General features: G+C 64.5%; 56 protein-coding genes, 1 tRNA gene and 1 pseudogene (1 of these 58 running past the window's edge). 34 read left to right on the forward strand and 24 right to left on the reverse strand.

The window, feature by feature from the left end; translation table 11 throughout:
* The 15 genes and pseudogenes from P9230_RS07725 to P9230_RS07795 form a co-directional block, all read left to right on the forward strand.
* A pseudogene (locus tag P9230_RS07725) lies at window positions 1–251 on the forward strand (flagellar M-ring protein FliF); the annotation flags it as partial.
* Between the two features lie 3 nt (window positions 252–254).
* Complete coding sequence (locus P9230_RS07730) at window positions 255–881, forward strand: hypothetical protein (RefSeq protein WP_127241319.1); 627 nt, start codon at window positions 255–257, stop codon at window positions 879–881.
* Complete coding sequence (locus tag P9230_RS07735; protein ID WP_127241318.1) at window positions 878–2,323, forward strand: MotB family protein; 1,446 nt, start codon at window positions 878–880, stop codon at window positions 2,321–2,323. Before P9230_RS07730 ends, P9230_RS07735 begins: the two co-directional genes overlap by 4 nt.
* Complete coding sequence (locus tag P9230_RS07740) at window positions 2,320–3,750, forward strand: chemotaxis protein MotC (protein ID WP_278118191.1); 1,431 nt, start codon at window positions 2,320–2,322, stop codon at window positions 3,748–3,750. The genes P9230_RS07735 and P9230_RS07740 overlap by 4 nt, the downstream gene beginning before the upstream one ends.
* Window positions 3,747–5,144 (forward strand): flagellar hook-length control protein FliK, encoded by a 1,398-nt coding sequence (locus P9230_RS07745; protein WP_278118192.1) that lies wholly within the window; start codon window positions 3,747–3,749, stop codon window positions 5,142–5,144. The genes P9230_RS07740 and P9230_RS07745 overlap by 4 nt, the downstream gene beginning before the upstream one ends.
* Entirely contained in the window at window positions 5,074–5,667 is a 594-nt protein-coding gene (locus P9230_RS07750; protein ID WP_278118194.1) for a transglycosylase SLT domain-containing protein, read from the forward strand. Before P9230_RS07745 ends, P9230_RS07750 begins: the two co-directional genes overlap by 71 nt.
* Before the next feature lie 223 nt (window positions 5,668–5,890).
* Complete coding sequence (locus P9230_RS07755; RefSeq protein ID WP_067002421.1) at window positions 5,891–6,559, forward strand: response regulator transcription factor; 669 nt, start codon at window positions 5,891–5,893, stop codon at window positions 6,557–6,559.
* Window positions 6,560–6,650: 91 nt separating this feature from the next.
* Window positions 6,651–7,907, forward strand: a complete 1,257-nt coding sequence (locus tag P9230_RS07760; RefSeq protein WP_067002423.1) for a flagellar hook protein FlgE — start codon at window positions 6,651–6,653, stop codon at window positions 7,905–7,907.
* 32 nt (window positions 7,908–7,939) lie between these two features.
* Window positions 7,940–9,394, forward strand: a complete 1,455-nt coding sequence (gene flgK / locus P9230_RS07765; RefSeq protein WP_127246060.1) for a flagellar hook-associated protein FlgK — start codon at window positions 7,940–7,942, stop codon at window positions 9,392–9,394.
* Window positions 9,395–9,397: 3 nt separating this feature from the next.
* On the forward strand, window positions 9,398–10,447 hold the full coding sequence (locus P9230_RS07770) for a flagellar hook-associated family protein (RefSeq protein WP_095823399.1): 1,050 nt from the start codon (window positions 9,398–9,400) through the stop codon (window positions 10,445–10,447).
* Window positions 10,448–10,478: 31 nt separating this feature from the next.
* Window positions 10,479–10,826, forward strand: a complete 348-nt coding sequence (flaF, locus tag P9230_RS07775; RefSeq protein ID WP_127246061.1) for a flagellar biosynthesis regulator FlaF — start codon at window positions 10,479–10,481, stop codon at window positions 10,824–10,826.
* A complete protein-coding gene (gene flbT, locus P9230_RS07780) occupies window positions 10,823–11,260 on the forward strand; it encodes a flagellar biosynthesis repressor FlbT (RefSeq protein ID WP_278118198.1) in 438 nt (145 codons plus the stop codon). Before flaF ends, flbT begins: the two co-directional genes overlap by 4 nt.
* Before the next feature lie 2 nt (window positions 11,261–11,262).
* Window positions 11,263–11,673, forward strand: coding sequence for a flagellar hook assembly protein FlgD (gene flgD / locus P9230_RS07785; protein ID WP_095800448.1), 411 nt, complete (start codon window positions 11,263–11,265; stop codon window positions 11,671–11,673).
* Between the two features lie 21 nt (window positions 11,674–11,694).
* Window positions 11,695–11,961 carry a flagellar biosynthesis protein FliQ gene (fliQ, locus tag P9230_RS07790; RefSeq protein ID WP_027165133.1) on the forward strand — a complete coding sequence of 89 codons (267 nt, stop codon included), beginning with the start codon at window positions 11,695–11,697 and terminating at the stop codon, window positions 11,959–11,961.
* Window positions 11,962–12,158: 197 nt separating this feature from the next.
* Window positions 12,159–13,802 carry an MFS transporter gene (locus tag P9230_RS07795; RefSeq protein WP_278118200.1) on the forward strand — a complete coding sequence of 548 codons (1,644 nt, stop codon included), beginning with the start codon at window positions 12,159–12,161 and terminating at the stop codon, window positions 13,800–13,802.
* A 34-nt stretch (window positions 13,803–13,836) separates the two neighbouring features.
* Here P9230_RS07795 and P9230_RS07800 read toward each other — a convergent pair whose 3' ends face one another.
* From P9230_RS07800 to P9230_RS07830, 7 genes are all read right to left on the reverse strand, one after another.
* The gene (locus P9230_RS07800) at window positions 13,837–14,193 is read right to left on the reverse strand and encodes a cupin domain-containing protein (protein WP_067326033.1); all 357 of its coding nucleotides are present in this window, start codon (window positions 14,191–14,193) and stop codon (window positions 13,837–13,839) included.
* Between the two features lie 107 nt (window positions 14,194–14,300).
* The gene (locus P9230_RS07805) at window positions 14,301–15,686 is read right to left on the reverse strand and encodes an FAD-binding oxidoreductase (protein ID WP_278118202.1); all 1,386 of its coding nucleotides are present in this window, start codon (window positions 15,684–15,686) and stop codon (window positions 14,301–14,303) included.
* A 31-nt stretch (window positions 15,687–15,717) separates the two neighbouring features.
* A complete protein-coding gene (locus P9230_RS07810; RefSeq protein WP_127325564.1) occupies window positions 15,718–16,827 on the reverse strand; it encodes an ABC transporter ATP-binding protein in 1,110 nt (369 codons plus the stop codon).
* The gene (locus P9230_RS07815; RefSeq protein WP_278118204.1) at window positions 16,824–17,621 is read right to left on the reverse strand and encodes an ABC transporter permease; all 798 of its coding nucleotides are present in this window, start codon (window positions 17,619–17,621) and stop codon (window positions 16,824–16,826) included. The genes P9230_RS07810 and P9230_RS07815 overlap by 4 nt, the downstream gene beginning before the upstream one ends.
* Window positions 17,621–18,490 (reverse strand): ABC transporter permease, encoded by an 870-nt coding sequence (locus P9230_RS07820; RefSeq protein WP_095800452.1) that lies wholly within the window; start codon window positions 18,488–18,490, stop codon window positions 17,621–17,623. Before P9230_RS07820 ends, P9230_RS07815 begins: the two co-directional genes overlap by 1 nt.
* A gap of 19 nt (window positions 18,491–18,509) precedes the next feature.
* Window positions 18,510–19,586 carry an extracellular solute-binding protein gene (locus P9230_RS07825; protein WP_095781142.1) on the reverse strand — a complete coding sequence of 359 codons (1,077 nt, stop codon included), beginning with the start codon at window positions 19,584–19,586 and terminating at the stop codon, window positions 18,510–18,512.
* Between the two features lie 37 nt (window positions 19,587–19,623).
* Complete coding sequence (locus P9230_RS07830) at window positions 19,624–20,289, reverse strand: XRE family transcriptional regulator (RefSeq protein WP_095781141.1); 666 nt, start codon at window positions 20,287–20,289, stop codon at window positions 19,624–19,626.
* Window positions 20,290–20,513: 224 nt separating this feature from the next.
* On the opposite strand from P9230_RS07830, the gene P9230_RS07835 reads away from it, so the two are divergent.
* Both P9230_RS07835 and P9230_RS07840 read left to right on the forward strand, forming a co-directional pair.
* On the forward strand, window positions 20,514–21,014 hold the full coding sequence (locus P9230_RS07835; RefSeq protein WP_278118206.1) for a molybdopterin-dependent oxidoreductase: 501 nt from the start codon (window positions 20,514–20,516) through the stop codon (window positions 21,012–21,014).
* Window positions 21,015–21,031: 17 nt separating this feature from the next.
* Window positions 21,032–23,056, forward strand: coding sequence for a bifunctional diguanylate cyclase/phosphodiesterase (locus P9230_RS07840; protein WP_278118208.1), 2,025 nt, complete (start codon window positions 21,032–21,034; stop codon window positions 23,054–23,056).
* An 8-nt stretch (window positions 23,057–23,064) separates the two neighbouring features.
* Here the strand turns inward: P9230_RS07840 and P9230_RS07845 are convergent, their stop codons facing one another.
* Window positions 23,065–24,846, reverse strand: coding sequence for a chloride channel protein (locus tag P9230_RS07845; protein ID WP_067326009.1), 1,782 nt, complete (start codon window positions 24,844–24,846; stop codon window positions 23,065–23,067).
* Between the two features lie 321 nt (window positions 24,847–25,167).
* The gene (locus P9230_RS07850) at window positions 25,168–25,908 is read right to left on the reverse strand and encodes an NAD(P)-dependent oxidoreductase (RefSeq protein ID WP_278118211.1); all 741 of its coding nucleotides are present in this window, start codon (window positions 25,906–25,908) and stop codon (window positions 25,168–25,170) included.
* Between the two features lie 47 nt (window positions 25,909–25,955).
* Between P9230_RS07850 and P9230_RS07855 the strand changes: the two genes are divergently transcribed.
* Window positions 25,956–26,426, forward strand: a complete 471-nt coding sequence (locus tag P9230_RS07855; protein ID WP_095823405.1) for a MarR family transcriptional regulator — start codon at window positions 25,956–25,958, stop codon at window positions 26,424–26,426.
* On the opposite strand, the gene P9230_RS07860 is transcribed toward P9230_RS07855, so the two are convergent.
* Window positions 26,423–26,722 (reverse strand): putative quinol monooxygenase, encoded by a 300-nt coding sequence (locus P9230_RS07860; RefSeq protein ID WP_067002458.1) that lies wholly within the window; start codon window positions 26,720–26,722, stop codon window positions 26,423–26,425. The two genes, P9230_RS07855 and P9230_RS07860, sit on opposite strands and share 4 nt — an antisense overlap.
* Window positions 26,723–26,844: 122 nt before the next feature.
* On the opposite strand from P9230_RS07860, the gene flhA reads away from it, so the two are divergent.
* The 3 genes from flhA to P9230_RS07875 are packed head-to-tail and all read left to right on the forward strand — an operon-like array spanning window position 26,845 to window position 30,070.
* The gene (flhA, locus tag P9230_RS07865; RefSeq protein ID WP_127215266.1) at window positions 26,845–28,932 is read left to right on the forward strand and encodes a flagellar biosynthesis protein FlhA; all 2,088 of its coding nucleotides are present in this window, start codon (window positions 26,845–26,847) and stop codon (window positions 28,930–28,932) included.
* Window positions 28,929–29,681 (forward strand): flagellar biosynthetic protein FliR, encoded by a 753-nt coding sequence (gene fliR / locus P9230_RS07870; protein ID WP_067326000.1) that lies wholly within the window; start codon window positions 28,929–28,931, stop codon window positions 29,679–29,681. The genes flhA and fliR overlap by 4 nt, the downstream gene beginning before the upstream one ends.
* Window positions 29,682–29,686: 5 nt before the next feature.
* Window positions 29,687–30,070 carry a hypothetical protein gene (locus P9230_RS07875; protein ID WP_067325997.1) on the forward strand — a complete coding sequence of 128 codons (384 nt, stop codon included), beginning with the start codon at window positions 29,687–29,689 and terminating at the stop codon, window positions 30,068–30,070.
* Between the two features lie 118 nt (window positions 30,071–30,188).
* On the opposite strand, the gene P9230_RS07880 is transcribed toward P9230_RS07875, so the two are convergent.
* Window positions 30,189–30,776 carry a transglutaminase-like cysteine peptidase gene (locus tag P9230_RS07880; RefSeq protein ID WP_278118215.1) on the reverse strand — a complete coding sequence of 196 codons (588 nt, stop codon included), beginning with the start codon at window positions 30,774–30,776 and terminating at the stop codon, window positions 30,189–30,191.
* Window positions 30,777–31,082: 306 nt separating this feature from the next.
* Between P9230_RS07880 and P9230_RS07885 the strand changes: the two genes are divergently transcribed.
* From P9230_RS07885 to P9230_RS07900, 4 genes are all read left to right on the forward strand, one after another.
* Complete coding sequence (locus P9230_RS07885) at window positions 31,083–31,652, forward strand: rod-binding protein (RefSeq protein ID WP_245460687.1); 570 nt, start codon at window positions 31,083–31,085, stop codon at window positions 31,650–31,652.
* A gap of 8 nt (window positions 31,653–31,660) precedes the next feature.
* Window positions 31,661–32,083, forward strand: coding sequence for a hypothetical protein (locus P9230_RS07890; RefSeq protein ID WP_067325992.1), 423 nt, complete (start codon window positions 31,661–31,663; stop codon window positions 32,081–32,083).
* A gap of 31 nt (window positions 32,084–32,114) precedes the next feature.
* Complete coding sequence (locus P9230_RS07895) at window positions 32,115–32,639, forward strand: hypothetical protein (RefSeq protein WP_095823408.1); 525 nt, start codon at window positions 32,115–32,117, stop codon at window positions 32,637–32,639.
* 197 nt (window positions 32,640–32,836) lie between these two features.
* Window positions 32,837–33,121: an SCP2 sterol-binding domain-containing protein gene (locus P9230_RS07900; protein WP_067002744.1), complete on the forward strand. Its 285-nt coding sequence runs from the start codon at window positions 32,837–32,839 to the stop codon at window positions 33,119–33,121.
* A gap of 81 nt (window positions 33,122–33,202) precedes the next feature.
* Here P9230_RS07900 and P9230_RS07905 read toward each other — a convergent pair whose 3' ends face one another.
* Entirely contained in the window at window positions 33,203–33,697 is a 495-nt protein-coding gene (locus P9230_RS07905; RefSeq protein WP_127324524.1) for an N-acetyltransferase, read from the reverse strand.
* A gap of 331 nt (window positions 33,698–34,028) precedes the next feature.
* Window positions 34,029–35,162, reverse strand: a complete 1,134-nt coding sequence (odc2, locus tag P9230_RS07910; protein WP_095800461.1) for an ornithine/lysine decarboxylase — start codon at window positions 35,160–35,162, stop codon at window positions 34,029–34,031.
* 539 nt (window positions 35,163–35,701) lie between these two features.
* Here odc2 and P9230_RS07915 point away from each other — a divergent pair.
* From P9230_RS07915 to P9230_RS07930, 4 genes are all read left to right on the forward strand, one after another.
* Entirely contained in the window at window positions 35,702–36,901 is a 1,200-nt protein-coding gene (locus P9230_RS07915) for an amidase (RefSeq protein WP_278118218.1), read from the forward strand.
* 2 nt (window positions 36,902–36,903) lie between these two features.
* A complete protein-coding gene (locus tag P9230_RS07920) occupies window positions 36,904–37,803 on the forward strand; it encodes a LysR family transcriptional regulator (RefSeq protein ID WP_067002475.1) in 900 nt (299 codons plus the stop codon).
* 180 nt (window positions 37,804–37,983) lie between these two features.
* Window positions 37,984–38,652 (forward strand): DUF1007 family protein, encoded by a 669-nt coding sequence (locus P9230_RS07925; RefSeq protein ID WP_278118220.1) that lies wholly within the window; start codon window positions 37,984–37,986, stop codon window positions 38,650–38,652.
* Window positions 38,653–38,658: 6 nt separating this feature from the next.
* Window positions 38,659–39,876, forward strand: coding sequence for a nickel/cobalt transporter (locus tag P9230_RS07930; RefSeq protein ID WP_278118222.1), 1,218 nt, complete (start codon window positions 38,659–38,661; stop codon window positions 39,874–39,876).
* Window positions 39,877–39,891: 15 nt separating this feature from the next.
* On the opposite strand, the gene denD is transcribed toward P9230_RS07930, so the two are convergent.
* From denD to P9230_RS07950, 4 genes are read right to left on the reverse strand one after another with little or no spacing between them, the layout of a single operon-like run.
* Complete coding sequence (gene denD / locus P9230_RS07935) at window positions 39,892–40,866, reverse strand: D-erythronate dehydrogenase (RefSeq protein WP_095800464.1); 975 nt, start codon at window positions 40,864–40,866, stop codon at window positions 39,892–39,894.
* A 1-nt stretch (window position 40,867) separates the two neighbouring features.
* A complete protein-coding gene (locus tag P9230_RS07940) occupies window positions 40,868–41,074 on the reverse strand; it encodes a hypothetical protein (RefSeq protein ID WP_095777137.1) in 207 nt (68 codons plus the stop codon).
* A 36-nt stretch (window positions 41,075–41,110) separates the two neighbouring features.
* Window positions 41,111–42,091, reverse strand: a complete 981-nt coding sequence (locus P9230_RS07945; RefSeq protein ID WP_095800465.1) for a cation diffusion facilitator family transporter — start codon at window positions 42,089–42,091, stop codon at window positions 41,111–41,113.
* Window positions 42,092–42,104: 13 nt separating this feature from the next.
* Complete coding sequence (locus P9230_RS07950) at window positions 42,105–42,791, reverse strand: GNAT family protein (protein ID WP_095800642.1); 687 nt, start codon at window positions 42,789–42,791, stop codon at window positions 42,105–42,107.
* A gap of 83 nt (window positions 42,792–42,874) precedes the next feature.
* Between P9230_RS07950 and P9230_RS07955 the strand changes: the two genes are divergently transcribed.
* Entirely contained in the window at window positions 42,875–44,059 is a 1,185-nt protein-coding gene (locus tag P9230_RS07955; protein WP_278118226.1) for a pyridoxal phosphate-dependent aminotransferase, read from the forward strand.
* A 13-nt stretch (window positions 44,060–44,072) separates the two neighbouring features.
* Here P9230_RS07955 and P9230_RS07960 read toward each other — a convergent pair whose 3' ends face one another.
* From P9230_RS07960 to P9230_RS07970, 3 genes are all read right to left on the reverse strand, one after another.
* Window positions 44,073–44,825: an SDR family oxidoreductase gene (locus P9230_RS07960; RefSeq protein ID WP_082953977.1), complete on the reverse strand. Its 753-nt coding sequence runs from the start codon at window positions 44,823–44,825 to the stop codon at window positions 44,073–44,075.
* Between the two features lie 279 nt (window positions 44,826–45,104).
* Window positions 45,105–45,812, reverse strand: coding sequence for a tellurite resistance TerB family protein (locus tag P9230_RS07965; RefSeq protein WP_067002750.1), 708 nt, complete (start codon window positions 45,810–45,812; stop codon window positions 45,105–45,107).
* Between the two features lie 121 nt (window positions 45,813–45,933).
* Entirely contained in the window at window positions 45,934–46,863 is a 930-nt protein-coding gene (locus P9230_RS07970; protein WP_278118228.1) for a rhodanese-related sulfurtransferase, read from the reverse strand.
* Window positions 46,864–47,005: 142 nt separating this feature from the next.
* Between P9230_RS07970 and P9230_RS07975 the strand changes: the two genes are divergently transcribed.
* Window positions 47,006–47,641: a 2-dehydro-3-deoxy-phosphogluconate aldolase gene (locus P9230_RS07975; protein WP_127215583.1), complete on the forward strand. Its 636-nt coding sequence runs from the start codon at window positions 47,006–47,008 to the stop codon at window positions 47,639–47,641.
* Between the two features lie 113 nt (window positions 47,642–47,754).
* Here P9230_RS07975 and P9230_RS07980 read toward each other — a convergent pair whose 3' ends face one another.
* The 4 genes from P9230_RS07980 to P9230_RS07995 all read right to left on the reverse strand — a co-directional run bounded on the left by P9230_RS07980 (window position 47,755) and on the right by P9230_RS07995 (window position 51,994).
* On the reverse strand, window positions 47,755–47,931 hold the full coding sequence (locus P9230_RS07980) for a hypothetical protein (protein WP_278118230.1): 177 nt from the start codon (window positions 47,929–47,931) through the stop codon (window positions 47,755–47,757).
* 121 nt (window positions 47,932–48,052) lie between these two features.
* Window positions 48,053–48,126, reverse strand: a tRNA-Gln gene (locus tag P9230_RS07985).
* A gap of 102 nt (window positions 48,127–48,228) precedes the next feature.
* Window positions 48,229–50,043: a DUF882 domain-containing protein gene (locus tag P9230_RS07990; RefSeq protein ID WP_278118232.1), complete on the reverse strand. Its 1,815-nt coding sequence runs from the start codon at window positions 50,041–50,043 to the stop codon at window positions 48,229–48,231.
* 409 nt (window positions 50,044–50,452) lie between these two features.
* Complete coding sequence (locus tag P9230_RS07995; RefSeq protein ID WP_127324715.1) at window positions 50,453–51,994, reverse strand: sigma-54 dependent transcriptional regulator; 1,542 nt, start codon at window positions 51,992–51,994, stop codon at window positions 50,453–50,455.
* A 144-nt stretch (window positions 51,995–52,138) separates the two neighbouring features.
* Here P9230_RS07995 and P9230_RS08000 point away from each other — a divergent pair, with 144 nt between their 5' ends.
* From P9230_RS08000 to P9230_RS08010, 3 genes are all read left to right on the forward strand, one after another.
* Window positions 52,139–53,977: a M3 family oligoendopeptidase gene (locus tag P9230_RS08000; protein ID WP_278118234.1), complete on the forward strand. Its 1,839-nt coding sequence runs from the start codon at window positions 52,139–52,141 to the stop codon at window positions 53,975–53,977.
* A 329-nt stretch (window positions 53,978–54,306) separates the two neighbouring features.
* On the forward strand, window positions 54,307–55,011 hold the full coding sequence (locus P9230_RS08005) for a proton-conducting membrane transporter (RefSeq protein WP_278118236.1): 705 nt from the start codon (window positions 54,307–54,309) through the stop codon (window positions 55,009–55,011).
* Window positions 55,012–55,164: 153 nt separating this feature from the next.
* A protein-coding gene (locus tag P9230_RS08010; protein ID WP_095800471.1) for an aminodeoxychorismate synthase component I crosses the window boundary here: on the forward strand, window positions 55,165–56,071 show its 5' portion. Its footprint extends 239 nt past the window's final position; the window shows 907 of its 1,146 coding nt (coding positions 1–907); its start codon is at window positions 55,165–55,167; the stop codon falls past the right edge of the window.

Genomic DNA, 56,071 nt, shown 5'->3' on the forward strand with positions numbered 1-56,071 from the left:
CGGGGGGCGGGGTCTTCGCGTTGGCCCTGGGGGGGCGGCGCCGCCCGGCGGGGGGGGGGCCTCAATCGGGGGCCCACCGGGGGGTGGGGGCGCTGCGGGGCGCCCGGCCGGGCGCCACTCCGCTCGACGACCTGCGCCAGAAGATCAGGCCTGCGCCGCAGGAACGGCTAGCACGCATGGTCGACCTCAACGAGGAACGCACCGCCCAGATCCTGCGCAAATGGGCCGCCGCCCCGGAAGCCGCGGGTTAAGCCATGGCTTCGGCGGCCCTTTTCGATCTCCTGCCCGATTTCGGTTCGCGCGCCCCGCGCGCCGGCCAGGCACCGTCAGCGCCTGACATCGAGCGCAAGCCAGACATATCGCCACCGCAGGCCGACATCGGCGCGCTGATCGCCGAGGCGGTGGCCGATGCGGAAGCAGCACTCGGGGCGCGGCTCGCGGCCGCCCACGAGGCGGCCCTCGAGGCCGAACGCCAGGCCAATGACGATGCGGCAAAGGCGTTCCTCAAAAGCTTCGGCGGCGATCTGGGGGCGGCGGTCGCGACACGGATCGATGCCATGGAAGCGCGCGTGGCCGAGCTCACCGCCGCCACCGTCGCCCGCATCATCGGCGGCGTGGTCAGCGATGATCTGCAGGAGCGCTCGATCGAAGCTCTTGCCCGTACCGTAAGCGCCGCGATTGCCGACAGTGAGGCGGTGCGTATCGGCGTGCGCGGGCCACTGTCGCTGTTCGAGCCGCTGAAGGCGTCGCTTGGAGATCGCGCGGCCAATCTCGATTTCACCGAGGCCGCCGGCTTCGACCTGACCGTGACCATCGATGAAACCGTCTTCGAGACGCGCATCGCCGAATGGTCGGCTTCCCTGTCGGAGGTCCTATCATGAGCGCCATCGACCACGGCGAGGCCAGGCACGAGATCATCATCGTCAAGCGGAACCACGACGGTCATGACGACGGCCATCATGGCGGCGTCTGGAAGATCGCCTTTGCCGACTTCATGACCGCCATGATGTGCTTCTTTCTCGTCATGTGGCTGATCAACGCCGCCAATGAGCAGACCAAGGCGGCGGTCGCCAGCTATTTCAACCCGGTCGAGCTGATCGATCGCAATTCCAGCCGCAAGGGCCTGGAAGACCTTGGCGACGGCCCGAGCAAGGTTGGCCTCACCGCCGACAATCCGCAGGATGGCGCGAGCAAGGCCGGCGAGGACGGCAAGGGCGGCGCCGGCTCCTCCGACCGCAGGCAGACGAAGGAGGCCTCGCAGAAATCCGATCTCTCCGACGAGCATTTGTTTGCCGATCCCTATGCCGTGCTGTCGGAGATCGCTACCGATACCGGCGTGATGCAGAATGTCAGCGCCAAGGGTGAAGGCGGCGCTCAGAACGCCGGTCCGGCGACCGGCGCTTCCGGCGGCGAATCCTATCGCGATCCTTTCGCGCCGGACTTCTGGTCGCAGCAGGTTGCGACACCCGGCGCCGAGGCCAGCGCCGAACGCAGGAGGATCGAAGGCGATCCGGCCAGGCCCGGCGAGAAGGTCGCCGAGACCGATGTTCCGAAAGTCAAGGCCGCTCCGCCGGCACCGCCGCAGTTGGATGCGCCGCTCGAGCCGTTGGCCACACCGGAAAAACCCGGTGCCAAGGTGGTCGCCGGATCGAACGGTGACACGAAAGTCGGGAAGGCCGAAGGCAAGGCGGTCAAGGGCGAGAAAGCCCAAGCTGAAAAGGCAGAAGCCGAAAAGGCGGAGGCCGCTGCGACCGATGCTGCGATGCCGGGAGCCGCAGGGGCCGAAGCGGCGACGGCCGAGCCGGCAAAGGCGGAGCCGAAGCAAGCCTCCGAAAAGGGAGAGAATGTCCCGAGCAGCGCCGCCCTCAAGGCGGCCGCCGAAATCAAGCAGGAACTGGCCAAGGCTTTTGCGCCCGGTGAAAAGCTGGCCGAGGGCGTCTCCGTCGAGGCAACCGGCAAGGGCGTCGTCATCTCGATCACCGATCAGCTCGACTTCGGCATGTTCGAGATCGGCTCGGCCGTGCCGCGCCGCGAGATGGTGCTGGCGATGGAGAAGATCGGCCGCATCGTCAACGAGAAGAAGGGCACCATCACCATCGGCGGCCATACCGATGCGCGGCCGTTCCGCAGCGACGCCTACGACAACTGGCGGCTGTCCACCGCCCGCGCCCACTCCGCCTATTACATGCTGGTGCGCGGCGGCGTCGACGAAAGCCGCATCACCGAGGTCGCGGGCTTCGCCGACCGCCAGCCCAAGATCGCGTCCGATCCGCTGGCCGCCGCCAACCGCCGCATCGAGATCCTGATGGCGACCGGCGGATGAGGGGCAGGACCGCCACCGGCCGCGCAGTCGGGCTGCTGCTGCTCGCCGCAGGATCGCCCGCTGCCGCTTTTGCACAGGATGACGGCCTGCAGCCTTATCAGCTGGTGCGCTCGCTGCAGTTGGTCCAGGACCGCATCGCCGGAGGCGATCATGCGGCGCTGCCGATGCAGGCCAAGCTGCTGGAAATGACCGATGCGAGGCTTCGCGCCGCCGATGCCGGCGATTTCAAGGACCCGAAGAATTTCCGCGCTCTGCTCGTCTATGGCATGAGCGGCGGCAATCCCGTCACAGTCGAGGCGGCAGCTTCGCGCGCGGCGACCGACCCGCAAAGCCTCGCCATCGCCAAAGGGGTCGTCGCCTATCTCAACGGCAGGCCGGCCGCGGCAATCGAAATCCTGAAGCCGATCGACCCGATGAGCGTGCCCGCCGACCTCGGCGCCTTCCTGGCGTTGGTCAAGGGCTCGGCGCTTGCGACCGATGAACCCGCAACGGCGCTGACGCTGCTGGACGAGGCCCGCCTGCTCAGCCCCGGCACACTGGTCGAGGAGGCAGCGCTTCGCCGCTCGGTCGGCCTCGCAGCGACACAAGGCGACGCCGCGCGCTTCGCGCTTGCCTCGACGCAATATGTCGCCGGCTATCTCTATTCCCCCTATGCCAGCCAGTTCGCCGATTCCTTCGTCTCCGGTGTGATTGCGCTGCACATGTCGATCAGCCAAGACAAGCTCGCCGACATCACCTCGATGATGGACCCCGAGCGCGAGAAGGTGATTTATCTGCGCATCGCGCGCCGCGCCGCGATCGACGGGCTGAGCGACCTCTCCGCCTTCGCCTCGGCCCGGGCCGAGCAGGGCCGCAACGGCAAAGGCAATCAGGACGACCCGCGCGCCGTGCTCTATTCGAGCCTCTCCACGGTGACATCGGCCACGATCGACGATGTGCGCGCGAGGCTCGGCACGATTGATCGCGGCAAGCTTTCGGAGAGCGACCGCGCTTTGCTCGATGCAGCGCAAGCCGTTGCCGGCGAGGTCGTCGCTCCCGTGCGTGCGGCCGCCATGAATGAGACGGAGGCCGCAGGTCCGGCAAAGAGCGATGCCGCGAAACCCGCTGAAACCGAGGCTGCGAGCCCGGCCGACGCCGAAGGGTTGCCACCGGTGGAGGGCGCGATGGCCGAGCAGCCGGCCCCGGTCAAGCCGGCGGACGCGCCGGCCGCAGCGTCCGCGCCGCCGGCTCCGCCGACGACGGCTCAGGCCGCGGCCGAGGCTCAAGCCCCCGCTCCTGCGCAGCCCGAAACACCATCCGTGCTGCCTGCATCCGCGCCGGCGGCCGCAGCAAGCCTCGATCCGCACGATCCCACCGATGCCGCGATGCTCAAAGCGCGCCGCCAGCTCGACCAGATCGACCAGCTACTCGGAGCCGCTCCCAAATGACCAGCGCCCAAATGAACAGCGTGAGCCAGGCCACGCCGGGACTTGCATCCGCCCAAGTCCAATCGCGGCAGCATCCTGCCGACGGCAAGGAAAACGGCGCGAATTTTGGCGAGATGGTGCATGGCGCCGGACAATCGGCGAGGGAGGCAAAGCATCCCGCCGAACCTGTGTCTTCCCATGCGCAGCCGGAGCGGCGCGCCCTCGCCGGTTCGCCCAAGCCACGACCCGATCAGGATGGCCAGAACAAGACTGCCGCGCCGAAGCCAGCGGCCGGAAAGGCCGCGAAGAATGGCGCCGAGGCCGACCATGTAAAGGCCACGGACGATGCCGATGCGGCGGCGCAATCGTCAGATAGCGCTCCGCTTCATGACGGTTTGCCCTTGTTGATGGCGCTGGGCGACATCCGCCACTTCGCAACGTCGACAAATGCCGAGCGCGGTGGATCTTCTGTCGAGGGAGAGGCAGGAACCCAGCCCTCGATCGGCCAGGCCGCGTCTTCGCAGCTGGCGATCCGTCAAGGCAAACGCATGTTGGCCGACGCTTCCGAAGGCAGCGAGCCATTGCCGCGATCCGGTCGCGCGACGATGGCGACCGAGAAGCCCGGACCCGATTTCGGACAGAAACCGGCCGGCGCTGGTCCGGGCCCGGACATGTCGATCCGCAAGGACGACGTCCTGTCTGGAACGCAAGGAGCCGCAACCGACGCAGCGACGCCGCAAGGCTGGCGTCCGGCGGCCGCCCAGAAGACCGCGCAAACGGCGCAAGCCCTCGCATCGAACAGTCAAGCCAGGCCATCCTCCGCCGCCGGGCGCTTGGATGTGGTCAGCCAGCAGAGCTTCCCCGCGCCGGCCCAAAACGCCTTCGGCCAGACAGTATCGGCGCTGGCCGAGGCGATCGCCTCTGACAGCGGCGTTCAGCAGGCCTACTCGAGCGCTCCGATCGGCTCGCACGCGACCAACTCTGTTGCCGTTCCGACACATGTCCTGAAGATCGAGCTCCACCCGGCTGCCCTCGGCCCCGTCACCGCCAGCCTGCGTCTTTCCGGAGAGCAGCTTTCGATCGAGATGAAGCCGGAAACGCACGAGGCGTACCGCCGTCTGACCGCTGACAGCGACGCCATCGTCAAGTCGCTCCGCAGTCTTGGTTTCGACGTCGATCACGTCACCATCATGCAACCCTCGATAGCGGTCCATTCGCCCGGTCGCGTCGAAGCGAGCGGCGCGCCGCCGATGTCCACGGGCCGCGAACAGCCTTCGTTCCAGCCCGGGAACTCGGGCGGCAACAGCGCCGGCGGCGATCGGCAACCGGGAAGGAACAACGGCAATGGCGCACAGGAATTCGGCCGCGCTGCTTCGCCTCTTCGCGAGCGCGCTGGCGACGATATCTATATCTAGTCTGGCCGCGACCGTCGCCGCCAAAGCCGCGCCCAATCCTTGCGAGCCGGAAATCCTGCGCGCCGCCGATCGCTATGGCGTGCCGGCCGGTATCCTTTACGCGGTCGGCCTGACCGAAACGGGAAAGAAGGGCAGCCTTCAGCCCAACGCTTTGAATGTAGAAGGAAAGGCTGTTTTTCCGCGCAGCAGGGGCGAAGCGCTGGCGACGTTCGAGAATGCCCGCCGCGAGGGCAAGACGCTGATCGATCTCGGCTGCATGCAGATCAATCATCGCTATCATGGCACGCAGTTCCGCAGCGTCGAGGACATGCTAGACCCGCACCAGAACGTCGACTACGCCGCGCGCTTCCTGGCGAGCCTCCACGCCCGCCACATGACTTGGTCGATGGCCGTCGCCCGCTATCATGCCGGCCCCGACAACGACCCGGCGCAGAAGGTGTATGTCTGCCGCGTCATCGCCAACATGGTCGCCACCGGCTTCGGGAAATGGACGCCGAACGCCAGCGCGTTCTGCAACCAATAGTTGCTCAAGCATATGCCCTTTAGTCCGCCGCGATGGGGTTCACAGCGCCGCCGGCATCGCCCTCCATCCAGTACCGCGAATAGACCCTTCACGGCCGGCTTTATTACGGCTCCCAAAAAAACTCCCAAGAAAATAGCTACAAGAAATGACGGTTTTTCAGGATTCACCGCACCGGATACCGCTTTCCGCACGGGGCAAATGAGATGATTCGGAGGGCGGGCCGATGATCGTGATCGTTGATGAGCGCGAGCTCGTAACTGAGGGCTACAGCTCACTTTTCGATCGCGAGGGCGTCGCCACCGCCGGCTTCGCGCCAGGCGAGTTCGGCGAGTGGGTGAACTCTGCCGCCGACACGGATTTAAGATCGGTCAGGGCTTTCCTTATCGGCGACTGCCGCGAGGGCGCCATCTCGCCGCGCCAGATCCGCGACCGCACCGGGGCGCCGGTGATCGCGCTCAGTGAACAGCACTCGCTGGAACACACGCTCAGGCTCTTCGAGAGCGGCGTCGACGACGTCGTCCGCAAGCCCGTGCACATCCGCGAGATCCTCGCCCGCATCACCGCCATCCGCCGCCGCGCCCGCGAAGAGGCCGCCTACACCGAGGTCGGCTCGATGCGCATCTTCATGGATGGGCGCGACCCGGAGATCGACGGCGAGCCGCTGCCGCTGCCGCGTCGCGAGCGGCGCATCCTGGAGTATTTGGCCAGCAATCGCGGCCGGCGCGTGACCAAGACGCAGGTGTTCAACGCCATCTACGGCATCTTCGACGAGGAGGTCGAGGAGAACGTGGTGGAGAGCCACATCTCGAAGCTGCGCAAGAAATTGCGTGAGAAGCTCGGCCACGACCCGATCGATTCCAAGAGGTTCCTCGGCTACCGGCTAGTGTTTTGATGGTCGTCGCCGGCACATCCCGCGCCAGCCTCGCGCAAGACACGAGGCTTAGTTTTCTAGCCTCTCAGAAAGGCACCGAGGAGATGTATCGATGAGCCTCTACGGAATGATGCGCACCGGCGTCTCCGGTATGAACGCCCAGGCCAACCGCTTGTCCACGGTGGCCGACAACATCGCGAATTCCGACACCACCGGCTACAAGCGCTCCTCCGCCGAATTCTCGACGCTGATTATGCCCAGCACCGGCGGCGCCTATAATTCGGGTGGCGTCACGACGACGATCCGCTCGGCCGTCAGCTCGCAGGGTGTTCTGCAATACACCACTTCGGTCTCCGACCTAGCCGTCAACGGCGACGGCTTCTTCGTCGTGCAGGACCCGAGCGGAACGCCCTATCTCACCCGCGCCGGCGCCTTCGTTCCGGACGCTCAAGGACGCCTCGTCAACGCCGCCGGCTACCAGCTGATGGCCTACAGCTACGCCAATGGCGATCCGGCCGCCACCGCCAACGGCTTCGAAGGCCTCGTGCCGGTGCAGATTTCCGATCAGGAGATGACGGCGACGCCGAGCACGGAAGGGACATTCACCGGCAACCTGCCGGCTGGCGCCACCGCTGTCACCGCCGGCAACCTACCCACCGACAACAGCACCTCGTCACAATACACGTCGAAATCGTCGCTGGTCGCCTACGACAATCTCGGCAACAAGGTGTTGCTCGACGTCTACTTCACCAACACCGGCACCGGCACCTGGCAGGTTTCGGTATTCGATCAGTCGAAGGCCACGGCCGGCACGTCGTTCCCCTATGCGGGCGGCGCGCTGGGTTCGGCCAATCTCACCTTCGACACCACCACCGGCAAGCTCACCGGCGCGACCACCGGCGTGTCCTTCACGGTGCCGAACGGTTCGACTCTCAACCTCGACCTCTCCAAGCTGACGCAGCTCGGAACCGGCTTCACTGTCTCCGATGCCAACGTCAACGGCAATGCGCCGAGCACGATCGAAAAGATCCAGATCAGCCAGGACGGCGTCATCTACGCCCAATTCGAGGATGGCTCCACCAAGCCGCTCTACAAGATCCCGCTGGCCGACGTTCAGAGCCCCGACAACCTCACCGCGATGCCGGGCAACGTCTATGTGCAAAGCGCGGACTCAGGCGCTGTTCGCATCGGCTTTGCCAATGAAGGAAAGCTTGGCTCGGTCGTCTCGGGCGCGCTCGAAAATTCCAATGTCGATATCGCCGAGGAACTGACCAACATGATTGCGGCGCAGCGCAGCTACACCGCCAACTCGAAGGTCTTCCAGACCGGTTCCGACCTGATGGACGTCCTGGTCAACCTGAAGAGATAACCCCATCGGGCGCCAGCCCGTGAAAGACCCGCATGTCGCTTTCCACCGCATTAAGCATCGCCCAGTCGGCGCTCCTGGCCACATCCAAGCAAACCAGCGTCGTGTCGCGCAATGTGGCCGACGCGTCCAACCCGGACTATGCTCGTCGCGTCGCCGTCGTCACCAGCACGGCGCCCGGCGCGCGATCGGTGGAGATACAGCGCGCCGCCAATGATCTTCTGTTCCGGCAGAACCTTTCCGCGCTGTCGGCATGGAGCGGGCAGAGCGCGCTTTATAGCGGCATGGATCAGCTCGACCTATCGGTTAATGGAGTCGACAATGCGTCGTCTGCGTCGACTGCGATCGGCAATCTGCAGCAGGCGCTGCAGCTCTACGCCACCACGCCGTCGAACCAGAATCTCGGCGCCAGCGTCATCGACGCGGCCAAGCAGGTGGTGAGCTCACTGAACGACGGCACCACGGCGATCCAGGATTTCCGCAGCCAGACGGACGGCCAGATCGCCACCGCGGTCGACGACCTCAACTCGCTGCTCAGCCAGTTCCAGGACGCCAACAAGGCCGTCATCGCCGGCACGCGCTCCGGCACGGATGTGTCGGACGCGCTCGACCAGCGCGACGCGCTTCTCAAGAAGATCGCCGAATATGTCCCGGTCTCGACCTTCACGCGCGGCGACAACGACATGGTCATCACCACCAAGGACGGCACGACGCTGTTCGAGACGGTGCCGCGGTCGGTGACCTTCACGCCCTCGGCCGGCTACACCGCCGGCACGCCCGGCAACACGATCTATATCGACAATGTACCGCTTTCTGCAGGCACCGGCGACAATACCAGCGCCGACGGCAAGCTTGCCGGCATGCTGAAGCTGCGCGACGGCGTTGCCGCGACCATGCAGAGCCAGCTCGACGAGATCGCGCGCGGCCTGATCACGGCATTTGCCGAGACCGCGCCGTCTCAGCCCAACGCCGCAGGCCTGTTCACCTGGTCCGGCGCGCCGGCTATTCCCGCTGCCGGCACCCTGGTCGACGGCCTCGCCGGCTCGATCAGCGTCAACGCCGCGTTTGACCCGAGCGCCGGCGGCAGCGCGGCGCTGCTGCGCGACGGCGGCGCCAACGGCGCGGCCTATGTTTCCAACACCGGCGGCGGCGCCTCCTATTCTGACCTGCTGATCGCCTACGGCAACAGGCTCGACCAGCCGATGGCCTTCGACACCTCCGCCGGCATCACGGTCAGCTCCGGCGTCTCGGACTACGCGGCCAACACCATCGGCTGGTTCGAAGGCGTGCGCCAGCAGGCGTCGACCAACGCCGACGCGAAGGAAGCGCTGGCCACTCGCACCGCCGAAGCGCTGTCGAACGATACCGGCGTCAATGTCGACCAGGAAATGTCCCTGCTTCTCGACCTCGAGCATACCTATCAGGCGTCGGCGCGCATGATGAAGACCGTCGACGACATGCTGGACGCCTTGTTGGGCGCGGTGGGATAATCGATGAAAGCGACAGCCGTCTCCTCAGCCGCCATCTCCAACGCCCTGCGCTATCAGCAGATGCGCATGCAGGCCGATCTCGTCAAGGCGACCACGGAATCCCAGACGGGCAAGGTAGCGGATGTCGGCCTGGCGCTCGGCGGGCGCACGACACAGGCCGTCACCTTCCAGCGCGATCTCGACCGGTTGAACGGCATCGTCGATTCGAACTCGCTGGTCGCCGCACGCCTGACTTCGACACAGGATTCGCTGGGTCAGCTCTCCGATGTCGCGCAGGATCTGCTGACGGCGCTGACCAGCGCCGTGTCGGGCGACTCCTCGACCAGCATCACCCAGACCGCCGGCGCCACGGCGCTGCAGCAGATGACGGGCATCCTGAACACCAGCGTCAACGGCGAATACCTGTTTGCCGGGACCAACACCGACGTCAAGCCGATCGACGATTTCAGCGCCGCCGGCTCCCCCGCCAAGGCGGCGTTCGACGCCGCCTTCACCAGCTATTTCGGCTTCACCCAGAACGACCCGGCGGCCGCCAACATCACCGCCGCCCAGATGGACGACTTCATCACCACCGCGGTCGAGCCGCAGTTCCTGGGCTCCGGATGGCAGGCCAACTGGTCGAACGCCACCGACGACCAGATCACCAGCCGCATTTCATTGAACGAGACCACGCAGACATCGGTCAGCGCCAACGAGCAAGGCATCCGCAAGCTCGCCATGGCTGCCGCCATGGTCGGCACGCTCTTCGCCGGCAACATCAGCGAGGCCGGGCAGAATACGATCGTCAGCCGCGCGCAAAAGCTGGTCGGCGAAGCCATCGGCGGCATCGTCCAGGTGCAGTCCGAAGCCGGCCTCGCCCAGAAGCGCGTGTCCGACGCCAGCGATCGCATGAAGACCCAGGTCGATCTGTTCGAGAAGCATATCATCGACCTCGAAGGCGTCGATCCCTCGGAGGCCGCCACCCGCGTGGCCGACCTGACGCAGCATATAGAAACGTCCTTCGCCTTGACCGCGCGACTGCAGCAGCTGAGCCTGTTGAACTATCTCACCTGAACACTCTCACCGGAACGCCAGAGCTCCGACGATGTATCAATTCTCCTACGCCGACATCCAGACCGACTCCGTCGCCGACGCCAAGGACCGGGAGCGGCAGTTGCTGACCCGATCGATCGACATGTTGTCCACGGCTGCTTCCGTCGGGCCGGAGTCGATGGAGGCGGTCGAGGCGCTGCACTTCACCAACCGCATCTGGACCACCTTCGTCGAGGATCTCGGCTCCAGCGACAATGCGCTGCCCAAGGAACTGCGCGCCAATCTGATCTCGATCGGCCTGTGGCTGCTGCGCGAAACCGAAGACATCCGGCAGGGCCGCACCAACAATTTCGAAGGATTGATCGAGGTCTCCCAGATCATCCGAGACGGCATCCAATGAGCAACACGCTGAAGATCTCGCTGAAGCCGAACGAGAAGATTTACATCAACGGCGCCGTCATCCGGGTCGACCGCAAGGTCACGATCGAGCTGATGAACGACGTTCAGTTCCTGCTCGAAAGCCACGTCATCCAGGCCGAGCAGGCCTCGACGCCGCTCAGGCAGCTCTATTTCATCGTGCAGATCATGCTGATCAACCCGCCGGGAGCCTCCGACGCCCGCGACATGTTCCGCCGCTCGCTGCCGATGCTGATCGCAAGCTTCGACAATCAGGAAATCTGCAGCGCGCTGAAGCAGATCGACCGCATGGTCGGCGAGGATCATATCTACGAGGCGCTGAAGGCGATCCGCGCGCTCTATCCGCTCGAGCGCCAGGCGCTTGGCGGCAATGACGACATTCCGGAAGCGCCGCGCGCGCTGGCTGTGGGAGCATAAAGATGGCCGTGGATATGACAACGACGATCCCGGTTGGCGCCACCCAGGCCAGCAGCCAGCAGACCTCGAAGACGGCGGTCGACTACCAGTCGTTCCTGAAGCTTCTGATCGCCGAGATGAAGAACCAGGATCCGACCAAGCCGATGGATTCGACGGAATATGTCGCGCAGCTCGCGACCTTCTCGCAGGTCGAGCAATCGGTGCAGACCAACAGCAAGCTCGACCAGATCATGCAATCCTCGGCGCTGTCGCAGGCGGACGCGCTGATCGGCCGTTCGATCACCGCCGCCGACGGCAAGACAACAGGGACCGTGGCTTCGGTGAAGCTCGCCAGCAGCGGCCTGATCGCGGTGTTGCAGGACGGCACCGAGATCCCTGTCGGCGCAGGCGTATCGATCAAGCCGGCCGCCTAGAGTTTTGTATAGAGTCTGCCCATGAACGAGGCCGATGCCCTCGATATCGTGCAATATGCGGTGTGGACGGTGCTTACCGCCTCCGCGCCGGTGGTGCTCGTGGCTATGGCCGTCGGCATCGGCATCGCGCTCATCCAGGCGCTGACCCAGATTCAGGAAATCACCCTCACTTTCGTGCCCAAGATCGTCGCCATCATGCTGGTGGTGGCGCTGACCGGCCCGTTCATCGGCAGCCAGATCTCGGCCTTCACCAACGTCATCTTCGAACGCATCGAGCACGGCTTCTGACCTGCGGTCGCGGGCATCCCGCCCGCGCGGACCAGCAAAAGTTTGGTCCACACCGGCAAGATGCTTGGCTTAAAGCTTCGCCGACGCATTTTCGCCTTTGCCTTCCTGTTGTTGGACCGGGATGCTTTGGCGAGTCGCCGGCGCGATAATGGCGTCGGGCGAGCGCAAGACAGCAAGATGAAGGCGGGACAGCGACCATGATCGACGACGAGCCGGAAAGCGAACGCGTCTCGGCGTTGGCGCCGTTCCGGCACGGCATCTTCCGTGCCGTCTGGTCGGCGAGCCTTGTGTCGAATTTCGGCGGCTTGATCCAGGGCGTGGGCGCCGCCTGGATGATGACGACGATCGCCACCTCATCCTACCAGGTGGCGCTGGTCCAGGCCTCGACCACCTTGCCGATCATGCTGTTCGCGCTTGTTGCCGGCGCCATTGCCGACAGCTTCAACCGCCGCAAGGTCATGCTGGTGGCGCAGAGTTTCATGCTGGTGGTCTCGGCACTGCTCACCGTATTCACCTGGTTCGGCTGGATGACGCCGTGGACGCTGCTTGCCTTCACCTTCCTGATCGACAGCGGCACGGCGCTGAACAGCCCGTCATGGCAGGCGTCGGTTGGCGACATGGTGCCGCGCGCCAAGGTGCCGGCGGCGATCGCGCTCAACTCAATGGGCTTCAACATCACGCGCAGCGTCGGCCCGGCGATCGGCGGCATCATCGTCGCCGCCGCAGGGGCGGCGGCGGCCTTCGCCGCCAACGCCATCAGCTATATCGGCCTGATCGTCGTGCTTTTCCGCTGGAAGCCGGAAGTGCCCGCGCCGACCCTGCCGCGGGAATCGCTCGGCGCCGCGATGGGAGCCGGCCTGCGCTACGTCGCCATGTCGCCGAACATCGGCAAGGTGCTGGCGAGAGGCTTCGCTTTCGGCTTCAGCGCCGGCGCGGTGCTGGCGCTGCTGCCCCTGGTGGCGCGCGATGTCGTCAAGGGCGACGCGCTGACCTACGGCATCATGCTTGGTGCCTTCGGTATCGGCGCGGTCGGCGGTGCGCTGATCAGCGTCAGGCTCAGACAATGGCTCTCCAGCGAAACGATGGTGCGCGCCGCCTTCGCCGGTTTCGCGCTATGCGCCTTCAACGCCGCCGTCAGCGACAATGCCTGGCAGACGTCGGCGGGCCTGCTCATCGGCGGTGCCTGCTGGGTGATCGCGCTCTCGCATTTCAACGTCACGGTGCAGATGTCGACGCCGCGCTGGGTGGTCGGGCGCGTGCTGTCGATCTACCAGACAGCAACCTTCGGCGGCATTGCGCTGGGCAGCTGGATCTGGGGCGTCGTCGCCGACGCCCATGGCGCGGAGACTGCATTGATGGTTGCCGCTGTCACCATGCTCGTCGGTGGCGGCATCGGCCTGATCCTGCCGCTGCCGCAGCACACCGCTCTCAACCTCGATCCGCTCAACCGGTTCAAGGAGCCGATGCTGGCGCTCGATTTGAAGCCGCGCAGCGGCCCGATCGCCATCATGATCGAATACATCATTCGCGAGGAGGACGTGCCGGAATTCCTCGCAACCATGGCCGAGCGTGGCCGCATCCGCCGCCGCGACGGCGCCCGCAACTGGACGCTCGCCCGCGATCTCGAAAATCCGGGCATCTGGATCGAACACTACCACACGCCGACCTGGGTCGAGTATATCCGCCACAACCGGCGTGCCACCCATGCCGACGCCGTTGTCGGCGAGCGCATCCGCGCGCTGCACAGCGGCGAGAACCCGCCGCGTGTGCGCCGCATGATCGAACGCCCGACCACCGCCGGCACGGCCCTTGTCTCGCCCAAGGGGCCGATCGATCACTAACCCGCGTCTTTTGGCCCGGAATATCTAGTTCCGATCAGCCAGCGCTGTGGATCATATAGAGCTTGCGCGTCGTCTCATGAATCAGCCACTCGCCCTTCCAGCCCTTCGGCAGGACGAGCAGATCGCCAGGCCCCAGCTCACGCATCTCGCCGTCGGCACGGCTCACTTCCACGCGACCGGAGATGATGTGGCAGATCTCGGATGAACCCGAGCGGTCGGCGGTGAAGCGGCCGGGCGTGCATTCCCAGATGCCGATATCGACGGTCCCGTCCGGCGATTGGAAGAACGAGCGCACCGCTTCGACCTGATCGCCTTCGATCGAGGTCGGCTTGGGTGAAAAGGCGCCGATATCGGCCGTGGCGAGGTCGCGGAAGGTCGAAAGGTCGATCAAGATAGGCTCCAGGGTCAAAAGCAATTCCAGGAAAGTGTGCAATGGTTTTCCGTCCGGAATTGCGCGAAAACAAAGACTTAGAGCGGTTCGGCGAACGCCGAACCGCCTCAGTGGCCTATGATGCTGTCGGCCAGAGCGGCCAATTTCGAGGTGACATTGAGCCCGGCGGCCTCGCGTTGGTCGGCGATGCGGTAGAGCTGGTACATCGAGTGGACGCCGAGCCAGCGGAACGGTTCCGGCTCCCAGGGTCTGACCTTGCGGTTGACCCAGGGCAGTCGCGTAAGATCCGTGTCATTGCCGAGGATCAGATCGGCAAGCGTGCGCCCCGAAAGGTTTGAGCTTGACACGCCCAGCCCGACATAACCGCCGGCCCAGCCGATGCGCGTCCTGGGGTCGAGGCCGACCGTCGTGCACCAGTCGCGCGGCACGCCGAGCACGCCGCACCAGGCGTGATCGATGCGGCACCCGGCCGTCTGCGGCAACAGCGTCGTCAGGATCGTGTGCAGCTGGTCGATCGTCGCCTGCTGCGTCCGACCGTTGACGTCGGTGCGCGAGCCATAGCGGTAGGGCACGCCGCGTCCGCCCATGGTGATACGGCCCTCGCGCGTGCGCTGGGCATAGCAATAGGCGTGCGCCGCATTGCCGAGGAGCTCATGCCCGTCCCAGCCGATCTCGCGCCAGAGTTCTTGTGGCAGCGGCTCGGTCACGATCTGCGCGCTGTTGAGCGCCAGCCATGTCCGCTCTTCCCCGGGAATGCCGGCCGTGAACCCCTCCGTCGCGCGAATTATCGTTTCCGCCCGCACCGTGCCACGGTCGGTGGCCACCCTGCCCTTGGCGATCGACGTCACGGTCGTCTTTTCGTAGATCGGCACGCCGAGCCGCTCGACCGCTTCCGCCAGCCCGCGCACCAGCTTGGCCGGCTGCACCCGCGCCTGGCCGTGGATGACGAAGCTGCCCATGACATTCGCGATATTGATGCGCGCGCGTGTGGCTGCAGCGTCGAGCAATTCGATGCGCTCGGGGTCGGCGTCCCAGGAGCGGATCGTCTCGCACGCCTCGCGCACACGTTGGAGCTGTGCGGCATTGGTGGCGACCGTCAGATTGTCGGCACGGCGGATGTCGGCGTCGATGCCTTCGGCCGCCGCCACCCGGATCACCTCGTCGACACAGCCCGCCATCGCTGCCTGCATGGCGCTGACAGCTTGCCGGGTCGAGGTCTTGAGGTATTTCTCGCGCGACCAGCCGAAGCCGCCCGAAAGCCAGCCGCCATTGCGCCCCGAGGCACCGAAGCCGGCGAATTCGCGTTCGAGCAAGACTATGCGAAGCGAGGGCTTCGCCTTCTTCAGATAATAGGCGGTCCAGAGCCCGGTGTAGCCGGCGCCGACGATCGCAACATCGGCTTCGATGTCGCCGGGCAAGGGCGGACGCGGGCTTGGGACCGCGCCCAGATCCGCATACCAGAACGAGATGTCGCCGTTGCGCTTGACTTGCATGGGATGGCTTCCAGGAGACTGGAGAGAGGGATCAGGTGAGCGTCGTGTCTGCCGTGCTGTCGTCGGGCAGAAGCTTGGCGTCAGCGCCGTCGAAGCAAAGCTCGACCTTCTCGCCGAGGGCGAAATTCTCGCCAGTCAGCGGCGACCGCACGATCGCGGTCGAGCCGTCGCCGAGCTTCACTTCGTATTTCGATCCCGAGCCAAGATAGATCGCCTCGGCGATCGTTCCCGCCAGGCGGTTCTTGCCGTCGGCTTGCCCCGGCCGGCGAATGGCAAGTTTCTCGGGCCGCAGCAGCATCACCGGGCTGACTTCTCCGGCAAGCCGTCGCGGCGCGGCGACCGTCTCGCCGGCAATGGTCAGCGCAGTGCCGGTGCCGTCACTTCTGGCTTCGCCGCGCAGCACCGTGGAGTCGCCGATGAAGCGGCCGACGAACAGCGTTGCCGGCTCGTCATAGAGCTGCCGTCCGGTGCCCACCTGCTCGATCCGGCCACGGTTGAATACGGCGATGCGATCCGACAGCACCAGCGCCTCCTCCTGGTCGTGCGTGACATAGACGAAGGTGGTGCCGAGCTCGCGATGGATGCGCTTGATCTCGAGCTGCAGCCATTCGCGCAGCTTCTTGTCGAGCGCGCCGAGCGGCTCGTCCATGAGGAGCAGCGGCGGGTCGAAGACGATGGCCCGCGCCAGCGCCACGCGCTGCTGCTGGCCGCCCGACAATTCGCTCGGATAGCGATGCGCGAAGTCGCCCATCTTGACCATGTCGAGCGCCTTGGCCACGCGCCGCTTCCGATCGTCCTGCCCAACGCCGCGCAGCGTCAGCGGATAGGCGACGTTGCGGCCAACCGTCATATGCGGGAACAATGCGTAGTGCTGAAAGACGACGCCGATGTTGCGCTTGTGCGCCGGCACGCCGACGACGCTTTGTCCTCCGACCAGCAGCTTGCCGCTCGACACATCCGTGAAACCGGCGATCACATTGAGCGTCGTCGTCTTGCCGGAGCCGCTCGGCCCAAGCAGCGTCATGAACTCGCCGGGCTCGATCCTGAGCGACACGCCGTCCAGCGCCTTGAACGCGCCATAGGCCTTGGTGACGAATTCGAGGTCGATCGCCGCGCCGCGATTGTCCGGTCTTGGGTTCATAGGCGTCCCTTCCGCTCGCGGCCAAGAAGAAGCATGCCGCCGCCGATCAGGATCGTCGTGGCGCACAAAAGGATCGTACCGACGGCAGCGACGGTCGGGTCGGCGTCGCGCGTGATCGAGGAGAAGATCTGCACCGGCAGCGTCTTCAGATAGGGGTTGGTGATGAACAGCGAGACGATGATCTCGTCGAAGGACGTCGCGAAGGCGAACAGCAGGCCCGACAGGATGCCGGGCAGGATCAGCGGCAGCGTCACCGTCCGGAACGTGGTGAGCGCGCCGGCGCCGAGGCTCGCCGCAGCCGTCTCCAGCCGCCTGTCGAACACTTCGAGATTGGCCGACACGGCGATCAGCACGAAGGGCAGCGCCAGGATGGTGTGGGCGAGCACGAAGCCGAGCAGCGTGCCGACGAGTCGCGCATCGAGATAGACGGCATAGATGCCGATGGCCAGCACCACGCCCGGCACAACCATCGGCGTCAGCATCAGCATCCGCAGCAGATTGGCAGGCCGCGCCTTCATACGGTCGAGGCCGAAGGCGGCCAGCGTGCCGAGCACCGTTGCCAGCACCGCCACGATCGAGGCGACCTTCAAGGAATTGAGGAAGCTGGTCGACCATTCTGGATTCGTGACGAAATTCTCGTACCACTGCCAGGAGAAGCCTTGCGGTGGGAAGGAGAGCGACTTGTTGCCGTTGAACGACATCGGCACGACGACCAGCGTCGGCGCCACCAGCCAGATCGCCACCAGCAGGCAGACAAGGCCAAGAACGACACGGGTGAGCGGCTTCATTTCCATCAGCGCCGCCCCGCTTCCCGGTGCCGCGACCGCATCACCGGCGCTGCAAGCGCCAGCAACAGGAAGGTCGTGACCAGCAGCACCACGCCCATCGCGCCGCCGCGTCCCCATTGCAGCAGGCTGAGCACCTGGGTCTGCACCAGTGTCGACAGCATCGTCGAGCGCGGCCCGCCGAGCAGTGCCGGCGTGATGTAGAAGCCCAGCGCCAGGATGAAGACGATGATCGCGCCGGCATAGACGCCCGGCAGCGACAGCGGCAGGTAGACTGTGAAGAAAGCGCGGGACGGCCGGGCGCCAAGGCTTCGCGCCGCCTGCACCAGCCTGAGGTCGATGCCTTTCATCACCGAATAAAGCGGCAGGATCATGAAGGGCAAAAGCACCTGCGCCATGCCGATCACCACGCCCGTCTGGGTGCGGATCAGCCGGATGCCCGCGAAGCCGGCTGATCTCAGCAACGAGTTGATGACGCCGGAATCCTGCAGCAGGATCACCCAGGAGAGTGTGCGCACCACGCCGCTCACCCAGAAGGGGATGAGTACGCAAAGCACCAGGACGAGCCGCACGCGCGGACCGACCGCGGTCATGAGGTAAGCATAAGGATAAGCGCAAACCACGCAGACCAGAGTGACCCATGCCGAGATGGTGAAGGTGCGCTGGAGCACCGCGAGATTGACGGGCGCGCCGAAGAACCAGGCATAGTTCTGCACGCCCCATTCCGGCTCCGAGAGGCTGCGCAGCACGATGGTGAGCAGCGGATAGCCGATCACCGCGGCGAGCAGGATCATGGCCGGCAGCGTGAGCGCGAACGGTCGCCAGGCCCATCCTGCCCGCTTTTCGGCAGTCTGGATCGTCGGTTCGAGCGCGCTCACGGATCTTGCCTCCGTCAGCTCAGTTGCCGGCCATCAGCGCGGACCACTTCTCCTGCGCGACCGGGAAGTTCTCGACCCAGAACTTGATGTTCTGCTTGTAGCCTTGCTTCTGGCGCTCGGGCGTGTTGGTCAGGAAAGCTGCGACCGACTCGTCAACCTTCGGCTTCGCATCGTTGTTGATCGGCGTGTAGGAGGTCTGCTGCGTGAGAATCTCCTGCGCCTGCTTGCCGAGATAGGCATTCAGCAGCGCATAGGCGGCATCCGTATCCTTGACACCGACGGGGATCGTCATCTGGTCCATCACCACCAGCCAGTCCTGCCAGGCGGGCGCGTATTTGGCACCATTCTTGACCGCCGTCATGGCGCGGCCGGTCCACATCATCAGCATGTCGGCTTCACCGGACTCCGCGAGCTGCTGCGATTCAGCGCCCGTCTTCCAGTAGATCGTGTCCGGGCCGAGCTTGCGAATCACGTCGAGGGCCTTGTCGATATCGGCAGCGGTCATCGCCTTCGGATCGCCGCCCGCCACCTTGAAGGCCTGTTCGAGCAGGCCACCGGTCGGATCGCCGGATCCGTCCAGGGCGCGCACGCCGGGGAACTTTTCGGTGTCGAAGAAGTCAGCCCAGTTCTTGGGCGGGTTATCTTTGTACTTCTCCTTATTGTACATCAGCACGACGCCGTAGTTCATCGCCGGAACCGAGCACTCGCCGACCTGTCCTTCGGGTATCTTCGAGACGTCGAGCTTCGAGAGATCGAGCTTCTGGAACAGCTTTCCGCAATGGACGTAAGGCGGCAGATCGCCGGTATCGACCACGTCCCAGGTGACGTTGCCGGATTCGACCTGGGCCTGCAGCTTGGCGATCTCGGTCGGCCCGTCATTGAGCAGCTTGACGCCGGACTTCTCGACGAACTCCTTCAGCGCCGCCACCTGGCCATCCTGATAGATGCCGCCATAGGAGACGAAGGTCAGGGTCTTGCCCTTGAGCGAGCCTTCCTTCACCTCGCCCGCGACAGGCTTTTCCTGTGCGAAGGCGGTGGTTGTCAGCATTCCGAGCGCCAGCACGGCGCCAAGACCTGCAAGTTTCGACTTCAACATAACTCTGACTCTCCCATTATGCCCGCGTTTAATCGGACTACCTGGCCGCGAGCGGTTTCCAGGGCTTGTATTGATCGAGCTCGGCGCGTGCCGAGGTCGGCGGTGCGATGATCCACATCACCTCGGCCCGACCACTGCCGATGTTCTCGCTGCGATGTGGTGTCGATGTCGCGTATTCGATGCTGTCGCCTTCTTCGAGGACGTGGCGGGCGTCGCCAAGAGAGACCTCGACGACACCGCGAAGGACGATCAGCATCTCCTGCGCGTCGCCATGCGTGTAAAGCGCGGAGCCGGTCGAGCCGCCGATATCGAACTCGCCGACATAGACCTCCATGTCGCTCAGCGGCGGGCGGGAAAGCAGCATCTTACGGCAGCCGTTGCTGGGCGGAAGGCTTGGCCGCTCGCTGCGCCGGAGCACGCCATGGTTCTGTGTCGCGCTTTCCTCGAACAGCATCGCGACGCTCACGCCCAACGCCGAAGCCATCTGGTTGAGCGAGGCAGTACTGGCGCCGGTCAGCCCGCGTTCAAGCTGGCTGATGAAGCTGGCGCTCGTTCCGGTCGCTTCCGCGAGGTCACGCAATGATAGACGGCGAGCGAGGCGCAGGGCCTTGAGCCGCACGCCCAGCACCTGCTGCGCATGAGCTGCAGCCGTGCCGGCACCGATCGCCGCCGGAGCCTGGCCGTCCTCCGAAGCCTCGCGCATCCCGTTTTCCTCCACTTAACACCTTGTACAGTACCACTGTACAGCTGGCAATAGGGGCGGATTCCGCTGTCCCATGACTCGAAACGGAAGCCGACCAAAAAATTAAGCATTCAACGGCAGTATCGAATGTCGGCCGGCAAGATGTCGTACAGCAAGGGCCATTGTCGGTCAGCTGAGCGGGAAGGGATCGCGATATGTCATCCTGGCTAAGAAACGGACCGTTGATGCTCATGCGCAGCCTGCTGATGCTGGCTGTCTTGGGGATCGGCACTCTGACTGCAGGGGCGTTGGAACCGGCCAGCTATCCGGAGCCGCCGGACTCCGTAGCTTTCACCGTTCAGAAGGACGGCAAGCAGATCCCGCTCACGCTGCGGCAGTTGGAAAAGCTCGGCCTCTATAAGGTCATCACCACAAGTCCTTTCGAGCAAGGGCAATTGACGTTTGAAGGCGTCCTGTTCCGAGACGTGCTCAAGTCCGTGGGATTGGCGGATAGGGATTCCGTCACTCTAAGGGCCGCGGACGATTACGTGCAGGTGATTCCGCACGAGGATTGGACGGAAGGTCCTCTGCTTCTCGCGACGCGCCAGGACGGGGAGTTGCTCACCCGACGAACACAAGGTCCGACCCGCTTGGTCTATCCTCTCAAGGACTTCCCCGCCTTCGACACGCCGATCCGCAAACCGCGATGGATTTGGCTGATCAAGACGATCGAGTCCGACAACTGACCGGCTGGTAGGCCTCCATGGTGGGATCTCGACTGAGAGGCTGGCGAATTCCGCTTACCTACGGCAGTGCCATAGGGCTGGCGGCGATCGGTTCCGCAATCCTCATCGTCATGCTGTTTGTCAGTATCAGCAAGATCGAGTCTTCGCTGCCCCGGTTCGGATTCTTCGCCATCCGCGAATTCCATATTGCCATACGCGACGTGACCCACCTGAGGGATATGATCTCGCTCGCTGAGGTCGCGCCCAACTCTCAGGCGAGCCTCGATCATCTGGCCGCTGCAAACGACCTGGTCTACATCCGCTTCAAGCGGATCGACGGCGGCGAAACGATCAGCGCAATTCCCGCATATGCAGGCATCGTGCCGCGCGTGAACGACGCGGTAACGCGGCTCGACGCCGTAATCGCGGCGGGACTCCCGTTCGATCAGCAGCGCTTGAAGGAACTGGGTCTGGAACTCGAGCAGATCGTCGGCCGGATGAACGACGAGTACTACAAATACGGCGAGGGCGTTAACGCCGATCTCTATGCGTCGGAAGTCAGCCTGAATCGGTTCAACTATCAGATAGCCTTTGCTCTGACGATCCTGTCGCTGCTGGCAATCGGGACGGCGGTTCTGTTCATCGGGCGCCGGGAAACGATAAAGAAGCTGGAATTTCTCGCCTGGCGCGATGCGACCACCGGACTGAAGAATCGTGCCTGGATGGCAGCCAACAGGGACGCCATGCTGGACCGGGCGAGGGAGACCGGTAGGCAGCTTCAGCTGCTCCTGATCGATCTCGACCATTTCAAGAGCGTGAACGACACCTTCGGCCATCACGTCGGCGATCTGCTGCTGAAGGCGGTTGCCGAGGTCCTTCAGTCGGTCGAGCGGCCCGGCGACGTAGCCGCCGTGCGATTGGGCGGAGACGAATTCGCCATCATGGCTATTGCCGATCGGAATGATCATGACGATTTGGGGCAACGTCTGCGCGAACGGCTGAACAGGTTCGCAGAGTTGGAGGGCCATCAGGTGCGCATTGGCGCCAGCATCGGCATGGCATGTTTCCCTCAGCACGGTTCCGACATTTCCACGTTGCTGCACAGTGCCGATAGCGCTCTCTACACGGCAAAGGCCGAAGGGCGGTCCGGTTTCGTGACGTTTTCGCCCGCGATCCTCAGTCAGATCGACATGCAGCTCGGTGAAGAAGCGGCCATCAAGCGGGCCCTCAATTGCGACGAGTTCTTCCTGGTCTGGCAATCCCAGTTCGAGCTGGCGACCGGCCGCATGATCGGGGCCGAGGCGCTGGTCCGCTGGCACGACCCGGTCTCGGGAGCGGTTCGTGCGCCGGCATCGTTCATTCCGATCGCGGAACGAAGTGAGCTGATACTGGAACTCGACAAGATGGTTCTGGGCAAGGCTTGCGAGCAAGCCGCCCGATGGATGCCTATTTCCACCGAAGAGTTCATCTGCTCGGTCAACGTCTCCGGAAGAACCCTCCAGACCGATGCCTATCTGACGCATCTCACCGAGACGCTGCGGCAAACGGGGTTGCTTCCATCGCGTCTGCAGTTGGAGATCACTGAAGGGATATTCATGCAGAACAGCCGCAATGCCCTGGAGAGTATCGGCAAGATTAGAAACCTCGGAGTGAGCCTGGCACTCGACGATTTTGGGTCAGGTTATGCGAGCTTCGGATACCTTGCCGATTTCGACTTGAACCAATTGAAGATCGATCGCTCGTTCCTCAGCGATCTGGCTTCCTCCACGAAGAAACAGAACGTGGTCCGAGGCATCATCGCGCTGGCCAATTCGCTAGGCCTGACCGTTGTTGCGGAAGGGGTGGAGAACGAAGCCCAACTCGACTTCCTGATCCACGAACACTGTCACGGCGCACAAGGGTTCTTTATGTCGGAGCCTGTTGAGGCAAGGTTGATGACCAACTATCTCGTCGCAAGGCAGGGTGGCGCCAAAACAGATGGAAAAGCTCGAGCCGAGTCTCTTCGCTTGGGCCCATCCATGCTGCGGAAAGTCGCCAAGCAGGGCCGCAAGACCGCCGATTAAATCAGGGCTCAGCCCTCGCCGGAAAGATCCCTCCGCGCCTTGTCCAGCTCCTCGGCGTAGCGCCGCATCAGATGGCTTTCAGTGAGCAGGCCAAGCACGATGCGGTCGTCGAAATCCTCAACGACCGCTAGCTCTTCAGCGCCGGCGCGCTGAAAGGTCTCGGCGGCGGACTGGACGTTCATCGACGGCACCAGCACCGCATCCTTGAACTGCGCGAGCGCCTGCACCGGAGTCTCGCCGTCTGAGAGGTCGCTGTGCAGTTCGGCCACGAGCAGCACGCCGACATAGTGCCGGCCCCCTTCGACGGCGATGACGCGCTGCGCCGAGCCGAGCGGGATCTCCTTGCGGAACTCGGCCAAGGTAATCGAAGCATCGATAGTACGGACGTCCTTGCGCATCATCGACCCGACATTGAGGCTGCGCATCCAGCCGACGTCGTGGGCGCTGCGGATCGTCTCGCCGCGCAGATGGAAGCGCCAGGTCGAGAAGGAGTAGCCGAAGGTCTCGCGGACCAGGATGGCCGACATGATCGACGCTGCCAGCACCACGCCGGTGAGCGTCAGGTCCCGCGTCGATTCCAGCGCGAGGAAAGTCATGGTCAGCGGGCCGCCGACGACACCTACGGCAAGCGAGGTCATGCCGACGACAGCGGCGACCGCCGGATCGAGCGCGGTTGAGGGCGCGGCCATCGCCATGACGCCGGCAAAGACCTTGCCGAGCAGCGCCCCCAGGAACAGCGAGGCGAAGAACAGACCGCCGCGGAAACCGGAGCCGAGCGAGATCGCCGAGGCAGCAAGCTTCAGCACGAAGACGCTAGCCACCACGGGAAGCGCGTAGTTCATGGCGAACTCGCGGTGCAGCGCGCCGTGTCCGCTGGACAGCACCTGCGGCGTGACCAGCCCGAGCAGCCCGACAACGATGCCGCCGATGAAAGGTCTGACGGAAGCGTCGATCGCCAGCCGCACAAAGACGCGCTCGATAAGGCTCACCAGATGCATGATCGCGATGGACGCCGCCCCGCCGAGCAGTCCCAGCAGCAGGAACGGCACATACTGGCTGGCGGTCAGCGTCGGCAGGCCGGAAAGTTCGAGCGGAAACGGCACGCCGCCGAACATCTCAGCCGTCAGCGAGGCGGCGATCGCCGCCGTCATGACCGGCGCCACATTGGCCACCGAGTAGATGCCGATGACGAGTTCGAAGCCGTAGAAGGCACCCGTCAACGGCGCGTCGAAGGCGGCAGCGATCGCGCCGGCGGCGCCGCAGCCGACCAGGATGCGGACGTCGTTGCGGCGCAGCCGGAAGGCGCGCGCCAGCCGCGAGGCGATGCCGGAACCAACCTGCGTATAACCGGCTTCCAGACCGACCGAGGCGCCGAAGCCGCTGGAGATCATGGTCTGGCCGACAATGATGAACGTATCGGTGAGCGACATGCGCCCACCGTAGAGCGCGTTGGCTTCGATCGGGTCGACAGGCGTTCTGAACTTCCGCCTTCTCAGCCAGATCACCGAAAGGCCGAGCAGCAGTCCCCCGATCGCCGGAAACATCGCCTGCACCGGACTGGCCAGCGAAAACATCGCTGAAAGACGCCCGCCCGGCTGCACGTCAAAGAGCAGGAAGTGCATGGCTTGCACCAGCGCGCTCATGCCGGTGACCAGGGCGCCCGCGATCATGCCGACCATCCCCGCCATCAGCACAATGACGATGCCGCGCGCCTCGAGCACGGGAATGGAATTGATCAGCACCGCCCGAAGCCGGCGGGCGTAGACTTGCGGTTCGTTTATGGCAGGCAACGGAGCGGCTCGCCGGTATGCGGAGGATGGATGCTGCCGCGCCTGATACGCCCGACGGCATGGAGTGGCAACCGCAATGCCGACCCCTTGTGGCGCCATTTTGGCGTTGCGTCGATTAGCGACGGTTGGGCCGGCTACCCTCGCTGCGAGAACGGGAAAATGTCACTGATCGAAGATGGTCAGCGGCCCGCAATCGTCCCTCGTGACGAAGGTCGCCAGCAGCTCCGCCGGCTCCATTGCGCTCGCCTTCTCCGCGAACGATGCACCGTGCCCGGCGGCTCGAACCAGGTCTGTCCTTTGGCGGCAATTCCTCCGTCTGCCTCACACAGCCAGACGGAAGTCGGGCCGCCAGCCGAGTTCGCTGACCGCCTTGTCGGTCGCGACATGGCCGTTCGGCTCGGCGATGTTGAAGGCGCCCGGCGCACCGCGCTCGGCGGCAAGCAGCACCGCATAAGCGGCGGCATCGACATGCAGCGCCGGGTCGGCGGCAGCGTCGGCTCCGGTACCAGGCCCGTAGAGATGCCCATAGCGCAGCACGATGCCCGTCATGGGCTCCTCGAGAACCTGGCGTTCGAGCGCGATCACGCCGCCGACGCTGATGCCGCGGCCGCCTTCGGCGCCGCTGTCGAGCGGATCGGTTTCGGCATGCGGCTCGGGTCCGGGCGCATAGGCCCAGGCGATGCTCTGCGCGATCAGGCGACGGGCGCCGGCCGACGCCGCGGCCTCGACCAGATTGCGGGTCCCCTCGTCGCGGACGCGCGCGTTTCCGATGATGGCCTCGCCCATCTTGTTGGGATCGAGTCCGGCCGGCAGATCGGTAAGCTGATGGATCACGACCTCCGGCTTCACCTCGGCGACCGCCGCAAGCAGGTCGCCGGCATCGAACACATCGATCACCACCGGGCTGGCCCCGATCGCGCGGAGCTCCTCGGCCTTCTCGGCCCGGCGCGTTGTCGCAGCTACCTGATGGCCGGCAGCGACCAGTTGCGGGATCAGGCGGCGGCCGATCGCGCCGGAACCACCAGCAAGAAAGATGCGATAGCCCATCGTCTTCCATTCCATCTTGAGATAATATCAGAGTTCGAACAACATATAAGAGGACTTACATCGTGCGCAAGCAGAAACCGGAAATTCCGGCCCCTGGCAAAGGCAAGCGCGGCGAGGAAGGTTATCTCGGCTACCTGCTGCGCCAGGCCGCCGGCGCCTACAGGCTGCGGGTCGAGCGGGCGCTGGATGAGTTCGGCGTCACGCAGCCGCAATTCGCGACGCTGACCATGCTGTCGGCCTATCCAGGCATCTCCAATGCCGACCTCGCCCGGCTCGCGGTGCTGACGCCGCAGACGGTGAGCGTGATCGTCGGCAATCTGGAAAAGGCCGGTTCCGTGGTCCGCAAGCCGCATGCGGTGCACGGGCGCATCCAGCACCTTGATCTTAGCGACAGCGGCCGTGCCTTGCTGAAGAAATGTCGCGAGCGGGTGCAGCGGCTTGAACGCGAGCTGACCGCCGCACTTTCGGCCAACGAAGAGCGCGCCGTCCGGCGCTGGCTGGTCGCCGTCTCGATCGCGGACACGGCCGGTTAGATCGCAGTACCCTCGCCCGCTTCATAGAGCGCCAGCTTCCGATCCCCAATGCCGAGTTCCGCCCAGCTCGCGCGCCATTCGGCTATATGCGCTGACTTGAAATGCGCCTCGAGCGCCGCACGATCCCGCCAGGCTTCCGAGACATGGATCAGGCCGGGATCGAGAACATCCTGCGCATAGGAATATGCGAGGCAGCCGGCTTCGGCGCGACTCGCTGAAATCATTCGTCCCATCGCCGGCCTTGCCTGCTCGAGCCTGTCGGGTGGCAGCCGAATCGTGCCGATGATGAGGAGCATGCGCCTTTCCTTTCGCCAGCCGGCTCAAATCCCGTAGCCCCTCTCCCACCTTCGCGCAAGCTTGACCGGTTAACGGTCGGGAGCCTGCCTTTGCACTGGGCAAGTCTGGATTCGAGGACGATATGGCGATCAGCGAAACAATCCCGTCCGGCCTGGTGGCCAAGAACGGCCGCGACGTTTTCTTCGCGCTCGGCATCGTCGTCATCCTGGCGGTGCTGTTCCTGCCGATCCCGGCCTTTCTCATCGATATCGGCCTTGCCTTCTCGATCGCGCTCTCGGTGCTGATCCTGATGGTGGCGCTTTGGATCCAGCGGCCGCTGGATTTCTCCTCCTTCCCGACCGTGCTGCTCATCGCCACGATGCTCAGGCTCTCGCTCAACATCGCCACCACGCGCATGATCCTGTCGCATGGCAATGAGGGTACGCATGCCGCCGGTTACGTCATCTCGGGTTTCTCGAAGCTGGTGATGTCGAGCGACTTCGTCATCGGCCTCATCGTCTTCATGATCCTGATCGTGGTGAACTTCATCGTCATCACCAAGGGCGCCACCCGCATCGCCGAAGTCGGTGCGCGCTTCACCCTCGACGCCATCCCCGGCAAGCAGATGTCGATTGACGCCGACCTTTCCGCCGGAATGATCGACGAGAAGACGGCGCAGCTTCGCCGCCGCGAATTGGAAGAAGAATCCTCCTTCTTCGGCTCGATGGACGGCGCGTCGAAATTCGTGCGCGGCGACGCCATCGCCGGCCTCATCATCACCGCCATCAACATCGTCGGCGGCATCGCCATCGGCTATCTGCGCCACGGCATGGGCCTCGGCCAGGCGGCCGACGTCTTCATCAAGCTGTCGGTCGGCGACGGCCTCGTCACCCAGATCCCGGCCCTCATCGTCTCGCTCGCCGCCGGCATGCTCGTCTCCAAGGGCGGCACGCGGGGCTCCGCCAATCAGGCGGTGTTCGGCCAGCTCGGCGCGCATCCGCGCGCGCTCTATGTCGCGGCCTCGCTGCTCGTCATCCTCGGCCTTATGCCCGGTCTGCCGCTATTCCCGTTCTTTGCCCTTGCCGGCGCCATGGCCGGCCTCGGCTACGTCATCCCGCTGCGCCACAACCGCGCGCTGGCGGCAGCCGAAGCGCAGAAGAACAAGGAGAAGGCCGACAAGGTCGAGGAGGAGAAGAATTCGGTCAAGGCCTCGCTTGCGACTGCCGAGATCGAGCTGCTGATCGGCAAGCAGCTCTCGACCAGGCTGCTGGTCGCACATCAGGAGCTGGTGTTCCGCATGTCGAAGATGCGCAAGAAATTCGCCCAGCAATATGGGTTCGTGGTGCCGGAGGTGCGCGTCGCCGACGACTTCGCCATCCCGCCGAAGAGCTATCAGATCAAGGTCCACGGCACCGTCGTTGCCGAATACCAGATGCGCGTCGGCGAAATCATGGTGCTGCTTGGCACCCGCGGCGTGCCCGACATCCCCGGTGAGGAAATCCGCGAGCCCGCTTTCGGCATGCGCGCCTATTCGGTGCTGGAAACCTTCGCCGAAGATCTGAAGCGCGAGAACTACACCTTTGCCGACAACATGTCGGTGCTGCTCACCCACCTCTCCGAGGTGATCCGCAACAACCTGCCGCAGCTTCTGTCGTACAAGGACATGAAGGCGCTCCTCGAGCGGCTGGACCCCGAATACCGCAAGCTCGCCGACGAGATCTGCACGTCGCACATCTCCTATCCCGGCCTGCAGGCGGTGCTGAAGCTTCTGCTTGCCGAGCGCGTCTCGATCCGCAACCTGCACCTGATCATCGAGGCCATCGCCGAGATCGCGCCGCATGTGCGCCGCACCGAGCAGATCGTCGAGCATGTCCGCATCCGCATGGCGCAGCAGATCTGCGGCGATCTCTCCGAGGGCGGCATGCTCAAGGTGCTGCGCCTCGGCAACCGATGGGACCTCGCCTTTCACCAGAGCCTCAAGCGGGACGCCAAGGGCGAGGTGCGCGAGTTCGACATCGATCCGCGCCAGCTCGAGGAATTCGGCCAGGACGCCACCAAGGCGATCCGCAAGCATCTCGAAGCCGGCGAGCGCTTCGTGCTGGTCACCGCGCCGGACGCGCGGCCTTATGTGCGCATGATCATCGAGCGGCTGTTCACCACGCTGCCCGTGCTCAGCCACGTCGAGATCGCCAAGGGCGTCGAAATCAAGGTGCTCGGAACGATCTCGTGAACGCGCTCTCGCAAGGCGTCGTCATCGCCGCCTTCCTCGCCTTCTGCCGCATCGGCGCCTGTTTCATGCTGATGCCCGGCCTGTCGAGCGCCCGCGTGCCTCTCCAGGTCCGGCTGTTTGTGTCGATCGCCGCCACCGGCGGCCTGCTCGCCTTCCTCTGGGACCGCATCTATCCCTATGTCGACCCGCGCCCGCAGGTTCTGGTGCCGATGATCGTTTCCGAGCTTCTGGTCGGCGGGCTGATCGGCGCCATGACCAGGCTGTATATGGAAGCGCTGCGCTTCATGGGCTCGGCCATCGCCATGATGATCGGCTATGGCGGCTCAGGCGGCCCGGCGATCGAGGAGCCGGAGCCGCAGGCTGCGCTTGCCGCCATCATCTCGTTCTCGGCGCTGCTCCTGCTTTTCGTCTTCGACTTCGACCACGAGATCGTGCGCGCGCTGGTCGCCTCCTACACGGTTGCTCCGGTCAATGTATTCTTCAACCCGCAGGCGGCGCTGGTCGACGTCACCGACACGGTGTCGGACGCCTTCTTCCTGGTCATCCGGCTCGGCAGTCCCTTCGTCGCCTACGCCATTCTGGTCAATTTGACGATCGGCTTCGTCAACAAGCTGACGCCGCAGATCCCGGTGTATTTCATCTCGCTGCCCTTCGTCATCGCCGGCGGGCTGATCATCTTCTACTTTGCCATCGGCACCTTGCTGTCGTTGTTCGTCGACGGCTTTGTCGACCTGACGCTAGCGAGGTAGCCGCGATGGCCTCGCGCAAGGACAGACTGAAGAAGTTGGTCAAGGTGCAGGAGCAGTTGAAGGCGGTGCACGAAACTCGTCATGCCGGCTTCCTCTCCGCGGCCGCGGCGGCCGAATCGGAAGCAAAGGAACTCATCGGGCATTTCGACGCTGACAGCTCGCTGGCCGGCCTGTTCCCGGAACTTTACCATCGCCGGATTGCGAACGCGCTCGGCCAACAAAAACAGAATCTTGAAAGCGCCCGGGAGGAGGCGACGTTGATCGCCGCCGCGACCGCGCGGACCAACATGGTCGAGCGCGCCTATAGGGACGCTCGCCGCCGCGACGAGCGCGAACGCTCAGACCGCGAGCGGCTGGACCTCATTGCCCAGAAGCGGGGACATGACTAGGGCAATCAGGAAAAGCATGAAACGGTTGGGCTCGGCGACGTCGCCGTGGCCTCCCGTCCGGACTTGCGTCAAACCAAGGAGATAGAGCGGTGGATCCGGCGCGCGGCGAACGAGGCTGTCAGATGCCGATCGCCGTCGTGCCGACCGACTTGGCCGCCCCGATCCGCTCCCAGCGCCTGCCATTGCCCTGCGCCTGCCGGGCGAAATAGTTGTAGGGCGTGCTGGACCAATCACGGACCGCGCTGGTGAGGTTGTCGAGCACCAGGTCGCCCTCGTTGGTGCGCACCGTCAGCACCGTGTGTCCCTCGCCGCGATAGCTTGCCACGGTCAACAGCAGCGCCGAGGCCGGCCAGCCGCGCTTCATCAGTTCGAGCTTCTTCAGTATCGCGATATCCTCGCAATCGCCGGACACGGTCGGCACGCGCCAGTCGTCGTTCTTGCCGACAACGGCTCGATCACTGACCTCGGTAATGCGTGAATTGACCGAAAGGTTGATCTCGTTCAATTGCGCGCTGAGCTGAGGCCGCAGGGCGACGACCTTTGTTCCGCCGGCCGTGCTGCAGAGGCTGGGTTGGCGGCTGCAGAACGAATAGAAGGCCGGCGGTGGGAACGCCTTGCCTTTGGTTTGCATCGCCGTTCCGGCCTGGGCGGCAAATGGGCTGGCAACCGACAGCAGAAATGCGATCAGCACGACATCGCTTTTCACGATCAACGTCTCCAAAGCGTGGTCTCGAGGATGAGGGGGCGGGGTTAATTAGTCGTTTTCAAAACCCGAATTGCGCCGGCGGCGGGGCAACACCGTTAAAATATTAATACCTGCTAAAATAAGATTTGAGCTTGTACGAAGCTACGGAGGGGTTCGGCCGAACGATCGATCGATGAGGTGACTCTCTGGCGGCGGGCGCGCCGCCGCTTGGAGCGGGCTGCACTGCACCTCGCCATCCCCGCAAGCCTGCCACAAGCTTGTTGCGTCATTGTGCAACGGACATAACCGGCAAAAGGCAGTGCTTTCTTGGCGATTTCACCTCCCAGCGACATCGTGATGGACGTCGCCCGTGCGGCGGAGCCGGCCGACGTCGAGGCCGCGCGGGCAGCACTCGCGAGGCGGGCCGGCGGTGCCGGGGAGACCTTCTCGATCGACCAGACTGCCTCGGTCGAGGCGGGCTCGGTGCTCTCGCGCGCCGCTGCCGACAAGGCCGAGGCGGCAAATCCGGCTAAAAAGTTCCAGCGCTTCGAGGCGATGGTGCTGACCACTTTCATCCAGAACATGATGCCTAAGGACACCGAGGGCGTTTACGGCAAGGGTCTGGCCGGCGACATGTGGAAATCGCAGCTTGCCGAAAAGGTAGCCGATGTCATGGCCGCGCATGGCGGGATCGGCATCGCGAGATCGATGCTTGCCGACCATTATCTGGACGGCAAACACAAGGTGCCGGTCGGGTCCGTTGGGGGCGGACCGGAGAAAGCCGAGATCGACCAGCAGACCAGGCTTTCGACCTCCCTGGTCGACGAGCTCGAGCGTAAGGCCGCCCGGTCTATGACCGGTGACGACACAACCATAAAAACGGACATCAAGATCTAGGGACCTACATGGCCGACCAAACGGACCTTTCCAACCTGCCTGCACGAACCACCGCCGCGGAAGCACCGATCGCAGCTGCACGGCCTGGCAACCTCGCCGCCATCATTGGCCGGATCGAGGAGGCGGTGGACGAGGAGACGGCGGGTATCCGCAGCGGCACCAGCTACGACCTCAAGGCCTCGAATGCCCGCAAAAGCCGCTATCTCTACGAACTGACCCGCGCGCTGAAGGGCGCCAATGAGATCGAGTTCCTCGAGCAGCATCGCGAAGGGCTGGCGCGGCTGCGCCAGAAGCTGGCAAAGAACGAGGCGGCTATTCTTGCCCATCTCAATGCCGTCAACGAGGTCGCCACGCTGTTGAAGAACGCCATCCAGCGCGCCGATGCCGACGGCACCTACTCGGCAGGCGAATTCGGATATGCCCGGGCTTGAATGAGATGACTGGGGAGCAAGGTAGGATTCGGTGATCAAATTCCTCGCCGCAGCGCTTTGGATCTGCGCCGTAACCCTCGGCGCGGTGTTTTATTCATTCCAGGCGGCGGGCGAGCGCGGCGTCGGTGAGCCGCCGAAGCCGATGCTGGGCGGTCTCGACTACGTCAAGACCGACATCATTTCGGTACCGCTCGTCCGCGATGCCAAAATCGATGGCTATTTTCTCACCAAACTCGTCTACACGGTGGAGCCGGATCAGATAAAGAAACTGTCGATCCCGGCGCCGGCCATCATTACCGATCAGGTCTATTCCTACCTCTATTCCAATCCGCAGATCGATTTCACCAAGAAGGACACGATCGATCTCGATGCTTTCCGCAAAGCGATCCGCGAGACCGTCAACGCCCGCGTTGGCGTCGAGCTGGTGCATGACGTGCTGATCGACCAGGTCAACTTCCTGTCCAAGGACGAAATCCGCGACAACGCCATCCGCCGCCGGAAGACTGCCGGCGAGACCGCGCAAGCGATGACCAAGGCGTTCCAGCCGGAGCATTGATCGGCTCTCGGCGATCGACTGGCGGGTTCACACCCTCGTCTGGTGATGCGACATGCCGCATGGCAGCCACGTTGACGTAAACGTCAACCCGAAGCTATATGCGCCGATGGCTGTCGCCGCGCTCCCGCGCGACGCGGCGCCTCGCCCAGCGGCCAAGGCCGGTGCGCGTCAAACGCAACCAAACGAGGAGAACCGCCATGGGCGTTCAGGAGATTGCCGACAAGATCAGGTCGCGCGTGGCAAGCGCCGGCTTCGAGCATTCGGTCAAGTTCGACACTGGCAGCGACGGCGTCATCGTGATCGACGGCGCGACCGTCTCGACCGCCGACGCCCCGACCGACTGCACGATCAAGCTCTCGCTCGACGATCTCGATTCGCTGATCGCCGGCGACCTCAACCCGACCATGGCCTTCATGGCCGGCAAGCTGAAGGTCGAGGGCGACATGACGGTCGCCATGGCGCTCAGCCAGTTGCTCGGCTGACCGCCAGCCAACTATTTTAGAAGAGCGATGTGGCGCCGCGTTTTTGAACGCGCGGCGCCGCATCGGTAATGCCTCCGACAGTCAGGCGACGAAATCCAGCGCCTTGACCTTGCGGCCGGCGGCCTTGATCGTGCCCGCGGTCCCGTCGAGCGAGCCCTCCTTCAGCTCGAGCGCCAGCAGGCGGTGCCGCTCATAGGGCCCAGGCATGGCGAGCGAGCCGGTGCGGTCGGCCGAAAAACCGAACCGCCCGTAATAGGGTGCATCGCCGACGAGCAGGATCGCGCCGTGACCGAGCCGCGCAGCCTCGGCGATCGCGTGCCGCATCAGCGCCGAGCCGATGCCGCCGCTCCTCAGGCCCGGCTCGACTGCCAGCGGCCCAAGCAGGAGCGCTGCCGGACCACCCTCGCCCAGCGTCACGTCCCACAGCCGAACCGTACCGACGAGCGCGCCCGACGGGTCGCGCGCGACAAAGGCCAGGCCTTCCGACGGCCGGCGGCCACGCCGCAGTTTCTCGGACGACTTCTTCCTGCGCTTCGGCCCCATGGCGCGGTCGAGCAGCGCTTCGCGCGCCTGCATATCACCGATGCCTTCGGCAACGATGACGAAGGCCGGCGCAATCTCCCCCCTCGAGCGGGAGATGTCGCCAAAGGCGACAGAGGGGGTCGTTGCGCATGTAATACCGGCGCCCAGCGTGACGAGAAGCGGCGCTGGCGCTCCACGCGCGACGCCCCCCTCTGACCGCTGCGCGGCCATCTCCCCCTCGAGGGGGGAGACCCGGCGCGCGGCGCCCTCAATGATGAAATCTGCAAAGTCCATTTCCGCGATCCTTCACGAGCGGAGATCTGTTCCACAAGCGAGCCCCGGCGGGCGATGTCGCCCACGCCGGTTGATCTGAAGGCTCGCGCCTTCAGATCACGTAGGATCGGAGAGGCTCGAAGCCGTTGAAGGCGACCGACGAATAGGTGGTCGTGTAGGCGCCGGTACCTTCGATCAGCACCTCGTCGCCGATGGTGAGCGACAGCGGCAGCGGATAAGGCGTCTTCTCGTAGAGCACATCGGCCGAATCGCAGGTCGGGCCGGCGAGCACGCAAGGCGCGGTCTCCGATCCGTCGCGCGGCGTCACGATCGGATAGCGGATCGCCTCGTCCATGGTCTCGGCGAGGCCCCCGAACTTGCCGATGTCGAGGAACACCCAGCGCACATTGTCATTGTCGGCCTTCTTCGAGATCAGCACGACTTCCGACTTGATGACGCCGGCATTGCCGACCATGCCGCGACCCGGCTCGATGATCGTCTCGGGCAGCGCGTTGCCGAAATGCTTGCGCAGCGCCGAGAAGATCGCCTGGCCATAGGCCTGCGCCGCCGGCACGTCCTTCAGGTAACGGGTCGGGAAACCGCCGCCCATGTTGACCATCTTCAAGACGATGCCTTCCTCGGCGAGCGTGGCGAACACCTTCTTGGCATCGCCCAGCGCGCGGTCCCAGGCCGAGAGATCGGTCTGCTGCGAGCCGACATGGAACGACACGCCATAGGCATCGAGACCGAGCGCCTTGGCATGTCGCAGCACATTCACCGCCATTGCCGGCACGCAGCCGAACTTGCGCGACAGCGGCCATTCGGCACCCTCGCCGTCGGTGAGCACGCGGCAGAACACGCGCGAGCCCGGGGCGGCGCGGGCGATCTTCTCGACCTCCTCAACGCAATCCACGGCGTAGAGGCGGATGCCGAGCTGGTAGGCGCGCGCAATGTCGCGCTCCTTCTTGATGGTGTTGCCGAAGGAAATGCGATCCGCCGGCGCGCCGGCATCCATCGCCATCTCGACCTCGGCAACCGATGCGGTGTCGAAGGACGAGCCCATCGCAGCAAGCAGACGCAGGATCTCCGGCGCCGGGTTTGCTTTCACCGCATAGTAGATCTTGGGATCGGGCAACGCCTTCTCGAAGGCGCGGAAATTGTCGCGCACGACATCGAGGTCGACGACGAGGCAGGGGCCATTCGGACGTCGGGTGGCGAGAAAGTCAAGGATGCGCTGGCTGGCCATCGAGGTCTCTCCATCTGCGCCTTTCGGCGCGCACGAAGGCTGCGGGACGCGGGCGCTCGGCCTCGCGAACTCGCGGTGGACAAAGGCGGGACGGAAAATCCATGGAACCAGCCGGTGGAGACCCCGGAACCACGGATCGCCGTCTCGCGGCGGTGAACCTGGCCTTGCCCGGCCTCGGTTCGCTTTGTCTGCCTTGGCTTGGATGGGAGGACCCGTCCGCACTGCCGGCAATGAAGGTGTGCCTCTTCAGTAACCCCGGTCTTTGGACGACCGGCAGACACCAGAAAGGCCCGCACCGTCGTTGCTTCAAGGTGTCCTCGGTCTTGTGGTTGGCCACTGACCGACTGGAGGGGTTGGCTCCAGTTACCTTACCGATTGCCCTCACCATTCGAGGATCGGCGGACACCCACAGGCACGTGCGACTTTGGGCAAGCGCGATATAAGAGCGAAGGGTTTCACAATCAATAAAAATCGTCAGCGCCGGTTGTAAAAATTGCGGCATCGAACAATGTTTGTGGACCGTATTCGGAAATCGAACAATGCCAGGCACCCACGGCCCTCTCAACGCCTTCCTCGATCTGCGTCAAATGCCCGTGGCCAATGCGGAATTTGGCCCGTTGGCCGGCCTGCGCCTAGCCGTGAAGGACATCTATGACGTCGCCGGCTATCGCACCGGCTGCGGCAACCCGCGCAAGTTCGAACAGGCTCACGCCGCCTCGCGGACGGCCGAGGCTGTGCAGTTGATTCTCGATGCCGGTGCGCGATTCGTCGGCAAGACGCAAACCGACGAGCTCGCCTTCTCGCTGTTCGGCCAGAATTCGCATTTCCCGTTTCCGGTGAACGCAGCCGCTCCGGATCGCGTGACCGGCGGCTCCTCGTCAGGTTCGGCGGCAGCGGTCGCCGGCGGCCTTGCCGACATCGCCGTCGGCTCCGACACCGGCGGCTCGATCCGCGCGCCGGCGAGCTTCTGCGGGTTGATCGGGCTGCGTACCAGTCACGGCCGGATATCGCTCGAGGGCGCCATGAAGCTCGCGCCGAGCTTCGACACCTTCGGCTGGTTCGCCGGCGACATAGAAACTTACGAATTGGTCGGCAAGCTTCTGCTCGGGCGCGATCCACACCAGCATCCGCTCAACCGCCCGCTGTCGATCGGCTGGCTCGATGCCTTTGTCTCCGGGCCGACGGAAGCCGCCGAATATGCGCGGGTGAAGGCACAGGCAGCAGCCGTCGTCGGCGAGCCGACCGAAACCGAACACGCCTTCGCCTCGTCCCCAGATGATCTCTACTGGTGCTTTCGCCGGCTGCAGGCCTTCGAGGCCTGGCAGGTGCATGGCGGCTGGATTTCGGCAGGCGGTCACGGGCTGGGTCCGGGTGTCGACGAGCGTTTCGGCTTCGGCCGCACGATCGACCCAAAGACAGTCGAAGCCGAAACGGCGCGTCGGGCAGCCTTCCGTTCCGAGTTCGGCAAGCTGCTCGGCAACGACGGCTTTCTTGTTCTGCCGACCGTGCCGGGCGCAGCGCCACTGAAGACCAGCACGCCGCAGCAGTTCCAGGCCTATCGCGAAAGGGCGCTGCATCTTTTGTGCCTGGCCGGGTTGTCGGGCTTCCCGCAGATCACCTTGCCGCTCGGTTCCGTCGACGGCGCGCCCTTCGGCCTGTCGCTGCTCGGCCCTTCCGGCAGCGACGTCGCCCTGATAGGGCTCGGCCGCACGATTCTCGACGCGGCCCGAAAGGTCTGATCATGGATACATTGACCCGCATGCGCGCCTTCATCGACGTCGTCGAGGCCGAAGGCTTCTCGGCCGCCGCGCGCAAGATCGGCCGTTCCAAGGCGCTGCTGTCGAAATATGTGCGCGAGCTCGAGGACGAGCTCGGCGCGCTGTTGTTGAACCGTACCACGCGGCAGTTCTCGCTGACCGAAGCCGGTCACACCTATTATCAGCGCGCCTCCGAAATCGTGCGCGAGGTCGACAGCCTCGCCGATGCCGTGCGCGAATCTTCCGGCGACGTGCGCGGCCGCATCAAGCTCTCGGCTGCGCGCACCTTCGCCGACGCGCCGATTGGGCAGTCGCTGATCGATTTTGCCAAGCAACATCCGGACATCGTTCTCGACATCCATCTCGACGACCGCTTCGTCGATCTGGTCGAGGAAGGCTTCGATGTCGCCGTGCGCATTTCGCGGCTGGAGAACTCGTCGCTGATCGCGCGGCGCCTCGGGCCGTTTTCGATCAAGCTCTGCGCGTCGCCGGACCTGCTCGCAAAGCATGGCACCCCGACCCGCCCGCAGGATCTTTCCAACATGCCCTGCATCGTCGACACCAACGGCCGCTCTTTAGCCAACTGGCGCTTCAAGGGAGACGGCGAGGATTCGGTGAGCGTCACCGTGTCGGGGCCGATCGAGGTCAACAGTCCGATGGCGGCGAGAGCAGCCGCCGTGTCGGGCCTGGGCTTCACCATCCTGCCGGATTTCATCGCTGCGCCCGAAGTCGCGTCGGGCAAGCTGGTGACGGTGCTCGACGACCGCATCCTCTCGGGCAGCGGCATCTTCGCGGTCTATCCGCATCGCCGCTATTTGCCCGCCAAGGTCCGTGTCTTCGTCGATTTCCTGGTGCACTGGTTCAGGACGCGCGACGCTGCGTGAAGCACGTCCCCCGAAGGTGGGAACCGTTTTCGGCACAAGGACATGCGCAGAATCAGACCTAAAAGCGCATCGGGCGAATCTGGAAAAAGCGCGACGCTCTCCGAGAGCGCGTCCCAATTTCGCCCCCTTTCTGTTAACTCTCGGAGCCCACTCCCAAAGTCGATGGAATCGCGGCCCGGAATGCACTTGAAACGGCAAGCAACCATACTGGCTTCGGCAATTGCGGCCACCTTTGCCACGGTAGAGCCGGCCCAGGTGCACCCGCACGTCTTCGCCGAGGCTCGCCTCGACGTCATCCTCGGCGCGGATCACCAAAGTGTGACGGCGCTGCGCCACCTTTGGCGCTTCGACGATCTGTTTTCGAGTACAGTGATGATGGAGTTCGACAAGAACTCCGATCTGAAGCTTGACGACAAAGAGCTCAAGGAAGTGGCCGACACCGTCCATTCCTCGCTGGCCGAGTTCAACTATTTCCAGCTGGTCACGCAGGACGGCAAGGACGTGGCCATGGTCCCTCCGCCGCATCTGATGGCGAGCTTCGACAACGACCAGCTGATCATTCTGTTCGAGTCGCAGCCGAAGACGCCGATCAAGCTCGCCGGCAAGATCGACATCGGCGTCTACGATCCGACCTTCTACACGGCGATCGACTTCACCGACGACGCCAACCTCACCGTTGAGGGATTGCCCGCGAATTGCACCAAGAAGGTGATCCGTCCCGATCCGGACGAAGCGATCAAGGAAAACCAGAAGACCCTGACGGAAGCCTTCTTCAACGATCCGACGGGCACCGACATGAGCAAGATCTTCGCCACCAAGCTCGAACTGAACTGTCCGCCGGAAGGATAATCGGTGATGAAACCGTCGCTACGCTTGGCGCTCGGCCTCGCGGCCGCCACCTTGGTCATGACGCATTTACCTGGCGTCGCCCATGCCCAGAGCTCGCTCGGCATCGGCACCAATGACGGCATGGCGCCGAGCACGACCGGTCCGTTCGCCCATATCCTGATGTGGATCAATCTCAGGCAGCAGGAATTCTACCATTCGCTGGCGGCCGCGATGAAAGCCATGCGCCAGGACGGCAGCAAGCTCTGGCTGCTGGTCGGCCTGTCCTTCGCCTACGGCATTTTCCACGCCGCCGGGCCCGGCCACGGCAAGGCGGTGATTTCATCCTACATGGTCGCCAACGAAGTGGCGCTGAAGCGCGGGATCATGCTGTCCTTCGTCTCGGCGCTGCTGCAGGGGCTGACCGCGGTCGTCGTCATGATGCTTGCCTATTTCGTGCTGCGCGGCACGGCGGTGTCGATGACCGACGCGGCATGGTTTCTTGAGATCTCCAGTTATGTGCTGGTGACGCTGTTCGGCGCCTGGCTACTGTGGCGCAAGGCGGGCCCGGCCATTCTTCGGCGGTTCGGCGCCGGTCCGGCCTACAGCCTGTCGGCGGCCCATGCCGGCCACTCGCGTGGCGGGCACTCGCATGCTCACGCGCATTCCCATGCCGGTCATTCCCACTCCCATTCGCATTCCGCGCATGCCCGCTCGACGCACTCGCACGCGCATCACGACCATGATCATGCCGCGCATTCGCATGCGCACAGCCATGAGGCGACTGATCACAAGGCGCATGATCACGACCACGCGGCGCACGACCATGCTCACGCTGGCCAACATCACCACGGCCCGGGCGAAGTCTGCGACACCTGCGGCCATTCGCACGCGCCGGATCCGGCGCTGCTTTCGGGCGATCGCTTCGACTGGAAGACCGCCTGGTCGGCGGTGGCCGCCGTCGGCATCCGCCCCTGCTCCGGCGCGCTGATCGTGCTGAGCTTCGCGCTCCTCAACGGACTCTGGCTCGGCGGCCTGCTCTCGGTGCTCGCCATGTCGATCGGCACCGCGATCACCGTCTCAGCGCTGGCGACGATCGCGGTGACGGCCAAGAACTGGGCTGTCTATTTCGCCGGCGACGGACGCATCGGCAACCGCATCCATTCGATCGTCGAGATCGGCGGCGCCGCCTTCATCTTCGTCGTTGGCCTGCTGCTCTTGTCGGCCAGCCTGACGGGCGGCGTCTGAAGCCGACCGGAACTGTCACCCAATCTTTCCGTCGAGTTCGTCCTCGATATAGGCGCGGATGATCTCGTCGAAATTCTTCTCGGCGACAAAACCCAGTTCCCGCGAGCGGCGCGCCTCGAAGCGCGTCGGCCAGCCTCTGACGATCGCCCAGATCGTTTCGTCGGGCTGCTCGCGGATCCGTTTGACCACCTCGGCGCCGGCTATGCGCGCGAGCGCTTCGATCTGCTCGCCGACCGTGACGGCCACGCCGGGCATGGTGAGATTGCGCCGCGGCCCGACCTTATCGCCATCGATTTCGGCCGCATGGATCAGGAAATTCACCGCCGATCGCGGGCTGGCATGCGTGTGCAGCACCGAGCGCGGCACCGGCAGGATCGCCTCCTGGCCGCTGAGCGGCTCGCGGATAATCCCTGAGAAGAAGCTCGACGCCGCCTTGTTCGGCCTGCCCGGCCGCACGCAGATGGTGGGCAGCCGGATGCCGATGCCGTCGAAGACTCCGCGCCGCGAGTAGTCGGCAAGCAGCGCCTCACTGATCAGCTTCTGCGTGCCGTAGGAGGTGAGCGGCGTCGGATGGAACTCGTCCGGGATGACATCCGGGAACGGCGCGCCGAACACCGCGATCGACGAGGTGAAGACAAGGCGCGGCGCGAAGCCCGCCACCCGCACCGCGTCGAACAAAGCGCGCGTGCCGTCGAGATTGACGCGGTAGCCGAGGTCGAAATTGGCCTCCGCCTCGCCGGAAACGATGCCGGCGAGATGGAAAATCACGTCCGGGCGGGAAGCAACGAGCTTGGCCGTCGCACCGGGCGTGGAAAGATCGCCGGTGTGGATCGAGACATCGACTCCGGCGAGCGTCGGCGCCTGCGGCGGCACGATATCATGCAGATCGAGCGCGGTTATTTTGCGCCCGCGCAGCACACCGTCCTTGGCCAGCCTTGCGATCAGCTTGCGGCCAACCATGCCGGCGGCGCCGGTAATCAGAACTCTCATCTCATAGACCCTTCTTGCGTTGGCTGCGTCCGCGCAGCCACAGGACGACGAACAGCCCCACCATGAAGAGCGCGGCGATGACGACCGCAAGGACCGTCGAGACCTTGCCGGCGGCCAGCATGATGGTCGGCAGGAAATAGGCGGCGAGGCCGAACAGGAGCAGTATCCAGGCCGCGGCGATCGCCGCGTTGCGCGTCTCGCGATCCATCAGGCGCCGTCCCTCGATCCGAAGCTCATCACCGGCTCAGTGATAGTGGCGGCGATCGCGAGGCGCATCATGCGCATGGTCGTGATCATGGTGATGATCGTGCTCGTCATGGCTGTCGGCGCACAGGCCGAACTCGGGCTCCACCGTTGCATGATCGATCCCGTGCTTCGCCGCAAGCCGCTTCTTGATGGCGCTCACCGCAGCATGCGCATCGACGCCGTCATTCAGGCAGGCATGCAGCGTCGCCATGTTGCTGGTGCCGTCGAGCGACCAGACATGCATGTGATGCACCTCCCGCACGCCCTTGACCGCGGCTTCCAGATCCTTGGCGATGAGATCGCGATCGAGGCTTGCCGGCACGCCTTCGAGCAGCACATGGGCGGCCTCGCGCATCAGCGACCACGCCGTCGACAGGATCAGCAGCGCCACTAGCACGGAGAGGATCGGATCGATCGGCGTCCAGCCGGTGGCGAGGATGATGAGGGCCGCAGCGATTGCCGCGGCCGAGCCAAGCAGGTCGCCCAGCACATGCAGTATGGCGCCGCGCATGTTGAGGCTCTCGCGGTCGCCGCCATGCAGCACGAGGAAGGAGGCGACGTTGACCAGCAGGCCGGCGACCGCCACCACCAGCATCGGCCCGCCCAGCACCGGCGCCGGGTGCATCAGCCGCCCCCAGGCCTCGTAGACGATCCAAAGCGCGATGACGAAGATGGCGATGCCGTTGGTGTAGGCGACCAGCGTCTTCACGCGAGCGAAGCCGTAGGTGAGACGCCCGGTAGCCGGACGTCCGGTGAGATGGAAGGCATACCAGGCAAGGCCGAGCGCGATCGCGTCCGCCAGCATATGGCCGGCATCCGCGAGCAGCGCCAGCGAGCCGGTGAGCCAGCCGCCGAGCGCCTCCGCGATCATGAAGCCGGCTGTCAGGCAGCCCGCGACGAGAACGCGCTTCTTGTCGGTCGACCCGTGCACGTCATCGGCGCCGTGGCTGTGGGCGTGTGAGCCGTGATCATGCGCCATCGCGCAACTCCTGCTACGCGCCGGACTCGGCGCGGAAATCCTCGAGCCGTCGCTTTTGGCGGCCCTCGCCATCGAAATTCGCCGGATCGAGCCAGGCCTCATAGGCCTTGCGCAGCGCCGGCCACTCCTTGTCGATGATCGAATACCACGCCGTATCGCGGTTTTCGCCCTTCACCACAAGATGCTGGCGGAAAATGCCTTCGAACTTGAAGCCGAAACGTTCCGCCGCACGTTTCGACGGCTCGTTGCGGTTGTTGCATTTCCATTCGTAGCGGCGATAGCCGAGCTCGTCGAAGGCATATTTGGTAAACAGGAACTGTGCTTCCGTCGCCTGCGGCCTGCGCGAGATCAGCGGCCCCCAATAGATGTTGCCGATCTCGATGACGCCGTTGGCGGCATCAATGCGCATCAGCGTCTGACGTCCGGCGACCTTGCCGCTCGCCTTGTCGATGACGGCGAAGAACAGCGGATCCTCGCTCGCCTCGACTTTGTCCAGCCATGGCTGGAAGGCGGCGCGGTTCTCGGGCGGATAGTCCGGCAACCAGGCGAAGCGGCCTCCGGCATCCGACACCGACGACGCTTCATAGAGCCCGTCGCCGTGCTTTGACGCGCTCAGCGGTTCGAGCCGGACATAGCGGCCTTCCAGCGCCTTGCGTTCGGGGCGCGGGCGTGCCTGCCAATTCTTCAGATTTTCCGACACCGACCGCTCCAATCCGTTTGACTTTTCCTGGCGCACGCTCACAAAAACGCTCGCCCACAGAAAGAACCACAGGGACGGGAAAAATGCTCCACACCATCGCGGCCTTCGATCGTCTCGGCGAGGAAAATGCCTTTGCGGTGCTCGCGCGGGCAACGGCGCTTGCCCATGAGGGCCGCGACATCATCAACCTCGGCATCGGCCAGCCCGACTTCAAGACGCCGCAGCATATCGTCGAGGCGGCGATCAAGGCGCTGCGCGACGGCCACCACGGCTACACGCCTGCCAACGGCCTTTTAGCCACGCGCGAGGCCGTCGTGCGCCGCACGCTGACCACCACTGGGGTCGAAGTATCACCCGAGAGCGTGATGATCCTGCCCGGCGGCAAGCCGACCATGTTCGCCGCGATCCTGATGTTCGGCGAGCCGGGGGCGGAGATTCTTTATCCCGATCCCGGCTTTCCGATTTATCGCTCGATGATCGAGTTCACGGGTGCTGCTCCAATCCCGGTGCCGATCCGCGAGGAGAACGGCTTCGCCTTCTCGGCGGAAGAGACGCTGGCGCTCATCACGCCGAAGACGAGGCTGCTGATCCTAAACTCGCCCGCCAATCCGACCGGCGGCGTGACCGCGCGGGACGAGATCGCCAAACTCGTGAAGGGCTTGGAGAAGCACCCTGAGGTCGCGATCCTCTCCGACGAAATCTACGATGTCATGACCTATGGCGGCGAGACCCACTGCTCGCTGCTCAACTTTCCGGAACTCCGCGACAGGCTGATCGTGCTCAACGGCTGGTCCAAGACCTGGGCGATGACCGGCTGGCGCATGGGCTGGTCGATCTGGCCAAACGGCGAAAAGGGCGCCTATCTCTACGACAAGGTGCGCAAGCTTGCGGTCAACTGCTGGTCCTGCGTCAACGCGCCGAGCCAGTATGCCGGCATCGCCGCGATAGACGGCCCGCAGGACGATGTCGAAAAGATGATGCTCGCCTTCGACAACCGCAGGAAGATCGTGGTCGAAGGGCTGAACGCGCTCCCCGGCATTTCCTGCATCACGCCGAAGGGCGCCTTCTACGCCTTCCCCAATGTTTCGAAGACCGGCTGGAAGGCCAAGAAGCTTGCCTCGGCGCTGTTGGAGGATGCCGGCGTCGCGCTGATCGGCGGCCCCGATTTCGGCGTGCTCGGCGAAGGCTATGTCCGGCTTTCCTACGCCAATTCCGAGGAGAACATATTACGAGCGCTGGAGCGGATCGAAGTGTTCTTGACGAAATAGAAGCCGCAGCCCCTCATCCGCGGCCGACGAACGGCATCTTCGTCGCCATCACCGTCATGAACAGCACATTGGCGTCGAGCGGCAAGCTCGCCATGTGAAGCACCGCGTCGGCGACGCGCTGGACATCCATCACCGCTTCGGCGGCGATGGAGCCGTTGGCCTGCGGCACGCCGACGGTCATCGCCTGCGCCATCTCGGTCAATGCGTTGCCAATGTCGATCTGGCCGCAGGCAATGTCATAGGGCCGGCCGTCGAGCGCCAGGGTCTTGGTCAGGCCGGTGATGGCATGCTTGGTCGCCGTGTAGGGCGCTGAGCCCGGCCGCGGTGCATAGGCCGACACCGAGCCATTGTTGATGATGCGCCCACCCATCGGCTTTTGCCGGCGCATGACGCCGAAGGCGGCACGGGCGCATAGGAACGAGCCGGTCAGGTTGACGCCGACGACATCGTTCCAGACCTCGACCGGGATCTCGTCGATCAGCGTCGACTTGTAGCCCATGCCGGCATTGTTGAAGAGCAGGTCGACGCGCCCGAACGCCTCCACCACTGTCTCGAACATGTCGTCGACTTCGCCGGCCTTGCTGATGTCGCATGCAACGGCAAGCGCCCTGGCGCTGGTCTTCCCGGCCTCGGCGATCGCCTCCTCGAGCAGCGTCTTGCGGCGGCCGCAGAACACGGTGTTCCAGCCTGCCTTGAGCAGCGTGGTGGCGACGCTCTTGCCGATGCCGGTGCCGGCGCCGGTTACGATGGCTGTTTTCTCTGTCATGGCGGTCATCGTCCTCGCTCCCCGTCACTGCTGGAAGAAGACGTGGCATCGCAAATGACGGAGGGCGTGGCAAGCGGCTATTGTCGGCAAGAAAGCGGAGCCGACAAAAAGGGCGGTCATTGGCGACCGCCCCTCATCTGAACCGCGCTTGGGAGGAGGATAAGCCGGTCCGACTGGTTAGAATGATGCGCTTGCTGGGTTAACGAAAGATTAACGGCCAGCAGCACGTCCGATGCGCGTTTACCAATCGGCAATTTGCTGGCGCGGATCGGGCACGGTTCAAGCCGGCGCCTTCGCCGCCGAGACCGTCGCCTCGACATGGTCGACCAGCGCGTCCGGCAGGCCGAGGCGGCCGGCTAGCAGGTCGAGATAGCCGCGCTCCGTGCGGGTGTCGGGATCGATGGTAAGGCGCGAGGCGGTGTAGAGCTCAACTTTCTGCGCATCGGTCTTGGCGCCGGTGATCAGGACGTCGAGATCGAGCGGGCGTTCAAGCTCATCCAGCAGAAATTTTTCCGCTTCGGCACCGATGCCGGCGAGCTTGAGCTTGTCGGCGATTTTCTGCCGCTCCTCGTCATCGACATGACCGTCCGCCTTGGCTGCGGAGATCATCGCCCGCACCAGGGTCAGCGTGAATTCGGCCTCGCCCTGCGGCGCCTGCGAGGGATGGAAGGCGGTGTCCTTGGGCGGCGGCAGCAACTCGGGCTCGCCGGCCACGGGTTCTTGTGCCGGCACATTGCCGGCCTTGTAGTTCTGGTAGGCCTTGTAGGCGAGGCCGCCAATGGCTGCCAGGCCGCCGAGCTTCATGGCAGCGCCCGTCACCTGTCGACCGGGGCCGGTGCCGAGCAACACCGCCGCCAGCGCGCCGGCGGCGAGCGGATTGTCCTTCGCCATCTGCACCGCCTGCCCCGCCTTGTCGCGAACGGTCGATCCCGTGCCGGGAATTTGCGAGCCGAAAAGGTCGTCGAGCAGCTTCTTGGGGTCGAGCATCAATGCCTCCAGAATTGGCCCGGCCGAATGCGCCCGGGCGGGGTTTCGGATCGGCAAGACGTAGGCCCCGCGCATTGACATTACAATGAACGGGCGGATGATTTGACGAAACCTGGGCTGCTCAGCTTCCGATGTGGCGCTTGGCGCCCCGCGCATGCGCGAGTTCCACCTGGCGATGGCGCTCGGCGTAGCGCGCGCGGTCCTCGTCCGAGCGCGCTTCGAAGCAATGCGGGCATGAGACGCCGACCGTATATTTCGGCGAGAGCCGGTCCTCGACGGTGAGCGGATGGCGGCAGGCGCGGCAGAGTTCGGCTTCGCCCTCGGCCAGGCCATGCGACACCGATACCCGCTCGTCGAAGACGAAGCATTCGCCCTGCCACAGGCTCTCTTCGGCCGGCACCTCTTCGAGATATTTCAGGATGCCGCCCTTAAGGTGGAAGACCTGCCTGAAGCCCAGCGACTTCACGTAAGCGGTCGCCTTCTCGCAGCGAATGCCGCCGGTGCAGAACATCGCCACCTTGCGGCCTTCGAGCTCCTCGCGGTGCTCTTCGACCCAGCCCGGGAACTCGCGAAAGCTGGCGGTCTTGGGATCGACCGCGCCCTTGAAGGTGCCGATCGAAACCTCGTAGGCGTTGCGCGTGTCGATGACCAACGTGTCGGCGTCCGAGATCAGCGCGTTCCAATCGGCCGGCGCGACATAGGTGCCGGCGCTGCTCGCCGGATCGAGATTGTCGACGCCCATCGTGACGATCTCGCGCTTCAGCCGCACCTTCATGCGGTGGAACGGCATCTCGGCGGCGGTGCTGTATTTCACTTCCAGGCCGGCAAGCGCTTCGATCGCCTCCAGGTGATCGATAAGCGCGGCGATCGCTGCCTCGCTGCCGGCGACCGTGCCGTTGATGCCCTCATGCGCCAAAAGCAGCGTGCCCTTGATGCCGCGTCCGCAGCAGAAGGCGGCAAGCGGCGCGCGCAGCGCTTGGTAATTGTCGAGCCACGCAAACTTGTAGAGCGCGCCAACGCGGACCGGCTGAATTTCCTTGTTTGTTGTCATGCCCATGCCACTAGACCGTGCTGAAAGCCGTTTCAAGGCGGAGCGGACGGGCCGCGTGACATTGCGACACGCCCGCCTTCGTGGACTCGGAATACCCCTTCTGCTAATCGGTTGAAATCGACCGAAACGGAGAGACAAGCCAATGACCAGCAAGACCGAAAAGCTTCTGTCGCTCCTCAACGGCCAGCCGGTCATCCCGGTGCTCAAGATCGCCAATGTCGCCGACGCCGTGCCGCTCGCTCGCGCTCTGTCGCGCGGCGGCTTGAGGGCGATCGAGATCACGCTGCGCACCGCCGATGCGCTGGAAGCGATCCGCCGCGTCGCGGCCGAAGTCGAGGATGCGGTTGTCGGTGCCGGCACCATTCTCGATGCCAAGCAGTTCGACGAGGCGGCACGCGCCGGCTCGAAATTCATCGTCAGCCCCGGCATTACGAGCCAGCTTCTCGACGCGGCCAAGGACAGCCCCGTGCCGCTGCTGCCCGGCGCCATCACCCCCGGGGAGATCATGGCTGCGCGCGAAGCCGGCCTGCGCTTCCTGAAATTCTTCCCGGCCGAACAGTCGGGCGGCATCGCATCGCTGAAGGCCTTCGCCTCGCCGCTCGCCGACGTGAAATTCTGCCCGACCGGCGGCATAACGGCCAAGAACGCCGCCGACTATCTGAGCCTCCCCAACGTCATCTGCGTCGGCGGCTCGTGGGTGGCGCCCGACGAATTCATCAAGGCCGGCAAATGGGATGAGATCGAAGCCCTGGCGCGCGAGGCGAGCAAGCTCGCCTAACGCAATTCCAGGAAGAGTGGGCACCGGTTCTTCCGTCCGGATCGTGTAAAGAACAACCTGGAGCGGTTCAGCGGTCTATCAAACGCTGAACCGCTCCAGGGCTGGACATGCGGTCAGTGGCAGACCTTGACCTTCTCGACGACCTTGCGGTGGTGAACCCAATGGGTGACCACCTTGGTTCTGCAGTGATGCTTGCCGGTCTTGACGATAACGGTTTCGGCCTGCGTTGGAGCCACGGCAGCCGATGTCGCGGCCAGAGCGAGAACTGACGCCAATAGAATCTTCTTCATGAATATCCCCAGTTTGGAACGAACGCATCCTAACCCGAAAAAGCGCGGCCCGTTCCGGTCTCACGAGAAGTTTAAGCGTGCGTGATGGCATGCCGGTGCGGGCCGAAAACCAGCCGCCGGCTGGTTCCCGCTCATGGATTCGAACCACGATTCACGCCTTCAAAGGGCGCTGTCCTACCGTTAGACGAAGCGGGAAAAGACTACGCGGGAAACCCGCGCCGTTCAAACTATGCTGCCGTGATAAAAGCAAAAGCCGCGCTGTTGTTCAACGCGGCTGTTGCGGCACTGGCAGGCTCGTTATTTCGTCTGGAAGCGGGCGACCGAAAGGAACTTCACCGCGTTGCCGGTGAACCGGCTGGCGTCCGGCAATTGCGCATCCGTCTGGAAGCCGGCCGTGTAGACCTCGCTCGGCGGCGTGTGCACGATATTGTAGGCATAGCGCGGTGCCGTGGTCGGATCGGAAACGGTGGCGATGTTGTCGCCGCTGCCCAGCGCCCAGCGCGCTGCCTGCGGCGGCGTTGCCACCACCATTGCCTTCGGGCCGGGCTTCAGGTCGTTGGCGGACGCCCTGGCCTCCTTGCGCGTCGTCTTCACGCCGGCGCCGATCGCCTGCGCCGGATCGGTGCCGGCGGGGCGTGCGGCAATGGCTTGACGCGGCGAAGCTGCATCGAGACCCGACGGATCGTTGAATGCCGAGCGTGGCTCCGGCGCAGTCAGCGAAGCGACTTCGTATTCGGCCCCACTCGAGCCGGCCACGGTGGTCGCGCTGGCCTGCTCGAGCACCGCTTTGATCTCATCCGGCTTGCCCGTGTCGGGCCGCGCGGTCGGCAGCACCGAGAAGGCATCGGTCGCGCTCTTGTCCTGCGAGGCGGTTTCCGCCAGCGCCAGAAGCACGCCCTTGTCCTTGGGCGCAAGTTCCCTCGGCAGATCGGGCCGCCTCGTCGGCAGCGGAACATTGTTGAACGCCCCCTGCGCGGGATCGGCTGCGGCCTGCGCCGCGCCGGCGGCCATGCCGAACGGTACGTTGGCCGGAGCATGCGCCGTCGCCACCGCCTGCTCAGCCGTGGCCGAGGCGTCCGCCACGGCGAACGGCACGTTTTCAGCCGTCTGCTGGCCGACATCGGCCTTGGGCCTCGGCGCGAAGGCGGGCAGAGGAACCTCCTTCGGCGGCAGCGCGGCAATGATGGTTTCGGGCGTGTCCTGCTGCGGTTGCGAATCGTCCGAGCTGTCATCGGCGATCTGCGGGATGTTGGCGCGCTTGGCATCCTGCGGCGACACGATCGCGATGCCCGGCAGGCTGCCGCTGTTGCCGCTCTTGGCGGCCGCCACCTGCTTCACAGCTTTCGGCTGGGGTGCGGGTTGGGCGCTCGCGACATCGGCGCTGTCGTCGGCCTCGTCGTCGCCGCCGCCGAACCAGGCCGCAAACAGTCCGCCGGACCGCTTGGTCGAGCCGCCGGCGCTGGCCAGCTCGATATTGGGGGTGCCGGCGCCCTTGCGCGCCTTGTAGGCGGCCAGAGCCTGCTCATAGCCAGGCAGCGGCCGGCCGTCGCTCGGCACGTGCAGCGTCTTGCCGTTCGGAAACAGGCTGACCAGTTCCTGACGGCTGATACCCGGCCAGTGGCGGACATTACCGACATCCATGTGGACGAACGGAGAACCGGAATTCGGATAGTAGCCGACGCCGCCGCCCTGCATCTTGAGGCCGATGTTGCGCAGCTTCTTCAGCGGCACGCCGGGGATGTAGAAGTCCATCGCCTTGCCAAGCATGTGCTGGCTTTTCTCGGCGACACCGCGGCTGCGGCTGCGCAGCATCGAATTGGTAGATGGCGAGCGATAGCCGCAGACGACCTGGATGTAGTCGGTCGCTCCGCTCTGCCGGTAGGCCTCCCACACCAGATCGAGCAGCCGCGGATCCATCTTGGTCGGCTCGTTGCGGCGCCAGTCGCGCAGGATGATGTTGATCTTGCGCAGGCCTTCGGGAACGTAGCGGCCGTTACGCTTGTAGACGATCTCGGCCTTTTCGTGTGTGTGCAGGTGATAGAGCTTCAGCGAACGGACTTCGGCTTTCGCGCCGGAGGCGGCTGCCGAAAGGAACCCTACGGCCAAAATCATAAACGTCAGCCACCGTGGCCAGACGCTCATGTGAAAATGCCGCCCGTTCGTGTGTCGTTCGACTTGGTTCAAATCAAAAGGCCTTGCAGGCTGCCGTTTGTCCCCGGATTTGCCCAAACGGATGCGTGGTTCTCACATCCGAATATCGATCCTAATGGTTAATCATCGCTTATTGGAGCCGAAATGCGGTAACACCGTGGCGATATCCCGTCAAAAATGATGCACCACGTTTCGTGGTAAATCGCTCGTTTAGATCGAGAATTCGGCTTTGGCCCAAACACAATCTGTTACCGATTGCGTTAAATGCGTGATCGCGAAACACGCAAGCGACTGAAAAAGCGCCTTCAGAAACGAAAAAGCGACGATTTAAGTCGGAATATAAACCGGTAGGCTGGGCTGGGCTTGCGTCTCAAGAGGCAAGTCGATCAAGCCGACCCGCTTCGGGGTCAATGCCATATTCCTTCAACTTGCGGTAGAGCGTAGAACGCCCGATGCCGAGGCGGCGCGCCACCTCGCTCATCTGGCCGTTATAGTGGTCGATCGCAAGCTTGATCATCTCGAACTCGACATCGGCCAGCGCCCGCACATTGCCGCGCTCGTCCAAGGCCCTCAGCGTGCCGAATCGCGGCTGCAGCCGCGCCCGCGCCTCGGCCTCGTGCGAACCTGCCGCCGCTCCATTGGAGACGGCCTGATCGCCCGGCTGCGGCTCGTCCGCGACCGGTGCCACGGCAGTCGCAGGCTCAGCATCGAGCTTCACCGTCCCTTCGACCTGCGCGCGAATCTGTGGGAATTCCTCTTCGGTCAGCAATTCGCCTTCGGCGAGCACCGACGCCCTGAACACCGCATTTTCCAGCTGGCGGATGTTGCCCGGCCAATCGTAGGCCTGCAGCATCGCCAGCGCTTTGGCCGATATGCCGGTGAGACGATGACGCGGATCGGCCGGCGCCACCTTCTCCATGAAATGCCTGACCAGATGGGGGATGTCCTCGCGCCGGTCGCGCAGCGGCGGCACGAAGATCGGATAGACGTTCAGGCGATAAAATAGGTCCTCGCGGAATTTGCCGTCCTTGACCTGCTGCAAAAGATTCCGATGCGTCGCCGAGATCAGCCGGATGTCGACCTTGACGGTCGAACGGCCGCCGACCGGGTCGACCTCGCCCTCCTGCACGGCGCGCAGCAGCTTGACCTGAACGTCGAGCGGCAGGTCGCCGATCTCGTCCAGGAACAGCGTGCCCGAATGCGCCTCGACGAATTTGCCGGTGTGCTTGTCCGTGGCGCCGGTGAAGGAACCCTTCTCATGGCCGAACAGGATCGATTCCACCAGATTGTCGGGGATGGCGCCGCAATTGACGGTGACGAAGGGTTTCGAGCGGCGGTCGCCGCTGCCCTGGATGGCGCGCGCCACCAACTCCTTGCCCACGCCCGATTCACCCTCGATTAGGATCGGAATGTTGGAGGCCGCCGCCTTCTGGCCGAGCCGGATCACCCGGTCCATCGCCGGGCTGCGGGTGATCAGATCCTTGAAGGTGAGATGGCCGCCGCGACGCCGCGAAGTGCGCTTCACCTCGTCCTCGACCGCTTCGACCTTCAAAGCATTGGAAATCGAGGTCTGCAGCCGGTCGGGCGAGGCCGGCTTGACGACGAAATCGAAAGCGCCGTGGCGCATGGCCGAGACAACGGTTTCGATGCCGCCCTGCGCGGTCTGCACGATGACCGGGAGATTGATGGCGCGCTCGCGCATCGCCTTCAGCACGCCGATGCCGTCGAGACCGGGCATGACCAGGTCGAGGATGACGACCGACACATCGCGCGCCTTCGGTCCGTCCAGCACATCGAGACCGGCCTCGCCGCCGTCGGTGACGATGGCGCTGTGGCCGAATTTCGTCACCGCCGCCTCGAGCAGCCTGCGCTGCACGGGATCGTCATCGACTATGAGTACGGAACCTGTCATGACTCTTTGAATTATCCGCCCGATAAATCCCCATGGATCATCTTGGCACAGGGTTCTAAATAAGGTTTCAAAAAACCCGGTGAACGAATTCCTTAGGATTTGACCGGCTTCTCCTTTCCCGTTGATTCGAAGAAGGTATTGTCGATGCGCATGATGTTTGGTCAGCGGCTTGCGGCGACGGCATATGGCCAGGCCGCGGCGGAGCTCGGCGATCTGCCGGAGTGGAATCTCGCCGATCTCTATTCCGGCATGGAAGCGCCGGAGCTGAAGCGTGACATCGCCCGGGCGGCAAGCGACGCCATTGCCTTCGAGGTCCGTTGGAAGGGCACGTTGGCCGCCGAAGCCGAGCGTGGCGCCGCCGGCCGGCTCGGCGAGGCGCTGAAGACCTACGAGGCGCTGGAGGAACTGATCGGCCGCATCGTCTCCTATGCCGGGCTTGTCTATGCCGGCAACACCGCCGATCCGCAGCGCGCCAAGCTCTATGGCGACATCCAGGAGAAGATGACGGATGCCAGCGCGCATCTTTTGTTCTTCGCGCTGGAGCTCAACCTGATCGACGACTCGGTGATCGAAGCAGCACTCGCGGCCGACCTGGCCTTCGCCCACTATCGCCCATGGGTGCTCGACCTCAGGAAGGACAAGCCGTACCAGCTCGAGGATCGGGTCGAGCAGTTGTTCCACGAGAAGTCGGTCACCGGACGCGGCGCCTGGAACCGCCTGTTCGACGAGACGATGACCGACCTGCGTTTCGACGTCGACGGCGAGGAGCTGACGCTGGAGCCGGCGCTGAACCGACTGCAGGACGCGGATGGCGAAGTGCGCCGCCGTGCCTCCGAGGCACTCGCCGCGACTTTCCGCAAGAACCTGCGCACCTTCACGCTCATCACCAACACGCTGGCTAAGGACAAGGAAATTTCCGACCGCTGGCGCGGCTTCGAGGACATCGCCGATTCACGCCATCTCGCCAACCGCGTCGAACGCGGCGTGGTCGATGCTTTGGCCGCGGCCGTGCGCGAAGCCTATCCGCGCCTGTCGCACCGCTACTATCAGATGAAGGCGCGCTGGCTCGGCACGGACGTCATGAACCACTGGGACCGCAACGCGCCGCTGCCCGAGACCCCGCAATCGGTGATCCGCTGGGACGACGCCAGGGACACGGTGCTGTCAGCCTATCAGCGTTTCTCGCCGAAGATGGCGGAAATCGCGCGGACCTTCTTCGACCGCAAATGGATCGATGCGCCGGTCAGGCCGGGCAAATCGCCCGGCGCCTTCGCCCACCCGACCGTGCCTTCGGCGCATCCCTACGTGCTCCTCAACTACATGGGCAAGCCGCGCGATGTGATGACGCTGGCGCATGAGCTGGGCCACGGCGTTCACCAGGTGCTGGCCGCCGGCCAGGGCGCGCTGATGGCGTCCACCCCGCTGACGCTGGCCGAGACCGCCTCCGTCTTCGGAGAGATGCTGACCTTCCGCTCGCTGCTCGACCAGACCTCCGACAAGCGCGAGCGCAAGGCCATGCTCGCCCAGAAGGTCGAGGACATGATCAATACCGTCGTGCGCCAGATCGCCTTCTACGAGTTCGAGCGCAAGGTGCATGCCGAGCGCCGCAACGGCGAGCTGACCTCGGACAGGCTGGGCCAGTTCTGGCTTGAGGTGCAGGCTGAAAGCCTGGGGCCGGCGATCAAGTTGCGCGATGGCTACGAGGTCTTCTGGACTTATATCCCGCACTTCATCCACTCGCCCTTCTACGTCTACGCCTATGCCTTCGGCGACTGCCTGGTCAACTCGCTCTACGCCGTCTACCAGAACGCCGAGCGCGGCTTTCAGGAGAAGTATTTCGAGATGCTGCGCGCCGGCGGCACCAAGCATCATTCGGAACTGCTGGCGCCCTTCGGCCTCGACGCCACGGATCCGGCCTTCTGGCAGATCGGCCTGGGTGTGATCGGCGCGCTGATCGACGAGCTGGAGGCGCTCGACAAATGACGGGTGCTCGCCTGGCGGCATAGACCGGGAACAGTTTGGCCGGAACGCATACTTGTGCTGTTCTTGAATAACTCTGCCCGCACTTTTCAATTAGCTTTGCGCAGGCCGTGTGCTAGCGTAGACCCCAAGCTCAACCGGACGCGACAGCAAGGCCGGAGGCGGCCCTAGCGTTGCTTCAGCGAGAGCGATAGCGGCCGTCGGGCCGCAGCCGGAGGAGGGCCAGCCGCCAGCGATTGGAGGGGCGGTTCCGCCCAGCGCGCGGAACGATTGACGATCCCTGCGGCAAGGCCGCCGTTTGCGACCGCGGCCCGATCGGACTGGAGAGGGAAATGAGCACTTTCTTCTATATGCTCCTGGCGTTCGTTGTCGGTGTCCTGGTTGGCTGGTTCATCTGGGGCCGCCTGCGTGGCGAGCTCGACAGCCTGCGCGGCGAACTCGGTCGCGCCAAGAGCGAACGCGACCGGTTTAGCGCCGATACCTACCGCCTGAGCGGCGAGCTCGACGCATGCGGCCGCAGCCGCGCCGATCTCGAACGCAAGCTGCGCGAAGCGCCGACCTCTTCCGCCAAGGCGGGAGCCGACAAAGCCTCCGCGCCGGCGCCTGCGGCCCTGATATCGACCCCGACCCCAGCCAAATCCCCATCGGCCAGACCGTCAGCGGCAAAATCGGCTTCGACCAAATCCGCCGCGGCCAAGCCGGCAGCGGCAAAAACGGCCGCCGCGGCGCCAAAGAAGGCGCCGGCTCCGAAGAAAGCCGCCGCCCCGAAGGCGACCACCGGCAAGGCGGACAATCTGCGCCGCCTGATCGGCATCGGCCCGGTCAATGAAAAGCTGCTCAAGGCGCAGGGCGTCACGTCCTATGCCCAGATCGCCGCTTGGACCGATGCCGACGTCAAGCGCGTCGAGGAGGTGCTCAATTTCGACGGCCGCATCGCGCGCGAGAAATGGATCGAGCAGGCGAAACTGCTGGCCGCGGGCGACGAGGCCGAATTCGCTAGCCGGTTCCCCACGGCGGCGACCTCGAACAACAACTGATCTCGCTGTGCCTTCCCAGCGCAGGCGGCGTCCATTGGGCGCCGTTTTTGCTTTGGACCAGATGCCTTTACGCCCTCCGACGCCGTTCTCTCGATTGCGCCTCGCCGCGCCCCCATATAGAGCGATCGACTTAATCGACCCCGTCCAAGGCTTATGTCCCTGCCCTCAGCAATATTCCGCAATGACGAGACCGGCCACCAGCTCGTCTTTGACGGGCCGCATGAGGTCATCACGGCGCGAACCGCGGACGAATTCACGCCGGCGCTGGAAGCGGCACAGGCCGCCTCCGACGCGGGCAAATGGCTGGCAGGCTATTTCTCCTATGAGGCAGGCTACCTGCTGGAGCCGAAACTGGTGCCGTTGCTGCCAGAGGGCCGCCGCGCGCCGCTGATCTGTCTCGGTGTCTTCGATGCGCCGCTCGAACAGGCTGTGCCGCGGAATGAAGGCCCCGCCAGCAACGGACCGATCTTCGACGCCCGCGCATCCTGGTCCGCCGAGGACTACGCCGTCCGCTTCGCGCGCCTCCACCACCATATTCGCCAGGGCGACTGTTATCAGGGCAATCTGACCTTTCCGGTCCATGCGCAATGGTCGGGCGATCCGCTTGCCGCCTTCGAGGCGCTGACCGGGCGCCAGCCAGTGAAATACGGCGCGCTGATCTCGTTCGGCGATCCGATCGTGCTGTCGCGCTCGCCGGAACTCTTCTTCGAGATCGACGCCGACGGTATGATCGAGACGCACCCGATGAAGGGCACGGCGCCGCGCGGCGCCACCAAGGCCGAGGACGCGCGGCTGAAGGCGTTCCTGCGCAACGACGAGAAGAACCAGGCCGAGAACCGGATGATCGTCGATCTCCTGCGCAACGACATCTCGCTGATCAGCGAGGTCGGCACGCTGGAAGTGCCGGAGCTGTTCCGCATCGAGACCTACCCGACGGTGCACCAGATGGTGAGCCGGGTGCGGGCGAAGCTCCTGCCGGATATCGGTATTCGCCAAGTCTTCGCAGCGCTCTTTCCCTGCGGCTCGATCACCGGCGCGCCGAAGATCCGCGCCATGGAGA

The sequence above is a fragment of the Mesorhizobium sp. WSM4887 genome (assembly GCF_029625865.1).
Lineage (GTDB): Bacteria > Pseudomonadota > Alphaproteobacteria > Rhizobiales > Rhizobiaceae > Mesorhizobium.

Coding starts and splice junctions, on each gene's coding strand:
- P9230_RS07965 (WP_067002750.1), bottom strand. CDS start 45,812: ATGCTCGACCCCAAGAAGCTGCTCGACGACCTTTTCGGCTCGCAAATT.
- P9230_RS07735 (WP_127241318.1), top strand. CDS start 878: ATGAGCGCCATCGACCACGGCGAGGCCAGGCACGAGATCATCATCGTC.
- P9230_RS07730 (WP_127241319.1), top strand. CDS start 255: ATGGCTTCGGCGGCCCTTTTCGATCTCCTGCCCGATTTCGGTTCGCGC.
- P9230_RS07915 (WP_278118218.1), top strand. CDS start 35,702: ATGCCAGGCACCCACGGCCCTCTCAACGCCTTCCTCGATCTGCGTCAA.
- P9230_RS07840 (WP_278118208.1), top strand. CDS start 21,032: ATGGTGGGATCTCGACTGAGAGGCTGGCGAATTCCGCTTACCTACGGC.
- flaF (WP_127246061.1), top strand. CDS start 10,479: ATGTATCAATTCTCCTACGCCGACATCCAGACCGACTCCGTCGCCGAC.
- flgD (WP_095800448.1), top strand. CDS start 11,263: ATGGCCGTGGATATGACAACGACGATCCCGGTTGGCGCCACCCAGGCC.
- P9230_RS08005 (WP_278118236.1), top strand. CDS start 54,307: ATGAGCACTTTCTTCTATATGCTCCTGGCGTTCGTTGTCGGTGTCCTG.
- P9230_RS07860 (WP_067002458.1), bottom strand. CDS start 26,722: ATGCTCCTCATCATCGGCACGATTCGGCTGCCACCCGACAGGCTCGAG.
- P9230_RS07990 (WP_278118232.1), bottom strand. CDS start 50,043: ATGATTTTGGCCGTAGGGTTCCTTTCGGCAGCCGCCTCCGGCGCGAAA.
- flhA (WP_127215266.1), top strand. CDS start 26,845: ATGGCGATCAGCGAAACAATCCCGTCCGGCCTGGTGGCCAAGAACGGC.
- P9230_RS07740 (WP_278118191.1), top strand. CDS start 2,320: ATGAGGGGCAGGACCGCCACCGGCCGCGCAGTCGGGCTGCTGCTGCTC.
- P9230_RS07955 (WP_278118226.1), top strand. CDS start 42,875: ATGCTCCACACCATCGCGGCCTTCGATCGTCTCGGCGAGGAAAATGCC.
- P9230_RS07810 (WP_127325564.1), bottom strand. CDS start 16,827: ATGAACCCAAGACCGGACAATCGCGGCGCGGCGATCGACCTCGAATTC.
- P9230_RS07750 (WP_278118194.1), top strand. CDS start 5,074: ATGGCGCACAGGAATTCGGCCGCGCTGCTTCGCCTCTTCGCGAGCGCG.
- P9230_RS07850 (WP_278118211.1), bottom strand. CDS start 25,908: ATGGAATGGAAGACGATGGGCTATCGCATCTTTCTTGCTGGTGGTTCC.
- P9230_RS07890 (WP_067325992.1), top strand. CDS start 31,661: ATGGCCGACCAAACGGACCTTTCCAACCTGCCTGCACGAACCACCGCC.
- P9230_RS07835 (WP_278118206.1), top strand. CDS start 20,514: ATGCTCATGCGCAGCCTGCTGATGCTGGCTGTCTTGGGGATCGGCACT.
- P9230_RS07920 (WP_067002475.1), top strand. CDS start 36,904: ATGGATACATTGACCCGCATGCGCGCCTTCATCGACGTCGTCGAGGCC.
- P9230_RS07995 (WP_127324715.1), bottom strand. CDS start 51,994: ATGACAGGTTCCGTACTCATAGTCGATGACGATCCCGTGCAGCGCAGG.
- flbT (WP_278118198.1), top strand. CDS start 10,823: ATGAGCAACACGCTGAAGATCTCGCTGAAGCCGAACGAGAAGATTTAC.
- P9230_RS07980 (WP_278118230.1), bottom strand. CDS start 47,931: ATGAAGAAGATTCTATTGGCGTCAGTTCTCGCTCTGGCCGCGACATCG.
- P9230_RS07900 (WP_067002744.1), top strand. CDS start 32,837: ATGGGCGTTCAGGAGATTGCCGACAAGATCAGGTCGCGCGTGGCAAGC.
- P9230_RS07875 (WP_067325997.1), top strand. CDS start 29,687: ATGGCCTCGCGCAAGGACAGACTGAAGAAGTTGGTCAAGGTGCAGGAG.
- P9230_RS07825 (WP_095781142.1), bottom strand. CDS start 19,586: ATGTTGAAGTCGAAACTTGCAGGTCTTGGCGCCGTGCTGGCGCTCGGA.
- P9230_RS08000 (WP_278118234.1), top strand. CDS start 52,139: ATGCGCATGATGTTTGGTCAGCGGCTTGCGGCGACGGCATATGGCCAG.
- P9230_RS07970 (WP_278118228.1), bottom strand. CDS start 46,863: ATGACAACAAACAAGGAAATTCAGCCGGTCCGCGTTGGCGCGCTCTAC.
- P9230_RS07815 (WP_278118204.1), bottom strand. CDS start 17,621: ATGGAAATGAAGCCGCTCACCCGTGTCGTTCTTGGCCTTGTCTGCCTG.
- denD (WP_095800464.1), bottom strand. CDS start 40,866: ATGAGAGTTCTGATTACCGGCGCCGCCGGCATGGTTGGCCGCAAGCTG.
- P9230_RS07925 (WP_278118220.1), top strand. CDS start 37,984: ATGCACTTGAAACGGCAAGCAACCATACTGGCTTCGGCAATTGCGGCC.
- P9230_RS07905 (WP_127324524.1), bottom strand. CDS start 33,697: ATGCAGGCGCGCGAAGCGCTGCTCGACCGCGCCATGGGGCCGAAGCGC.
- P9230_RS07930 (WP_278118222.1), top strand. CDS start 38,659: ATGAAACCGTCGCTACGCTTGGCGCTCGGCCTCGCGGCCGCCACCTTG.
- P9230_RS07940 (WP_095777137.1), bottom strand. CDS start 41,074: ATGGATCGCGAGACGCGCAACGCGGCGATCGCCGCGGCCTGGATACTG.
- fliQ (WP_027165133.1), top strand. CDS start 11,695: ATGAACGAGGCCGATGCCCTCGATATCGTGCAATATGCGGTGTGGACG.
- odc2 (WP_095800461.1), bottom strand. CDS start 35,162: ATGGCCAGCCAGCGCATCCTTGACTTTCTCGCCACCCGACGTCCGAAT.
- P9230_RS07745 (WP_278118192.1), top strand. CDS start 3,747: ATGACCAGCGCCCAAATGAACAGCGTGAGCCAGGCCACGCCGGGACTT.
- P9230_RS07830 (WP_095781141.1), bottom strand. CDS start 20,289: ATGCGCGAGGCTTCGGAGGACGGCCAGGCTCCGGCGGCGATCGGTGCC.
- P9230_RS07945 (WP_095800465.1), bottom strand. CDS start 42,091: ATGGCGCATGATCACGGCTCACACGCCCACAGCCACGGCGCCGATGAC.
- P9230_RS07760 (WP_067002423.1), top strand. CDS start 6,651: ATGAGCCTCTACGGAATGATGCGCACCGGCGTCTCCGGTATGAACGCC.
- P9230_RS07770 (WP_095823399.1), top strand. CDS start 9,398: ATGAAAGCGACAGCCGTCTCCTCAGCCGCCATCTCCAACGCCCTGCGC.
- P9230_RS07755 (WP_067002421.1), top strand. CDS start 5,891: ATGATCGTGATCGTTGATGAGCGCGAGCTCGTAACTGAGGGCTACAGC.
- P9230_RS07975 (WP_127215583.1), top strand. CDS start 47,006: ATGACCAGCAAGACCGAAAAGCTTCTGTCGCTCCTCAACGGCCAGCCG.
- P9230_RS07795 (WP_278118200.1), top strand. CDS start 12,159: ATGATCGACGACGAGCCGGAAAGCGAACGCGTCTCGGCGTTGGCGCCG.
- P9230_RS07960 (WP_082953977.1), bottom strand. CDS start 44,825: ATGACAGAGAAAACAGCCATCGTAACCGGCGCCGGCACCGGCATCGGC.
- P9230_RS07805 (WP_278118202.1), bottom strand. CDS start 15,686: ATGCAAGTCAAGCGCAACGGCGACATCTCGTTCTGGTATGCGGATCTG.
- flgK (WP_127246060.1), top strand. CDS start 7,940: ATGTCGCTTTCCACCGCATTAAGCATCGCCCAGTCGGCGCTCCTGGCC.